We start from the raw sequence: 57,671 nt of genomic DNA, 5'->3' as shown, positions 1-57,671 counted from the left end.
TGGCTATGAGTAACGCACTTCGCGAGCTTCTCCGTCCGCGGGGTTTGAGAGCCAATGGAACGAAAACGTACGCTAAGAAGTTAATTCATTGTTTAAATTGAAATTTAGTTCTCTCAGTTCCCCCTTCAAAATATCCTCCGGTAGCGTAAACGTATAATGCCCCAGCATATTGATATGCCCGTGCATCAGTGGGGACAACCGGGCGATATCTTCAACCCCGATTTCTTCTCCATTACTGCGTATCCAGCTCAGGGCTTCCTGCATATAAAGTGTGTTCCACAGTACCACTGCGTTAGTGACCAGGCCCAGTGCCCCCAGCTGATCTTCCTGACCTTCACGATAGCGCTTTCTGATCTCACCGCGCTGCCCGTAGCAGATCGCCCTCGCCACAGCATGGCGGCCTTCCCCCCGGTTTAGCTGCGTCAGGATCCGCCGACGATAATCCTCATCATCAATATAATTAAGAAGGTACAGCGTCTTGTTGACGCGCCCCACTTCCATGATCGCCTGTGCCAGCCCTGATGGGCGCGAGCTTTTCAGCAAAGAGCGAATGAGTTCTGAAGCATGAATGGTGCCCAGTTTCAGCGAACCGGCGGTTCGCATCATCTCATCCCACTGATCCTCGGCTTTCGACAGATCGGCACAACCACGTGCCAGTTCGTCCAGTGCACCGTAATTTGCCGATTTATCCACTCGCCAGAATACCGCTTCACCGGCATCGGCAAGCCGGGGGGAAAACTGGTATCCCAGCAGCCAGAAGAGGCCAAAAATAATGTCGCTGGTACCGGCTGTGTCTGTCATGATCTCAACCGGATTCAGCCCTGTCTGCTGCTCCAGAAGGCCTTCCAGCACAAAAATGGAATCTCGTAATGTGCCGGGGACAACGATGCCGTGGAATCCAGAGTACTGATCAGAGACGAAGTTGTACCAGGTGATGCCACGTCCGGAACCAAAATATTTTCTGTTAGGTCCTGAATTGACGGTTTTCACCGGCGTGACAAAGCGCATGCCATCAGCTGAAGCCACTTCGCCACCACCCCAGCGGCCAGCAAGCTCCAGTGTGGACTGAAAATCAACCAGGCGGGCATTGGCGCTGACCAGCGTTTCTGCCCGGAGGTAATTCTGTTTTACCCAGCTAAGCCGGTGGCGCGTCAGCGCCGGTATATTGTGCTTTATCAGCGGTTCCAGCCCGATATTGCAGGCCTCTGCCATCAGGACCGCGCACAGGCTGATGTGCAGATCCTGTGCCCGGGCCCCGGATTCACTGACATGCGTAAACTCACGTGTAAATCCCGTTCTGGCATCTATTTCAAGCAACAGTTCCGTCAAATCTACTGGCGGGAGTAGCAGCCTTACCCGACTGTTGAGACGATGCAACGATGTTGGCTCCTCCAGTTTCTCCAGGCTGCTGATAGTCAGGGAAGGATGTTTACCGTCATGGCAAATATGAACCTCCGCATTTCCTTCAAAGCGGGATGCGACGGTTTTCCAGGTTTCATCTAGCTGGACCGCCAACTGTTGCACGCCTTTATGTCCATCAGTGGGATGTCCCAGCGCCCGGCAAACGGGGACCCGCTGAGCCTGCCATTCTTCCCCCTGCAACAGCTTCTCGCGGGGATTTCCCCAGCGATCGCTGTTTTCGAGCCAGATGTCCCTTCGACGTAGTGCATCCTGAAGGCGCTCCAGCAGACAAAGCGAGTAACCGGCACGCTGTATCCGGCCCTCCGCATCGTATACCAGGCGTTTCCAGGGGCCGGTAATAATATGTTCAGGCGCATTGTCCAGGATGCGCTTTTTCGAGCAGTTCAGTTCGGTCAGATAATGAATGGCGGACAACGTATGTTCTCCGGCTGGCGCTGCCTGGAAATGCAGGTCGCGCAATACCGCCGGAAGAAAGCGCTTTACCCGCCCGTACTGCTCCACCATTTCGTCATGGAAATTGTTGTTCTGAGGCCGGGCCAGCTCATTTACCTTGCAGACGGATTCTGCCAGCCTGCTTTTCGGTATGCTGTTGAATATGGTCTCCCTCAGTTCAGCATCGTCAGCCTGTTCATCCAGCAACAATGAACATGCCCGCGCCAATATTAGCGCAGCACGATCAAGATCTTTAAGCGTCCTGAGCCGTTTTTTCTGCCCCGTTTTCTTCGCCGCACGAGTGATATCCAGTATCAGCATATCGAGCACATCAACGGCCTCATCCAGCGCCGCAGTCTCCTGCGCTTTAACGAATGCTGTGAGTACGGCCAGTTTTCTCTGCTGTGGCATTCGCGCGATATATTTTACCGACGCCATGCCTGCGTAACGGGCCAAATTACGCAGTTGTATAGCAGGCAGACCGGTAAAATTCAGTCGGGAAAATTCCAGGTTTCGCAGCCGGATATACCGCTCCAGCGCTTCGGTAAATGCCGGGCCGCTGACGGTGACCGGTCCCTTTTTCAGTTGCTCCAGCGGTGAAGTACGCTGCCCCTCAGGAATGTCCAGAAGCTCCGTCACGCGGGCGGTCTGCCAGCTGTCCGGCAACGCGGCCAGTTTCTTCCACAGCCGCTGATTTGCCCGTTCGCGTATTTCACTGACGAGACGTACAAGTGTGGTTGCTCCGGGCAGCAGGACCTTATTCTGAAGCAGCCACGCGGTGGCAAAATCAAACATAAGGCCGGGTCGCTCATTACTGAGCCATGCGCGGGTGTACAGCAGGCGCTTCAGGCGGAAAGACCAGGGGAAATCGCCAAATTCATGGTAACCGTAATATTCCTTAATCAGCGCAGTATGCTCTCTGAGGGTGGTAACCCGTTCTGCGTAGCGGGTAAGGACTTCTGGACGGCGAATATTAAGCTGCACCGCGACAAATTGCTGAACACCTGGCAGAACCCGGGTTAAGTCTGTCAGAAAGGTGCCCAGAAAACGGGCGGTGGTGAGCTGAAGCGCAATTCCCAGCCGGTTATGCCTTCCCCGCCGCTGGTTAATGAAGGCAAGATCCCGCTCATCAAGATGAAAATAGCGCGCCAGCTGCACGTCATTGGGTTCTGCAACATAGCGACCATAATTCAGTTCCTGCTCAGTGGTCAGAAAATCGACGGGCATACCGGCCTCCCTGCCTGATGGTCATGAATTAACAATTTCGCAACCGTCCGAAATATTATAAATTCTCGGACACACTAAAATGGTGTTGTCTAGGTGTCTATTAAATCGATTTTTTGTTATAACAGACACCCACTGTCCGATATTTGATTTAGGATACATTTTTATGCGACTTTTTGGTTACGCACGGGTATCAACAAGCCAGCAGTCCCTCGATATTCAGATCAAGGGGCTTAAAGAGGCGGGGGTGAAAGCCAGTCGCATATTTACCGACAAAGCATCCGGCAGTTCTACCGACAGGAAAGGACTGGATCTGCTGCGAATGAAGGTGGAGGAAGGTGACGTCATCCTGGTGAAGAAACTCGACCGGCTTGGCCGCGACACTGCCGATATGATCCAACTGATAAAAGAATTCGACGCTCAGGGAGTCGCGGTCCGATTCATAGACGACGGGATCAGCACCGACGGTGAAATGGGGAAAATGGTTGTGACCATTCTTTCAGCTGTAGCCCAGGCCGAACGCAGGAGGATTCTGGAGCGTACGAACGAAGGACGGCAGGAGGCCAGGCTGAAAGGTATCCGGTTTGGCCGAAAGCGCATCATCGACAGAAATAGTGTACTGGCACTTCATCAGCAGGGAACTGGTGCAACAGATATTGCCCGCCGGCTCAGTATTGCCCGTTCCACTGTTTATAAAATTCTGGAAGATGAGAGCCGGGTTAATCTGAGCAAAATTTGAGGACGAACATGAGTGATGTAAAGGCATTCAACAATTGCATGAGTGTGTTCTGGCGACAGCATGAAGCCGAATTCTCTCGCTTTCTGACATCGAAGACAGGTGATAGCGAAAAAGCAGCAGACCCGGAGAAGACGAAGGTGATTATCGTGACGCTTGCCGAAACGACACCTGTACTGGAAGCCGCTAACCTGCAGCAGGATCTACGCCGAGCTGGCATCGAGCCGTGGGCATGGGTCGTTAATAACAGCCTGGCAGCTGCTCAACCGTCTTCGCCTTTCCTGAAGATCAGGGCGAACCGCGAGCTGCCTCTCATCTCTGATGTGGAAGAGCAGTATGCAAAGCGTATTGCATTAACAGCGCTACAGAGCGAAGAGCCGGTTGGTATTGACCTGCTGGAAGAAATGGCGAAGTAATAATGAAGGGGGCAAATGCCCCCTTCGTCTTTATTTCAGTCTTTTACCTGAATCATCAACGACTTTTTCACCGTCTTCCTTGGTGAAAGCCGCTTTCTGGGCATCTGGAAGGATATCGAGAACAACCTCTGAAGGACGGCAAAGTTTAGTTCCCAGTGGCGTCACTACGATCGGACGGTTGATCAGAATCGGATGCTGTAGCATAAAGTCGATGAGCTGGTCGTCAGTAAATTTATCTTCTGCAAGACCCAGTTCCTCATACGGCTCGACGTTCTTACGCAGCAAAGCCCGGACGGAAATGCCCATATCCGCAATGAGTTTGAGCAGCTCATCGCGTGAAGGTGGAGTCTCAAGGTAAAGAATAACGGTCGGCTCGATACCGCTGTTGCGGATCATCTCCAGCGTATTACGCGACGTGCCGCAGGCTGGGTTGTGATAAATGGTGATGTTGCTCATATCAGTATCTCATTACAAAGTGAAAGAGAGACGTAGCGCCAGCGCGGCCAGCGTTACAAACAGCACAGGCAGAGTCATGACGATCCCGGTGCGGAAATAGTATCCCCATGTGATGGTCATGTTCTTCTGTGAAAGGACATGCAGCCAGAGCAACGTTGCCAGGCTACCAATAGGTGTAATTTTCGGTCCAAGATCGCAGCCAATCACGTTGGCAAAAATCATCGCCTCTTTGATAACGCCTGTTGCAGTGCTGCCATCAATAGAGAGAGCACCAACCAGCACGGTAGGCATATTGTTCATGATGGAAGAGAGGAAAGCCGTCAGGAAGCCAGTACCAAACGTCGCGGCCCAAAGTCCTTTATCTGCCAGCACGTTCAACACACCGGAGAGGTATTCTGTTAGTCCGGCATTACGCAGACCATAGACCACCAGATACATTCCCAGAGAGAATATGACGATCTGCCATGGCGCACCGCGAAGCACTTTGCCAGTGTTAATGGCATGGCCTCGCTTCGCCACCGCAAACAGAATGACAGCCCCTACAGCAGCAATCGCACTGACCGGGATACCCAACGGCTCAAGGACGAAAAAGCCAACCAGAAGAAGGATCAACACTATCCAGCCGGTTCTGAAGGTTGCCAGATCTTTAATCGCTTTTGCCGGTGCTTTCAGGAGAGCCAGGTCGTAAGTTGGCGGAATATCTTTGCGGAAGAACAGATGCAGCATCACCAGCGTGGCGATAATGGCTGCGATATCCACCGGCACCATTACCGACGCATACTCAGTGAAACCCAGCCCAAAGAAGTCTGCAGAAACGATGTTAACCAGGTTGGACACGATAAGCGGCAGACTGGCCGTATCGGCAATAAACCCGGCGGCCATGACAAATGCCAGCGTAGTGCCTTTGCTGAAACCTAATGCAAGCAGCATGGCGATAACAATTGGCGTCAGAATCAATGCCGCACCATCGTTGGCAAACAGTGCCGCCACCGCTGCGCCGAGCAAAACGATATAGGTAAACAGCAAACGCCCGCGACCGTTACCCCAACGTGAAACGTGCAGCGCCGCCCATTCGAAAAAGCCCGATTCAGCGAGCAGAAGGCTGATAATAATCACGGCAATAAAGGTCGCCGTCGCATTCCAGACAATATTCCACACTACAGGGATATCACCAAAATGGACTACGCCAGAGATCAGCGCCAGTACCGCGCCCAGCGTCGCACTCCAGCCGATCCCTAATCCCTTCGGTTGCCAGATAACCAAAACGATGGTCAGGACAAAAATAGCGCCTGCCAGTAACATAAATCCTCCAGACAGGACGGCTTTGCCGCCCTGTATATACAAAAAAAATTAAACAACCAGCTCTCTGAGTTTCTCGATGCCAGTGGGCTCTGCAGCCATTACCGGTACTAACGCTATGCGGCTTGCATGCTGGTTTTTCACAACCTCGATTTGAGGACGCTCTTGTAGGGCGCGCTGGCAAAGCAGCGGCGATTGCGTCTGTGCAATCGAAAGGCTGTTATTGATAATCCAGCCCCAGGGATGAATCCCCGCACGTTCAAGATCGGACTGCAGGTTTGCCGCTTCCAGTACAGGTGTGGTTTCAGGCAGAGTGACCAGCAAAACTTTGGTACGTTCCTGGTCCTGAAGCTGCATCATCGGAGTGGTAAAATGACCTTTATCCCCCATCTTCCTGGCAATCTCACGGTGATAAGCCCCGGTAGCATCAAGCAGTAATAGCGTATGCCCGGTAGGTGCCGTATCCATGACCACAAACCGTTTGCCAGCTTCACGAATTACGCGTGAAAACGCCTGGAACACCGCAATCTCTTCTGTGCAAGGAGAACGTAAATCCTCTTCGAGCAGCCGTTTCCCAGCCTCATCCAGATCCCTGCCTTTCGTCTCAAGAACATGCTGACGATAGCGTTCAGTTTCATCGTGAGGGTTGATTCGGCTGACCTGCAGATTTTTGAGGCTGCCATTGAGCGTTGTACTGAGATGTGCAGCAGGATCTGAGGTGGTGAGATGCACATCAAAACCCTTATCCGCCAGACTGACGGCGATAGCCGCAGCCATTGTGGTTTTGCCCACACCACCTTTGCCCATCAGCATAATCAAACCGTGTTCACTGCGGGCGATATCATCAACCAGGACAGACAACGACATATTCTCTGGCTTGTTCTGTGGGCTTTGTTCAGGAAGCGATGTTATCTCAGCGTGTTCGTTGAGCAGGCCTTTCAATGCGGATACACCAACCATGTTCAGCGGCTGCAGGTATAAGTTGTCTGTCGGCAAATCAGATAACCCGGCAGGAAGATTTGCCAGCGCCTCTTGCTCCCGTTGCCATATTGCAGCGGCCAGTGCATCACGTTCTGCTTCGCTCGCAGGCAGGACACCGTTAATGACTAAATACTGATTTTTAAGGCCAATAGCTGATAATTCGTCATGAGTACGAGCGACTTCCTGCAGTGTTGATTTTTGCAATCGCGCGACCAGCACAAGGCGAGTTCGTTCAGGATCGGATAATGCCTCAACCGCATGAGCATATTGCTCGCGTTGTTTTTCCAGCCCAGCCATTGGACCAAGACAGGAAGCACCATCCGGGTTACTTTCGATGAAGCTGCTCCAGGCTCCGGGAAGCTGAAGAAGGCGAATAGTGTGGCCAGTTGGGGCAGTATCAAAAATGATGTGATCAAAGCGGGTCAGCAGAGAAGCGTCAGTCAGTAAGCCAGTAAACTCGTCGAATGCAGCGATCTCTGTCGTACAAGCTCCTGAAAGCTGTTCACTGATGCTGTTAACAACGTCATCAGGCAAAAGACCTTTAATAGGGTCAACGATTCTGGCGCGGTATTGCTGGGCGGCGTCCTGCGGGTCAATCTCCAGAGCCGAAAGACCAGACACAGCAGTCACGGGCTGGATAGTGTTACCGATAGTCTGATCGAATACCTGACCGACATTGGAAGCCGGGTCGGTACTGACAAGCAGAACACGCTTTCCCAGTTCAGCCAGACGTATAGCCGTTGCGCAGGAAATCGAAGTTTTGCCTACACCTCCCTTACCGGTGAAAAACAGGTAAGACGGGATATTCTCTAAGAATTTCATATGTCCTCCTGACATACTCAACAACAGGAAGTTTTACCACCACAGCAACTGGTGGAAGCTAAACCCACCTTTTCCAGCGGTATACCAAACCAGCGAGCCAGTTCAGCGCGTTTTGGGTATCGCCCGGCCATCACCGTTTCACCATCAAGCAACAGCAGCGGAAGCCCTTCAGCTCCAGAAGCCTCAAGGAATGCTTTCGCTTTTTCGTTCTCAACGAAGCTCATAGGCTGCTGCGCCAGGTTATAACGTTCGATCTGAACCCCACGCCCTTTCAGCCATTGCACATCAGCAGAAAAATTGACCAAAACCTGATCGACATCTGAACCACAAACGCCGGTACTGCAGCACATCGCCGGATCAAACACCGTTAACATTTTCATCTTTAACACCTCATATTCGTAAAAACATATATGTACAGGCAAAATTTTTAGATACAAACAGCCTTACCGCTGCCAGAGCAGTTGGCCGATGCCAGCTTACGGGCGATGGCCTGTACGTCGTCCTGTTGACTTAACCAGGCCTGCTCAATCACCAGGGCAGCCCAGGAAGGAATATGCGGGGATAAGCGATAATGAACCCATTTCCCCTGCTTGCGATCCAGCAACAGGCCACTTTCCCGAAGCATCGCCAGATGGCGGGAGGTCTTGGGTTGTGATTGTTCCAGCGCTGTGCAGAGATCGCATACGCACAGCTCCCCCATCTCCCTGAGCAGTAGCACGATACCCAGGCGGGTTTCATCAGATAGTATTTTGAAAAGTTGTAGGGATGCAATTTCTGGCATTATGTACTCCTGCTATGAATGGGTATTGTCTCTCCACCAAAACAAGAAGTCAAAATCATATGTGTTTTCTCGCATGTGAGTGCAGGTGTCACTATGCGGTTGAAAAACGACCTGATGTGCGATCGTTACGTTAGTTGGGTAGGTAAAAAAGTCATTTGAGGCTAAAACATTGCTTAGTGCGGGCTTTCAGTTCATAGAGAAGAATGAATAATATCAATTATAACAATTGGTTATTTCCTTAGCGTACGTTTTCGTTCCATTGGCCCTCAGACCCCGACTTAGTTTATCAAGGGTATCATCGGGAAAAACCTCACTAACACAGAGGCTTATGTTAATTCATTAAAAACAGAAAGTTATCGTCTTGGCGTGGTTTTTTACATCATTGACCGTCAAACCCCTACGTAAGCTTATGACCCGGGATGGTTTATGGATCCCTCGTAAGTTACGGCCACCTCGTGTGCATCAGCCACGCCCACGTCGGGCCTGCACCGGCGAACTCATCCAGATTGATGGCAGTGAACATCGCTGGTTCGAGGACCGTGGTCCGGCCTGCACGCTGCTCGTTTACGTTGATGATGCAACAAGTCGGTTGATGCAGCTTCTGTTCGTCAGTTCGGAGTCCACGTTCACCTATTTTGAAGCCACCCGGGGATATCTGGAGCGCTACGGTAAGCCTCTGGCATTCTACAGCGACAAAGCCAGCGTCTTCAGGATCAACAACAAGCAGGCCACCGGCGGAGATGGCCAGACTCAGTTTGGTCGTGCCATGAACGAGCTGAATATCACTGGTATCTGTGCCAACACCAGTTCAGCCAAGGGGCGTGTTGAACGGGCTCATCTGACATTACAGGACCGCCTGGTCAAGGAACTGCGGCTCCGCGGTATCAGCACACCTGAGGCTGCAAACGCCTTTGCTGATGAGTTCATGGAAGATTACAACCGTCGGTTTGCAAAGCCGCCACGTCACGATTTTGACGTACATCGCCAGCTGGATAATGGCGAAAACCTGCAGGCGACATTCACCTGGCGCGAGCAGCGTAAGGTCTCGAAAAACCTGACATTACAGTATGATAAAAAGCTTTATCTGCTTGAAGATAATGAAGAAAACCGGCGTTTTCAGGGGAAGTACATCGAGGTATGGCAATACCCGGATGGTGACATTGAGCTCCGGGCCAGCGGCACTTCCCTGCCCTTTACCACTTACGACCGACTGGGAGAACTGGACCAGGGCGCCATCATCGACAACAAGCGTCTGGGACGTGCCCTGGAAATGATAAAGCTGGTTCAGGACAAACGGGACAACACCCGCTCACAGGCCCTGCCATCACTGGACGGCCAGACCTCACGCAGAAAGAAACAACCCGGCAAGAAATCACAACGAAGTCTGGACCATAACGACATGCTGGAAGCCCTGCAGCAACTTCAGACCCGGAGTAAAGACATCTTCGGCAAAGGCTGAAACATAACCTACATGCGGACATTTCAATTTAGATTGATGTTCAGGATAAACGCGATAACAACCGTTCACAGGCGATCCCTGCCGGTGATGGCTCTTTGCGGCGGCGCAGAAAACCAACAGAGAAATAATCGCAGCGCTCACTGAACGGCGACGACATGTTAGATGCGTTGAAGACATTGCAGTCACGTTCTGAGAAAAGTTCCAATGTTTAACGAGCGATTAAAAAATATATTAAATCATTATTCTCTCATTTCTCTGTTGCAATACTGACCTCCCAGGGCCTGTGTAATTCTGTCACCAAATAGTATCGTCAGACTACGATCATAGTAAATGGTTTCACCAGTGATAGATTCATGCTTTAATATTATCCCATAGCCATATCTTTCAAGCATATTCATACCCACCCTTGCCAAATTGTAAGAATAATTTATTCCCCAAATGGAACCATTTCTTCCTTCAAAAAACTCCGCTCTGTAATATCTTTTTAGAAATTCATAGTGTGCGTCTTCACTAAACATACCCCCTCCCGCTACAGAATTTACATAACAGTTTTTTATAATAAAAAGATGAAATGCATAAATATATATCCCGTTTTTCCTCTGCCGCCCACCATTCACAGATAGAGGATATAATCCTATATTATTTATTGTATGCTTAAATCATTTGATGACTATAGTTTCATATATTTTCATCATGTTAGCACCCATGATGTATGTTTATTTTTTCTGAAGCATACCAATAATCAAACCCCGTTCAACATAACAACATAAAATAATTTATAACAAATTTAGTTGAAACTTAATATATGAAATAGTGACTTTCCATAAGCAGATCATTAGTTTATAGGGCATCCTAACGATGCAGGCTCCTCCTGGCAAAACTGTCGATGATGAGATTTTTTTTGCGGTATATTCCACTTATTTTGGTGGTATTCAGTTTATGCAAAACAATACCGACAAAAGACTGAACCGTTTTTTTGGAGATCAGCAGGCTACGGGAAATTTCATCTATCGAATAACCATTTAAAATCATATTGATAACATGTGTTTCTCTTTTGGTAAATGACAACTTGTCCCTCTTCAGATTGATCCCCATTTTTTTAAACGCCTGCCTCATCATGAGATATTCATTACCGCTTAATTCAGTGTCAATGCATACCGCTTCACGCCCTGTCCCGCTCATTCCTGACGCCGGTTTTAATAAAAAGATAAGATTGACCGGTGAAATGTGTAGGTACTTGAGACGTTCGGCATCGCCGGTGTTCAGCTCTGACTCCACAATCACCACATCGCTGTTGCTGAAGGCAATATCGCTGACCCGTGAAAACACAACCCTGTTGACGGAGAGGCTGTTGTCGCTGAACATACATTTCAGACCTACAAGCATGAAATTATTATTGGTAATAACATAGATATTCATATAGTCCCCGCAGCAATACCTTTTGCGAAGCGTCCCGTTCCTTATGTTCTGACAAAGTGGTGCCTGTATTGGTGTCGCCGGGTAACTATGACGTACTCCGGCTCAGCGGAGTACGTCAACTGCTCTACTGGTGCGCCGCTAGCACGCTATTCACGATTTCCACCGCTTCTTTCTCGATCTGCTTGCGATGTGCTTCCCCGAGGAAGCTCTCGCAGTAGATCTTGTAAGCGTCTTCCGTACCTGACGGTCGGGCGGCGAACCAGCCGTTGTCGGTCATCACTTTCAGGCCACCAATCGATGCGCCGTTGCCCGGCGCGGCGGTCAGACGCGCAGTGATCGGGTCACCCGCCAGCTGACTGGCCCTGACCATTTCCGGCGACAGCTTCGACAGCACCGCTTTCTGTGCGGAAGTGGCCGAAGCCTGCAGCCGGTTATAGCTCGGCGCGCCGAAGCGGGCGGCCAGTTCGTCGTAGTGCTCCTGCGGGTTTTTACCGGTGACGGCGGTGATTTCCGCCGCCAGCAGGCACATGATGATCCCGTCTTTGTCGGTCGACCACGGCGTTCCGTCAAAACGCAGGAACGAGGCGCCCGCGCTCTCTTCTCCGCCGAAGCCGAAGCTGCCGTCGAACAGGCCGTCAACAAACCATTTAAAGCCCACCGGCACTTCAACCAGCCTGCGGCCGAGGTCGTTCACCACACGGTCGATCATCGCGGAAGAGACCAGCGTCTTGCCCACCGCCACATCCTGGCCCCACTGCGGGCGATGCTGGAACAGGTAGTTAATCGCCACCGCCAGATAGTGGTTCGGGTTCATCAGCCCTGCCGGCGTGACGATGCCGTGACGGTCATAATCTGGATCGTTAGCAAAAGCCAGGTCAAACTTATCGCGCAGCGCCAGCAGGCCCGCCATTGCGCACTCAGATGAGCAGTCCATGCGAATGGCGCCGTCTTTATCCAGATGCATAAAGCGGAAGGTTTGATCGACGTGATCGTTGACGATAGTCAGGTCGAGCTTGTAGTGCCCGGCAATACGTTTCCAGTATTCGATACCGGACCCGCCCAGCGGATCGATCCCGAGCTTGAGGCCGGCTTTCTGAATTGCCGCCATGTCGACGATATCCGCCAGCCCTTCGATAAACGGCTGTACCAGATCCTGCTTTTTAACATGACCGGATGCCAGTGCCGCATCGAGGGAGATGCGCCTGACGCCCTGCAGACCCGAGGCCAGCAGTTCGTTAGCGCGATTCTCTACCACTTTGGTGACGTTGGTATCCGCCGGGCCGCCGTTCGGCGGGTTGTACTTAATACCGCCATCTTCCGGCGGGTTATGAGACGGCGTGATCACGATGCCGTCTGCCAGCGGACCACCTTTTTTGTTGTGCACCAGGATGGCATTGGAAATGGCCGGCGTCGGGGTGAAACCGTTGTGTTCCTGCACGATAACATCAACGCCGTTGGCCGCCAGCACTTCCAGTACGGAAATAAAGGCCGGTTCGGAGAGCGCGTGGGTATCTTTACCCACGTAGCAGGGACCGGTAATCCCGTTCCTGGCGCGGTCTTCCGCAATCGCCTGCGCGATCGCCAGAATATGCTGCTCATTGAAGTTATGGCGCCCTGCACTGCCACGATGGCCAGAGGTACCAAACTTCACCGCATGCTCCGCGTTGCCCGCTTCCGGCCTCAGTACGTAGTACTGCGCGGTCAGCTGAGCGACGTTAATCAAATCACTCTGTTGTGCAGGCTCCCCTGCGCGTTTACTGTCCGTCATTTTTCTCTCCTGTCATATCCGTCAGGCTTATTTATGTGTTGCTGCCGGGTCGCTCATCGACGGGGCCGGTCTCCTGCCACCCGCCCCGGCGTTTCCTGGTTGTCAGTACGCGCTCAGAGTTGCGTTTTGTCGATATACCAGATCTTTTGCGCATACTCCCGCACCGTACGGTCCGATGAAAAATAGCCCATGTGGGTTATGTTGAGCATCGCTTTGGCGGTCCACTCTTCCGGGGTTCGGTAGAGCGCATCCACCTTGTCCTGACAGTCAACATAGCTGCGGTAATCGGCCAGCACCTGATAGTGGTCGCCAAAGTTGATCAGCGAATCCAGCAGACCGCGATAGCGGCCCGGCTCCTGTGGGCTGAACACCCCGGTCCCCATCTGGGTCAGCGCCTGGCGCAGCTCTTGATCCTGGTCGTAGTAATCATGCGGCTGGTAGCCGTTGCTGCGCAGCGCCTCGACCTCTGCAGCGGTATTACCGAAGATAAAGATATTGTCCTCACCCACGTGCTCCAACATCTCAACGTTGGCGCCGTCCAGCGTGCCAATGGTCAGCGCACCGTTGAGGGCGAACTTCATATTACTGGTCCCGGAGGCTTCAGTCCCTGCCAGCGAAATCTGCTCAGAAAGGTCCGCGGCCGGAATGATCATCTGCGCCAGACTGACGCTGTAGTTGGGAATGAACACCACCTTTAGTCTGTCGCCAATCTGCGGATCGCTGTTGATGACTTTGGCGACGTCGTTTATCAGATGGATGATCTGTTTTGCCGTGTGGTAAGCGGACGCGGCTTTGCCGGCGAAAATCACCACTCGCGGCACCCATTCGGCCTGCGGGTCCGCCTTGATACGGTTGTAGCGGGTGATCACATGCAGCACATTCATCAGCTGGCGTTTATATTCGTGGATCCGTTTAATTTGCACATCAAACAGCGCGTTCGGGTTCACCACCACGCCCAGCTGACGGGCGATATAATCGGCCAGACGCTGTTTATTCGCCAGTTTGGCGGCGCTGACGGCCTGGTTAACCAGCGGATAATCCTGATATTCCCCCATTTCGCTCAGCTGGCTTAAATCCGTTCGCCAGGTCTGGCCGATATGGCGGTCCAGAACCGCGGCAAGGGACGGGTTAGCGGCAGCCAGCCAGCGGCGCGGCGTGACGCCGTTAGTCACGTTGGTGAAGCGGCGCGGAAAGATTCTGGCGAAATCGGCAAATAGCGACTCCACCATCAGCCGGGAGTGCAGTTCCGACACGCCGTTAACCTTGTGACTGACCACTACCGCCAGCCAGGCCATCCGCACGCGGCGACCATTGGACTCATCAATAATCGAGGTCCGGCTCAGCAACGCCATATCATCGGGATAGTGCTCCTGCATCGTTTTCAGAAAATAGTCATTAATCTCGAAGATAATCTGCAAATGGCGCGGCAGGATTTTCCCCAGCATATCGACAGGCCAGGTCTCCAGCGCTTCGCTCATCAGGGTATGGTTGGTGTAGGAGAAGACCCGACAGGTCACCTCAAACGCGTCATCCCAGCTGAAGCGGTGTTCGTCAATCAGCAGACGCATCAGCTCCGGGATCGACAGCACCGGATGGGTGTCATTGAGGTGGATAGCAATTTTATCCGCCAGGTTGTCATAGGTTTGATACAGCTGGTAATGACGGGTGAGGATGTCCTGTACCGTCGCCGAAACAAGGAAATACTCCTGACGCAGGCGCAGTTCACGCCCGGAATAGGTCGAGTCGTCCGGGTAAAGCACGCGGGAAACGTTCTCAGAGTGGTTCTTATCCTCCACGGCGGCGAAATAGTCCCCCTGGTTAAATTTACCGAGATTAATTTCACTGCTGGCCTGGGCACTCCACAAACGCAGGGTGTTGGTGGCATCGGTGTCATAACCCGGGATAATCTGATCGTAGGCCACGGCAATAATTTCTTCGGTTTCCAGCCAGCGTGAGTTTTTGCCCTCATGTTGAACACGTCCGCCAAAGCGCACGGTATAGCGGGTTTTATGGCGCTCGAATTCCCACGGGTTACCGTACTCCAGCCAGTAGTCCGGTGACTCCATCTGCCGGCCGTCGATGATGTTTTGCTTGAACATACCGTAGTCGTAGCGGATACCATAGCCGCGGCCTGGCAGCCCCAGTGTGGCCAGGGAATCGAGAAAACAGGCCGCCAGACGACCGAGACCGCCGTTGCCCAGCCCCGGATCGTTCTCCTCATCAATCAGCTCTTCCAGATCCAGCCCCATCCCTGCCAGAGCCGTTTTCACATCCTCATAGATGCCCAGCGACAGTAAGGCATTAGAGAGGGTTCGGCCGATGAGAAACTCCATCGACAGATAATAAACCTGCCGGGCCTGCTGCGAGATCCGCGCCCGATGCGCCCGCAGCCAACGTTCTACCAGCCGATCGCGAACGGCGAACAGCGTGGCGTTGAGCCATTCATGTTTATTGGCAAGTGAGGGATCTTTACCAAGAATAAACATGAGCTTATAAGCGATAGCATGCTGTAGCGCTTCTTCATTCAGACTGGGTGAAATATAACTTAAGCGTGGTTCCATTTTTCTTATCCGTAGCAATTAAATAATACGCTGATACAACTGGTGGAAAGACTTAGCGGCAATTTGCCAGCTAAAATCCATGCTCATTGCCTGACGTTGCACGTACCGCCACAGCGATGGACGGGACCACAGGACAAAGGCCCGGTGGATGGCATGTAATAGTGATTCAGTCTCGCTGTCGGTAAACACAAATCCGCTCGCGATCCCGTCAGCAAGGTTTTCGAGCGAACAGTCGGCGACGGTATCCGCCAGTCCGCCGGTGCGACGAACCAGCGGCAATGTGCCGTAGCGAAGGCCATAGAGCTGGGTCAGACCGCAGGGTTCAAAACGGCTGGGCACCAGGATGACGTCGGCGCCGCCAATCATCTGATGCGACAGCGCCTCGTCGTAACCGATCCGGATACTCACCTGCCCGGAGTATTGCGCCGCAGCGGCAAGAAAACGGGCCTGCAAATCCGGGTCGCCGGATCCCAGTAGCGCCAGCTGCCCTCCCTGCGCAATGATTCCCGGCAGTGCGCCAAGGAGCAGATCCAGCCCCTTCTGGCTGGTGAGCCGGCTCACGACGGTGAACAACAGCGCCCGGCCGTCCTCCTTCAGCCCCAGCGTCGTCTGCAGCTGCTGCTTGTTCTTCGCTTTCTCAGCCAGCGAGTTCCGGTCGTAAGGCGCAGCCAGCAGCGGATCGCGGCGCGGATCCCAGATGCTTTCGTCGACGCCGTTAAGGATCCCCGACAGTCGCCCTTCCCGCTGACGTTGCCGCAGCAACTCTTCCAGACCGAACGCGTACTGCGGTTCGGTAATTTCACGGGCATACGTCGGGCTGACGGTGGTGATATGGTCAGCGAAATAGAGGCCCGCCTTAAGGAAGGAGATCTGTCCTTTAAACTCCACCCCATGCATCTGGAAGAATGACCACGGTAAAGCGATCTCCGCCATATGCCGGGCGAGGAACAAGCCCTGATAGGCAATGTTGTGCACCGTAAACACTGACCTGGCGGGGTTGCCGCGGGCGGCCAGATAAGCCGGCGTGAGGCCCGCATGCCAGTCATGGGCGTGGACGATTTCAGGCCGCCAGAACGGATCCAGACCGCCAGCAAGCTCAGCCGCGACCCAACTCAACAGCGCGAAACGCAGGACGTTATCGGGATAATCCTGCATCTGCGGGTCATGATAAGGATTACCCGGTCGGTCATAGAGATGCGGGGCATCAATCAGATAGATGCCCACGCCGTTAAAGTCGCCAAACAACAGCGTCATCGGCCCGGCGAAGGTCTCCCTGCTGGCCACCACCTGCGGTTCCCCTACTCCGTCGCGGATCGCGGGAAACCCCGGCAGCAGCACGCGGGTATCCACGCCCTCGGCTATTTGCGCCGCCGGGAGAGCACCGGTCACATCAGCCAGCCCCCCCGTTTTCAACAGAGGGAACATCTCCGCTCCTACATGTAAAACTCGCATGGATGCTCCTTAATTATTCAGGCATGAAGGCGACGCGATGCCAATGACGGCAATCACAGCTGCGGCAGCTTTTATTTCCGCCAACGGCTTCATAGTTCAAGTCGGTTCAGCATTTCTTTGGTAACCAGAACGATGCCTTCTTCCGAACGATAAAAGCGTCGCGCATCCTCAACGGCATTTTCGCCAATCACCGTCCCCTCCGGAATAACGCATCCCCGGTCGATCACGCAGCGTCTTATCCTGCAGGAGCGACCGACCCAGACGCCCGGTAATAAAACCGACGAATCAATATTACAGAACGAGTTAATCCGAACTCTGGAAAATAGAACCGACTGCACCACCACCGAGCCAGAAATAATACAGCCGCCGGAGACCAGAGAATTCATGGTCATGCCATGACTGCCGGAACGGTCCTGAACAAATTTGGCGCTGGGCAGCGATTCGACATAGGTACGGATAGGCCAGTTACGGTCATAAACGTCCAGCTCTGGCACTACTGAGGCTAAATCCAGATTCGCTTTCCAGTACGCCTCCAGGGTTCCGACATCGCGCCAGTATGGCTCGGCATTATTATCCGACTGAACGCAGGAGCGCGGGAACGGATGCGCATACGCTTCACCTGCCGCCGTTATCCTGGGAATAATATCTTTGCCAAAATCATGGGTGGAGTGTTCATCCCGATCGTCGTCTTCCAGCAGCTGGTAGAGATATTCCGCATCAAACACATAAATGCCCATACTGGCAAGCGAGCGGGTTTCATCGCCAGGAATGGTGGGCGGATTAGCCGGTTTTTCAACAAATTCAATGATTTTGTCATTCTCATCCACGGCCATGACGCCAAAAGCGCTTGCCTCTTCAACCGGGACCGGCAGGCAGGCCACGGTACAGCGCGCCCCTTTTTCAACGTGATCGAGCAGCATCCGCGAATAATCTTGTTTATAGATATGGTCCCCGGCCAGAATAACGACATATTCCGCATCATAGCGGCGGATAATATCCAGATTCTGGGTCACGGCATCCGCCGTCCCCCGATACCAGTTCTCACCATGCACCCGCTGCTGCGCCGGTAATAAATCCACGAACTCATTCATTTCTTCGTTAAAGAATGCCCAGCCGCGTTGAATATGCTGCACCAGTGAATGGGACTGATATTGTGTAATGACCCCGATACGTCTTATTCCGGAGTTAATACAATTCGATAAAGCAAAATCAATAATTCTGAATTTACCGCCGAAATGCACCGCAGGTTTTGCGCGAATAGTGGTCAGGTCTTTTAATCGTGTGCCACGTCCGCCGGCGAGGATCAGGGCCACGGATTTAAGCGGTAACTGGCGCGACAGCATTAAGTTGTCAGTATATTCAAGTTTACTCATAATAATGTCCTGCTATTAAATAAAAGCCATAAAAGAAAATAATGAAGAAAAAGCCTCACTCTTCTGCAAAATAATTCAGAAGTGATCACCTCCGGTAATAAGTCAGCTGCAATAAATCAGCTGCGCGTTTTATTGCCCTGCAGATTCCCGTACCAGCCAGATTGTCGCCAGCGGCGGCAGAGTCACCGACAGCGAATGCTCCCGACCGTGGCTGGCGATCGCCTCGCTTGCCACGCAGCCGCCGTTGCCGGTGTTGCTCCCGTGGTAGTGCATCGAGTCGGTGTTCAGCTCTTCACGCCAGCGCCCCGGCTGGTTAATCCCGAAGCGATAGCCGTGACGCGGTACTGGCGTGAAGTTGCTCGCCACGATTATCTCGTTCCCGGCTTTATCGCGACGGACAAAGATAAACACCGACCGTTCATGGTCATCCACAACAAGCCATTCAAAGCCGTAGGGGTCAAAATCCAGTTCGTGCAGTGCCTTATGGTGGCGATAGGTATGGTTCAGATCGCGCACCAGACGCTGCACCCCGTGATGCCAGTTGTCGCCCCCTTCCAGCAGATGCCAGTCGAGGCTGGCGTCGTGGTTCCACTCCCGCCCCTGGGCAAACTCGTTGCCCATAAACAGCAGCTTTTTACCGGGGAAGGCAAACAGCCAGCCGTAGTAGGCGCGCAGGTTGGCGAACTTCTGCCAGGCATCGCCAGGCATCCGGTCAAGAATCGATTTTTTGCCGTGAACCACTTCATCGTGTGACAGCGGCAACACGAAGTTTTCGGTGTAGTTGTAGAGCATCCCGAAGGTCATCTTGTCGTGATGATAACGACGATAGATGGGATCGAGCTGCATATAGTCGAGGGTGTCATGCATCCAGCCGAGGTTCCATTTGAACCAGAAGCCAAGACCGCCCGTCGAAGACGGTCGTGTAACCCCGGCGAAGTCGGTGGACTCCTCCGCCATCGTGACCGCTCCCGGCGTCTGCTCACCGAGCACACGGTTGGTATTGCGCAGAAATTCAATCGCTTCGAGGTTTTCCCGGCCGCCGTACTCATTGGGCACCCACTCCCCCTCTTTGCGGCTGTAGTCGCGGTAGATCATTGACGCAACCGCATCCACGCGCAGGGCGTCGATCCCGAAGCGTTCAATCCAGTACAGCGCGTTCCCGACCAGAAAGTTGCTGACTTCACGGCGACCGTAGTTGTAGATCAGCGTATTCCAGTCCTGGTGATAACCTTCTCGCGGGTCGCTGTGTTCATACAACGCGGTGCCGTCGAACGATGCCAGCGCAAAGTCATCCGACGGGAAGTGGCCCGGCACCCAGTCGAGGATCACGTTCAGACCCGCGGCATGGGCAGCATTCAGGAAGTAGCGGAAGTCTTCACGGGTACCAAAACGGCGGGTCGGCGCGTACAGCCCGGTGGGCTGATAGCCCCAGCTGCCGTCGAACGGATGTTCGTTTACCGGCAGCAGCTCCAGATGGGTGAAGCCCATCCACTTCGCGTAAGGCACCAGCTGGTCCGCCAGCTCGCGGTAGCTGAGCCAGAAATGGTTATCGGCGTGGCGGCGCCACGAGCCAAGGTGCACTTCATAAATCGAAATCGGTGCATCAAACTGGTTGGCCTGCTGACGGGACTGTGGCTGTTCGACCTTTTCCGGCATGCCGCAGATAAGCGACGCGCTTTCCGGGCGCATCTGTGCCTCAAAGGCATACGGGTCGGATTTCACCCGCAGGTGGCCGTGGGCGTCAATCAGCTCGAACTTATACAGCTGGCCGTTATGCGCGCCGGGGACAAACAGCTCCCAGATGCCGGACTCTTTGCGCAGACGCATCGGGTGGCGGCGGCCGTCCCAGTAGTTGAACTGTCCGACCACCGACACACGACGGGCGTTCGGCGCCCAGACGGAAAAACGCGTCCCGGTGACGCCGTCCATGGTGTCGGCATGGGCTCCCAGCGTCTCGTAGGGCCGCAGATGAGTCCCTTCAGCGAGCAGCCAGGCATCAAGCTCCTGCAGCAGCGGGCCAAAGCGATAGGGGTCGTCAATCAGGTTTTGCTGACCGTGCCAGGTGACGGCCAGCTGGTAACGAAAAGGATTTTTCCGGCGCGGCAGAACGCCGCTAAAGAACCCGCGTGTGTCGAGGCATTCGAGTTTACCGACTTTGCGCCCGGTTTTCGGTTCAATCACCCATACATCGGTGGCATCGGGTAATAATGCGCGCACTTCCAGACCCGCATCGGTTGAGTGCATGCCAAGCACGGAAAATGGATCGGAACAATGACCTGCGAGAAGTGCGGAGATCGCACTTTTTTCATTATAATCAGACATGGCAGTCACCCTACTATCATCCTGCGGAAAGAATTAAAACGCCTCTTCCTGCTTTATTGATCCGGTAATATTCCGCTGCATGCTACGCATCGAAATATCAACACGTTATTCCAGAGCCTTAAGACATGTCGGTTGTCCACAAATAGAGAGTGATTAACCTCCTGAGAAGTGAGTTAAATGCGCTGTACGACTTCTGTATTATCTGTCTTCAGAATAATTACTCCTGATTTTCTTTCTGTGAGTAAACACTCATTTCTATATTAATGGGGAAACTAATTTTTATTTCGTCACGAATGATGAGTTTCCTTCTGCTGAATTCGTCAGATCGTATATAAAAAAAGGCTTTGTTGAATAAATCGAACTTTTGCTGAGTTGAAGGATCAGATCACGCATCTTCCCGACAACGCAGACCGTTCCGTGGCAAAGCAAAAGTTCAAAATCACCAACTGGCCCACCTACAATAAAGCCCTCATCAACCGTGGCTCCATAACTTTCTGGCTGGATGATGAAGCTATTCAGGCCTGGTATGAGTCAGCAACACCTTCTTCACGAGGCAGACCTCAGCGCTATTCTGACCTTGCCATCACGACTGTGCTGGTCATTAAACGCGTATTCAGGCTGACCCTGCGCGCTGCGCAGGGCTTTATTGATTCCATTTTTTCTCTGATGAACGTTCCGCTACGCTGCCCGGATTACAGCTGTGTCAGCAGGCGGGCAAAGTCGGTTAATGTCAGTTTCAAAACGCCCACCCGGGGTGAAATCGCACACCTGGTAATTGATTCCACCGGGCTGAAGGTCTTCGGTGAAGGCGAGTGGAAAGTCAAAAAGCATGGCCAGGAACGCCGCCGTATCTGGCGTAAGCTGCATCTCGCCGTTGACAGTAAAACACATGAAATCATCTGCGCTGACCTGTCGCTGAACAATGTGACGGACTCAGAAGCCTTCCCGGGTCTTATCCGGCAGACTCACAGAAAAATCAGGGCAGCATCGGCAGACGGCGCTTACGACACCCGGCTCTGTCACGATGAACTGCGGCGTAAGAAAATCAGCGCGCTTATCCCTCCCCGAAAAGGTGCGGGTTACTGGCCCGGTGAATATGCAGACCGTAACCGTGCAGTGGCTAATCAGCGAATGACCGGGAGTAATGCGCGGTGGAAATGGACAACAGATTACAACCGTCGCTCGATAGCGGAAACGGCGATGTACCGGGTAAAACAGCTGTTCGGGGGTTCACTGACGCTGCGTGACTACGATGGTCAGGTTGCGGAGGCTATGGCCCTGGTACGAGCGCTGAACAAAATGACGAAAGCAGGTATGCCTGAAAGCGTGCGTATTGCCTGAAAACACAACCCGCTACGGGGGAGACTTACCCGAAATCTGATTTATTCAACAAAGCCATAAAAAAATAAAACATACGCCTGATGACAGCTCAATCATTCTGGGTTGCAACTTCATGGCAGCATTTACCTCCACCAGACGGCCTGACAGGCGGATTGCGGCGGCAGGAAACGCCCTAAAGTACAAAATCTGCGGCTGGCCTCACAGTTTTCGCGACTCTGCAGGAGAATATCGAGAGGCTGGGCCATACTGAAAATAGCAGAGCATAAACCTTACTCTTCATGGCGATTAAAAGGGAGGAATATGCAGGCAATACACCACGTAGAAAAGTTTCATCCAAAAGATTTTGATTTTATTGCATTAAGTCTGGCCCAGATGAACTCACAAGGGCGGAAAGTGGACGTTGAACAGGTCACCGGCAGTATGAATGATGCATGTAAATCCCGGTTCCTCGACAGCTACCGCTACCATCTCAATCTATTTGTCGAAAAATCACCAAGTTGACACAACAGGCCGGATAGCATAATCCGGCCTGTTCATTATTGTGTTCCGGCAACATCTCTGTGAAGGCAGATAACACCCCCAGATGGGGTTCACGACTTTGCAGAAAAAGTATTTTTCCACCCTGCTCCTCATTACCAGTAAGAGACGTTGTCAGTCGCTGATGCACGTATCGGTGTATACCCCTGCAAATCACATATCTTTTTTCCGCATGCTGGTTCCCCGGTCAGCAGACTTATCTATGGTGATAAAAATTACTAATGAGACATGCGAAATAAAAAATTAATTTTATGACTTAAATTCGCTGTATTCGGGCATCACCTAAAACCCCTGAAATGTTATCAAATGGTTAAATAATATGATTTAAAACCACCATTAATTAACATTTTATTTTGTCTTCCCCCATCAATCCCTCATGATTTAACACAAAATCAACATAAAAAATCATGAATTTTAACATTAATGTGCATAACTCACAATTACGTAATCCTGACTTCCTGGGGTCGGTTCCGGCTGAGGGCGAAATGACACCCTAAGCTTTCGGTTCCTTGGGCCAAAGATATTCGCCAGTCAGTAGAATGTGCGCCCAGCCCAATGGGGATATGTGGGGAAGAAATTCAGGGGGAACATCCAACCCTTCGTTCCGCCGCTCCGTGACGGCATGACCAAGATGGACGGTATTCCAGTAAATGATCACCGCAGTCAATAAATTGAGCCCAGCGATTCGGTAGTGCTGCCCCTCTGTCGTGCGATCGCGAATTTCCCCCTGCCTCCCGATACGGAGCGCATTTTTGAGCGCATGGTGGGCCTCTCCCTTGTTAAGACCGATCTGAGCACGCCGCTGCATGTCCGTATCCAGGATCCACTCAATAATGAAAAGGGTCCGTTCAATACGACCAACTTCACGAAGCGCAACTGCAAGGTTGTTTTGTCGTGGGTAAGAAGCGAGCTTGCGCAGGAGTTGGCTGGGCCTGATTTTGCCAGCGGTCATCGTCGCGGCACAACGGAAAATATCAGGCCAGTTCGCAACGATAAGATCCTCCCGGGCTTTTCCACCTACCAACTTGCGTAACTCCCTGGGGGTCGTATCGGGATTAAATACGTACAACCGCTTCGATGGCAGATCCCTGATTCGCAGAACGAGATTGTAGCCGAGCAGGCTACTGGCTCCGAACAAATGGTCGGTGAATCCTGCTGTATCGGCATACTGTTCGCGAACATGGCGACCGACCTCGTTCATCAGTAGTCCATCGAGAATATACGGTGCCTCGCTCACGGTCGCCGGGATCGACTGACAAGCGAATGGCGCGAACTGGTCGCTTACGTGAGTATACGCTTTGAGGCCGGGAACAGAACCATATTTGGCATTGACCATGTTCATGACTTCGCCATGCCGCGCTGTCGGGAAAAACTGACCATCGCTCGATGCTGACGTGCCCATCCCCCAGACGCGTGACATCGGCAGTTTACCCTGCGCGGCCACCACAATTGCCAATGCCTGGTTCATGGCTTCGCTTTCAACATGCCAGCGGGCAAGGCGTGAGAGCTGCCAGTAATCATGCGTGTTTGTAGCTTCCGCCATCTTACGCAGGCCCAGATTGAGCCCTTCAGCGAGCAGGACGTTGAGCAGACCGATCCGGTCGCGACATGGAGCCCCGGTTCTCAGATGGGTAAACGCATCTGTGAAACCAAGGGCTGCATCAACTTCAAGCAGCATGTCGGTAATCCGAACGGACGGCATTCGGCGATACAGATCCAGTATGAGTGCCTCGGCACCATCCGGCACGTCTGCTGTCAACCTGTCGATCCGCAACGTTCCATCTTCTATGCTACCGTGCGGAATAGTGCCGTTACGGGCAGCCCGGGCCAGCCGCTTAAGAGCGATCGTGAGTCGCGCCTTTCTGTCTGCCAGCCAATCCTGTGGGTTGGAAGGCACGGCCAGTTTTGCATTTTCCTGCGCCGCGATCATCGGCACCAGTACCTGCTTGAGGTCACCATAGCGGCGCGAATGAGCGAGCCAGACATCTCCGGAACGAAAAGCATCCCGGAGGTGAAAGAGTACCGCCACTTCCCAAAGACGGGTATCTCCTTTTTCCTGAGCTCGTAAATGACGGTTCCATTTGGAGCTGGGCCGCAGGAAACGCCTTTCTGGCGATGCAACACCTTTCATCTCTCCGATCGACAAAGCTGCTGCTACCAATGGTCCGGCGACCGGCGCGGCTTCGAGCTTCAGACAGCGCAACATGCGGGGCGCATAACGACGAAAGCGATGGTATCCCTGCCCGACATATGCAAGAGGCTCATCGGCTAGCGTGTTGCTGAGTTGAGTCCCTGTCGCTACCAGTTGAGCGAGCCGGTCCCATGCAACCGAACTGGCGACAGCCATCTCCAGCGGGGTTCCGTCACTGCGGGCCTCAAGCAACGAAGCTCCCAGCGCGGTGAAGGTACGGATCGTATCCGTGAGTGTGGCTTTAGAGCCGGAAATTGTTTCGTCATGCTGGCGCTTCGCTTCCCGCCAGGTTTTTCCTACGATCCTGTCATGGGTTTCGACTATGGCATCAGCAATCGCCGCTTCCCACTCCACAACACAGACGGCAAGGATCGCCCAGCGGCGGTCCGAAGTGATGTCACGCAAACCGTCGGTGAAGTAGCGTTCACCCTGCCGACGCAGCCGGGCAATGCGATGGGCAGGTATGCTGGCCAAAGCACTATGATTGATATTCAGGGTACGCAGAAATTCGAGCCTGTCGAGCAAACGGTTAGCAGCAGCCGAGTTGTTACCAACCTCGAAGTTGCGAAGCCAGATGAAACGACTGATATTGCCGGCGAGCATTTCACTCAGAAGTTTGTCCAGGTGATCGCGAACATCCGCTGTTAAATTTTCCGCAATCCGCGTTTCAATCCGCCGCTCAGCGGCGACCAGAGCATCCGCGCACAAGCGCTCGATTGTCGATACTGCGGGCAGAATGGTGGAAGTTTCCCGACACCGCACAATAAAACGATGAGCAAGATCCTCGTTTGATCTGGCATCTTCGGCCTGGCCGAAAGTCCACTCCCGCAGATCACGGGCACCACGGCCCGTGAAGGTCTTGTAGCCGTAAATTTCGCGCAGCGTGTCCATGTGCTGCTGACGGGTTTGGCGCCGTGTGGCATAAGTGAGAAGCGCATCAGCCGGAACTCCAAGCTGAGCACCGACGAAGGAAAGGACTTCACGCGGGATCATCTCACCAGGAGCCAGTGCACGGCCCGGATATCGTAAGGCACAAAGTTGCAGGGCAAAGCCAATCCTGTTTTCCGGTCTGCGGCGCTGCCTAATGTTTTCCAGGTCATCATCGCCCAGCGTGTAGAACTTCAGTAGCGACAGTTCGTCCGTGGGCAGATCGAACAGCGCTGCTCGCTGCCGTTCGGTGAAAATATGGCGTCGTGACATACAAATTCGTCCCTTTTGAAGTATAGTCTGTTTTGGACAACAGCCAGCCCATATAAATCAGGGCGTTCCGATACAAAAATCCAGGAGGGTTCAATTGGGACATCGTGCCGCCATTTACTGCCGGGTTTCAACAGCGGATCAGTCTTGTGAACGCCAGGAATTTGATCTGCGAGCCTTCGCCGGCCGTGCCGGCTACGACGTGGTGGGAATATTTAAGGAAACAGGTTCAGGAACTAAACTCGACCGGGCCGAGCGAAAGAAAGTCCTGGCGCTTGCCCAGTCCAGACAAATTGATGCAATCCTGGTCACTGAGCTTTCCCGGTGGGGGCGCTCGACGCTCGATCTGCTCAATACGCTACGTGAACTGGAGAACTGGAAGGTTTCCGTGATAGCCATGAATGGAATGGCGTTCGATCTTTCGTCGCCGTATGGACGAATGCTGGCGACGTTTCTTTCCGGCATTGCGGAGTTTGAGCGGGATCTCATCAGCGAGCGGGTCAAGTCAGGCCTTGCTGTTGCGAAGGCACGTGGTAAGAGGCTTGGTCGTCAGGCCGGAGTGCGACCAAAATCAGACCGACTTTTGCCTAAGGTGGTTGCGATGAGGGCCGAGGGACGCAGCTATCGCTGGATCGCACGCGAGCTCGGTATCAGCAAGAATACCGTCGCTGACATCGTGCAACGACACAGAGCTAACGCTTAGGGTGTCATTTCGCCCTCAGCCGGAACCGACCCCTTCAAGCGTCATGAGTGGGATTTCACTGAACCAAAATATGTGGATTTCCCGTCACGCGGTATTTTCCATGTGCAGGTCGGCGGCGGTGCCACCACTGGCGTGGTGAGCGCGGTCAATAACAACAGCAGCAGCTGGATGCGCGCGAAGCTGGCGGCCTATCGTAATAACCCGGTTAAACTCAAAGATTGATCGATTAAGATCGTGTTCTTTGTCTGAAACGGAAAAGCCGACGCGTTATGCGTCGGCTTTTGTTTTTTGGTTTTCCACGGTGGCGGCGCGCTGCGTCTGTCCGGGCTACCGATTATGCGGCTGTCTGGTAGCCCGGACAGGTGCGCAGCACCGCCTCCGGGAATGACTCAGGCCGTGCGCCACTTGCGCGTCAGCGGCTTCTCAATTTCCACAATCAGGAACATCACAAAACCGATAATAAAGGTGATCACCCAGTAGCGGAACGGCAGCGCTTCGGTACCGAACAGCATCTGCATAAACGGCGCGTAGATAATCAGCAGTTGCAGCACCAGCAACACGCCGCTGACAATCCAGATACCCCGGTTCGCCAGCAGCCCTTTGCTCAGTGAGAAACCATCCGCCACCCGGCAGTTGAGCATATAAAACCACTGTGCGGTGACCAGCGTCTGCAACAGTACGGTGCGGATAAACTCAGGTGAGTAGCCTCGCGGCTGTAGCCAGGCCTCCAGCACAAAGGCGCTCACGGCGATCATCGAACCGACAAAAATTACCCGCCAGATGGCAAAGCCGTCCATCGCATGCAGCTTAGGATCGCGCGGCGGACGGCGCATGATGTTCTTTTCACCGGCTTCGAACGCCAGACCAAACGACAGCGTGGCCGACGTCGCCATGTTCATCCACAAAATCAACACCGGCGTCAGCGGAATCAAATTCCCCGCCAGCAGCGCGATAATGATTAACAACCCCTGCGCCAGGTTGGTTGGCATAATGAACAAGATCGTTTTCTTCAGGTTATCGTAAACCCGCCGCCCTTCCCTGACTGCACTGGCGATGGTGGCGAAGTTATCATCGGTCAGCACCATATCAGCGGCCTCTTTGGTCACTTCGGTGCCCTTGATGCCCATCGCGATACCAACATCGGCCTGCTTCAGCGCCGGGGCGTCGTTCACCCCATCACCGGTCATCCCGACCACCTCTTTCCTGCTTTGCAGCGCCTGAACCAGACGGAACTTATCTTCCGGACTGGTACGGGCAAAAATATCGAATTTCTGCGCCGCTTCACTCAGTTGGGTATCGTCCATCACCTCCAGCTCGCGCCCGGTAATGGCGTTCCCGGCGTTGCCGATCCCCAGCATCTTGCCGATACTCATCGCCGTTTGCGGGTGGTCCCCGGTGATCATCTTCACGCGGATCCCCGCCTGCAGGCAGTCGCCGATAGCGGTAATGGCCTCTGGTCGCGGCGGGTCCATCATCCCGGCGATCCCTAACAGAATGACGCCATGCTGCAAATCCTGATGGGTGAGTTCGGTTTGCCCGTCAGCCGCCGGTTTCCACGCTGCCGCCACCATGCGCAGCCCTTCCCGCGCGTACTCTTCAATTTTCGCTTCCCAATACGGCTGGTCCAGCGGCTCCAGCCCATGGTCGGTTTGCTGATGCTGACACAGGCGGAACAGCACATCTGGCGCACCGGTAATTAAAATCGTCTCCTCATTGCCGATGCGGTACAGCGTTGACATATATTTGTATTGCGAATCAAAGGGGATCTTACTGCGCAGTTCGGTGCTCGCCGGCGAAAGCGTCACTTTCGCCGCCAGCACCTTCAGCGCCCCTTCCGTAGGGCCGCCAGTGATTTTCCACAACCCGCTTTCATCTTTGATTAGCTGGCTGTCGTTACACAGGTCGATGGTGCGCAGATAGCGCTCCAGCAGCGTGCCCGGCGCGACGGTTATCGGGTCCGGCTCATCGATCGGGTGAATATTCCCCACCGGCTCGTAGCTGTCCCCTTCCACCCGATAGACTTTATCGGCGGTGATAACGGCCTTAACCGTCATCTCGTTCATGGTCAGCGTCCCGGTTTTATCCGAGCAAATAACCGTCATCGCCCCTAGCGTTTCGACCGTCGGCAGCTTGCGGATAATCGCCTTCTGCCGGGCCATGGTTTGCACGCCAAGCGAGAGGATAATCGAGATAATCGCCGGCAGCCCTTCCGGTACCGACGCCACCGCCAGGCTAATCAGCGACAGCATCAGTTCAGAAACCGGCATATCGCGGAACAGCAGGCTAAAGACGAATAGCGCAGCCATCATCACCAGAATGATGATAAAGATGGCTTTGCCGAGCTTATCCATCTGCACCAACAGCGGAGTACGGTGTTTCTCGATATCCGCCATCATCTGGTTAATGTGGCCCAGCTCGGTATCGCCACCGGTTGCCACCACCAGGCCTTTGCCACCGCCGGAGCTTACCGTGGTGCCTGAGAACAACAGGTTCGTCCGGTCACCCAACGGCAGTTCGCCGCTAAGCGCTTCGGTACTTTTCTCCACCACCGTTGATTCACCGGTCAGAATCGCCTCTTCCACCCGTAGGTTATGCGCTTCGATAACCCGCAGGTCTGCTGGAATGCGGTCGCCGGCGCGGATCACCACGATATCGCCGGGAACCAGCGCCGTGGTCGGAATGGTTTCATGATTCCCCTGACGAACCACCACCGCTTCGCTGGAGAGCATATTGCGAATGCTCTGGAGCGATTTTTCGGCGTTACTCTCCTGAATATGACCAATCAGGGCGTTGATCACCGCCACGCCGAGGATCACCAGAGTATCGACCCAGTGGCCCATCACCGCCGTCAATAGCGCCGCCGCCAGCAAGACGTAAATCAGCACATCATTAAAATGCGCCAGAAAACGCAGCCATGCCGGTTTACCCGCTTTTTGCGGTAGCGCATTTTCACCGTACTGCTGTAAGCGCGCCGTCGCTTCAGCGCTGCTGATGCCATCGGGAGTGCTGTTGGTGCTGGTCAGGGTTTCATCCACGGAGAGCTGATAAAACGGGCCGCCCGGTTTTTCTGTATTCATAGTTATCTCCTCACTCCTGTAACGGAAATCAGGACAGCCTCAGGCTGCCCTTAGCGCACCACAAAAACCGGCACATGGGCATAACGCACGATACTTGCCGCCTCTGAACCCAACAGATGGGTTTGAATATTGGGATTGCGTGAGCCAATGATCACCACATCCGCCTTCAGTTCATCTGCCAGTTTCGTCACTTCATCGCGGACGTTGCCGCTGCGAATATGAATCTGGACATCGCTTTCCTTCAGAGAGAGTTTATTGATGAGTTCAGCGAGTTTTTCTTTTGAATTATTAACCAGATAGTCTTCCATTTTTCGCGCATCGGAAATAAATCCGCGCGTCAGTGCAGGAGAAAATGTCGGGATGACGTTGAGTAAATGAATCTGCCCGGAGGAGCTTTGCGCGAGGAATTGAGCATGGGACAAAGCCTTGTCCGCAAGGCCGGTTTCAAACACATCAACCGGGACGAGGATATTTTTATACATAGAGACAATCCTTTTATTACCTATAAAAAAAGGTGGTGAAAACAGCGCAGACAATGGCGCTGAGGAAGAAATCTCGATTCGAAGTATGATGGGTATAATTAAACGTAGCACACGGCGATTAACATTATTAAGATGCCAATTAATATATTGAAAAATATCACAGACTCAGTCGACCTCAGACAATTCAACTGAAAACCCAGCAAAATCGTCAACATTACCGCAAATTTTACTCTTTTTAACATTTCCTTTTTTCAACGACTATGCTCATTATCAGAGGCCTGCGCGCCTCTAAAAACCATTCAACAATTATGTAGATAAGAATCTACTTAGCACAAGGTTGATACCAGAGGAGGAGCAATGTTCGGCTACAGCCTGTTTCGCCTGAGCCTGTTTATTGCCCTGGCAATAATCGCCTGTACGGCTTCCGGGTTATTTACCTATTTAGTGGTCTCAGCGCTGGCTGAATAAAGCCGGCATTTGTGAAAAATATGTAAAATAAAACCTTTAGCACCGAGGGGAATACAGTGAACCGTTATTTTTCTCTCATTCCCGTTGTTATTTTAATAACAACGGCTTGCGATCAGAAAGCACCGCAAGTTACCCCGCTGCCGCGGATGGTAAAAGTTGCGGATGTCGTCGCCATTGGTGATTCACAGCAGCGCATTTTTCCTGCCCGTATTGAATCCGGGGATTCTACCGATCTGTCGTTCAAACGCGGCGGACAGATTGAATCCCTTGATGTGCGTCAGGGAGCCAGTATCTCTCAGGGGCAAGCGCTCGCCCGGCTCAACGCCCGGGAAGCGCAGCAACGCGTCAACGAACGGCAGACCGCAGCAACCCTCGCTCAGCGGCAGTTCGACCGCTTCCAGACGCTGGCCGGTCGCCAGGCCATTTCAAAAGCGGAAATGGATATCCAGCGGGCCAACCGTGATTCCGCCAACGCTGCGCTAAAAATCGCCCGCGAAGAGCTAAGTCAAATGACGCTCACCGCGCCGTTTAGCGGTATTGCCGCCAGCGTCCCGATCCGTAATCACCAGGTTGTCGCCGCCGGACAGCCGATCGTCACCCTGACGCGAACCGATCTGCTCGACGTGGTGTTCAGCATTCCGGAGAATCTTTTTACGACTATTGATATCCGCAATGCGCAGTATCGTCCGGTGGTGAAAATCAACTCTATGCCGGACCGTCAGTTCACCGCCGAATATAAAGAACATACCGGTAGCAGCGACAGCAACACTCTGACCTGGCAGATCATTTTAACCATGCCGCGCCCGGCCGATTTTCCGTCAGTGGGCGGCGTGAGTGGGACCGTGACGGTCAATCTGGCAAACCTGCCCGCCAGCGCGGGCGATAAAGCCGTCGTGGTGCCGGTTGAAGCGGTATTTAATCCGGATAATCGCCAGCGCAATGAGCCCCACGTCTGGGTAGTTAAAGGCGAAGGCGAACAGCTACAGCTTGAGGACAGAAAAGTTGGCGTCGGCCAGGTCACCTCTCAGGGAGTGGTCATTACCGAAGGGCTTAGCGTCGGCGAGCGCGTCGTGGCGGCAGGCGTCAGTGAACTGCATGCGCAGCAACCGGTTCGAATCTGGACGCGTGAACGAGGTTTGTAATGGATATCTCTCGTCAGTTTATTAACAACCCGATTCGCGTCTGGCTGACTATTTTACTGCTGGGCATCGGGGGTATTTTCGCCCTGCTGAATATCGGTCGCCTGGAAGACCCGGCGTTTACCATCAAGACCGCCGTGGTCATCACCCACTATCCGGGAGCCTCGGCGCAGCAGGTTGAGGAAGAAGTCACCCTGCCGCTGGAGAACGCGCTGCAACAGCTGCCCTATCTGGACAACGTCAGCTCAATTTCCTCCAATGGTCTGTCGCAAATCACCGTCAATATCGCCTCGAATTATCACTCCAGCGAGCTGCCGCAAATCTGGGATGAGCTGCGCCGTCGGGTAGGAGACGCCGCCCGGATGTTCCCGCCCGGCGTGGCCTCCCCCTTTGTGAACGACGATTTTGGCGATGTCTTTGGCTTCTTCTTTGCTATCTCCGGCGAGAGCTTTACCAACCCTGAGCTGGTCCGCTACGCCGAGCAGCTCAGGCGCGAACTGGTGCTGGTTCCCGGCGTTGGCAAAGTCGCTATCGGCGGTGCGATCCCACAACAAATCAATATCGATATCTCGCTGGCAAAAATGACCGCCCGCGGTATCACGCTCAACCAACTGGCGGCAATCCTCAGTCGCTTGAACGTAGTGTCTAACGCCGGTGAGATTAAATCCGGCAGCGAGTCAATTCGCCTGCATCCAACGGGGGAGTTTGAAAATCTCGACGAGCTGGGCGATTTGTTAATCAGCCCGCACGGCTCAGGTTCAGCGACGCGATTGCGCGATATTGCCACGCTATCGCGCGGACTCAGCGAATCTCCTTCCAGCATTTATCACGCTAATGGCCGCCAGGCGGTCACTATGGGGGTGTCGTTTATTCCCGGCGTCAACGTCATTGACGTTGGTCGCGCGCTGGAAAGCAAACTGGATCAGATGTCGGCGGAAAAACCGGCAGGGATCAAAATTGACCTGTTCTACGACCAGGCTGCAGAAGTGGCTCACTCGGTGAACGGCTTTATCACTAACTTCCTGATGGCACTGGCCATTGTCGTCGGCGTGCTGCTGATCTTTATGGGCGTGCGCAGCGGTATCATTATTGCCCTGTCGTTAGCGCTTAACGTGCTCGGTACGCTGCTGATTATGTATCTGTGGGGCATCGAGCTACAGCGTATCTCGCTGGGGGCGCTGATTATCGCCCTGAGTATGCTGGTCGATAATGCCATCGTCATCGTCGAAGGGGTACTCATTGCCCGCCAGCAGGGGTCGACGCTGCTCACGGCGATTAATTATGTGATTCGCCGCTCGGCGCTGCCGCTGCTGGGGGCGACGGTGATTGCTATTCTCGCCTTTGCGCCGATTGGCCTGTCGCAGGACTCCACCGGAGAATACTGCAAATCACTGCTCCAGGTGCTGCTGATTTCACTCATGCTGAGCTGGTTCTCAGCGTTAACCATCACGCCAGTACTGATTAAATGGTGGCTGTTCAAAGGGCAACAGCCGCCTGCTGAAACCTCGGATACCGACCCCTACAGCGGGCGCTTTTATCGCATTTATCAGCAGATTCTGCACACCCTACTGATGCGCAAAGCGATCACCCTGACCGTCATGGCGGCGCTGCTGGCAGCTTCAATATGGGGATTCGGCTCGGTGCGGCAGAACTTTTTCCCCTCATCGAACACGCCTATCTTCTTTGTTGACCTCTGGCTTCCCTATGGCACTGATATTGCGACAACCGAAAAGATGGCCAGCGATATTGAAACCTCGATTAACGGCCAGCCGGGCGTTGTCACCACCATCGCCACCGTTGGTCAGGGCAGTATGCGTTTTATCCTCACCTACAGCGGGCAACGGCAATACAGCAACTACGCGCAGATCATGGTACGCATGGACGACCAGCGCAGTATTAACGCTCTGACGCAGCATGTTGACAGCTATATTGCGCGCAACTATCCGCAGGTTAATGCCAGCAGCAAACGCGTGATGTTCGGCCCTTCCGGCGATAGCGCCATTGAAGTGCGCATCAAAGGCCCGGATCCCGACCGCCTGCGCCTGCTCGCCAGCCAGGTGGGCGATATTCTCTCCGCAGACCCGGCCACCGACGGCGTGCGCAACGACTGGCAGAACCGCAGCAAGGTTATCCGCCCACAATATTCCGCCAGCTTAGGCCGCGAACTGGGAGTAGATAAACAGGATATCGATAACGCGCTGGAGATGAATTTCTCTGGTAGCCGTGCGGGACTCTATCGCGAAGGGGCTGACCTGCTGCCGGTGGTGGTTCGCCCACCAGCCGCCGAGCGCCAGGATGCTAACCACCTGAATAATGTGCTGGTCTGGAGCCAAAACCGCCAGCAGTATATCCCGCTCAGTAACGTGGTCAGCGGCTTTAATCTCGAGTGGGAAGATCCTTTGATCCTGCGCCGCGACCGCAGCCGCGTACTGACCGTGCAGACCGACCCCGATCCGCTGAGCAATCAAACCTCAGGCGATATTCTGGCGCGCGTGAAGCCGCAAATCGATGCCCTCGCCCTACCGCACGGCTACAGTATTGAGTGGGGCGGCGACGCGGAGAATTCCCGCGAAGCGCAGCAGGGGTTGTTCACCACCCTGCCGCTGGGTTACCTGGTGATGTTTGTTATCACTGTGCTGATGTTCAGCTCGCTGAAAAACGCGATCGCTATCTGGCTGACGGTGCCGCTGGCGCTGATTGGCGTAACGCCAGGCTTTTTGATTACCGGTATTCCTTTTGGCTTTATGGCATTGATAGGCTTGCTTAGCCTGAGCGGGATGTTGATTCGTAACGGCATCGTGCTGGTTGAGGAAATTGAGCAGCAGAAGCAGGAAAAAGCGCAGCAGGAAGCCATTATTTATGCCGCCACCTCGCGTCTGCGCCCTATTCTGCTGACCGCCTTCACCACCGTTCTCGGTCTGGCCCCTTTATTATTGGATGTCTTCTTCCAGAGTATGGCGGTAGTTATTATGTTTGGTCTGGGTTTTGCTACTATTCTGACGCTGCTGGTTCTGCCAGTGATTTACGCCTGTTTCCATAATAAGAGCCTATCCCAGTAGGCGTATATTGTTGCAGCCAGTTTGGGCACGGACAGCGCGCAACAACCGAAGCGTACACGCAGTACGTGAGGCTTGTGAGCACTGCCCAGGACCAAAATGGCAAATAAAATAGCCTAATGGGATAGGCTCTAAGGATATGAAGCCACAATAATGAACAGTACCGGATTAAATATTATTAAAACGCTGGGATGCATGACGGCGGTGACCTTCTTCACCATTTATAACACCCGGGATCACTATGATTACGACTATCACTGGATCCTCGGTTTTCTGACGTTTATTTCGACCATAGCCACGCCGCTGTTTTTTGTGGTGGCGGGCTATCTGGATTCGCAGTCACGGCACGATGCGCAGTGGCAAATGGGTAAAATCAAAAGCGTAGTTATCGTCTTCCTGTTCTGGATGACAGTGTACTATCTCTGGGAACCCTACCAGCGCGGTTATCTTATCCAGCCGTGGTTTGTTTTTGCCTTTATTGTGATTTACACCTTTCATCCGCTTATCGAGTGGCTCAGCCAGCGACGCAAGCTATTTTTCGGCGTGGTATTTGCGCTGCTGTTGCTCTCATATGGCTACGATCTGCTGTCCGCGCTGTATCCTGATGTTCATGCGCTGAGCCTGGCCCCGCAGTACCGTTTGTGGACCTGGCTGCTGTTTTACCTGACCGGCCAGCTGTTCAGCGATCCGCTGGTCGCCAGTTGGCTGACCCGCGAGAGAGTGGTGAAAGGCGCGATGATCGCCATTCCGTTTATTTATCTCTTCACCTGGTTTTACGAGCGCCATTTCTTCTTCGCCCTGTTTAAGGCTGACAGAAATGCGTTCATTCTTACCGGATCACAAATTTATATTTTGGTGGTGGCGCTGGTGATTGCCGCCAACGGCGTGCGGTTTCGTAAAAACAGCGAGTTTAAAGAGACCATTCTGGCGACTATCAGCAAAACGATGACCGGCGTCTATATTCTTCACTACTCCGTTTTTCATCTGCTGACCGCGCTTATCCCAATTAGCTCGCTGGGAACCAAGTTAATGCTGATTGTCCTGACGTTCATCGCCTCGGTGTTAATTTCAATGCTAGCGCTGTCCAATTCGCTGGTGAAAAAGGTGATTACGATTTGATGCCCTCTTAAAAACCGTAGCGCAGCCACGCAAACAGCACGTTGCCGTTATTGTAGGTGCCGGGAATATAGGTGAACTGCACGCTCAGGCGGCGATAGCTGGCGGAAAAGAGCGGCAAAATAATCGGTAGCGGTACGTAGTTGGCGAAGTCTTCTCGGGCGGTGATCCCGGCGGTCACCCCAAGCCCCAGGCGAAAATCGCGACTACTGTCCAGATACCAGCCCTTCTCCCAGCCGTAGCCGATAATCGGCTGCCACTCGTTGTGCGAATCCTTAAACATCATCGCGTAGAGTGAGCTCCAGTTACCTTCTTCGTTATATCTTGAGACACCAAATCCCCCGCCCCACGGCATCTCATTGTAGTTATCGGTTTTCTCTTTATCGTACATAAAGCGGTTGTGCCAGCTGAGAAATGGCAGATACAGGTCGTAGTTTTGCGGCTGATTCCAGGTTTGCGAGACATCGTCTTTTAGCCAGTTCCACCAGCCGCTGACGCGTTGTTCGCCATAAACCTTTGTTTCCGCCTGTACCGCAAAGGCGAAAATAAACAGAGTTCCCCACACTATCCGCAGACAACGTCGCATTGTTTTATCCTTAAAGGGGTCGTCTCAGAATTCGGAAAATAAAGCACGCTAAGGCGTAGTCACCCCGTGACTCCCCCGCGCCGATGCAGCGAGCTTCGTTCCGTCTTGCAGTGACGCAATCAGCGGGCAGGAAACGTTCCCTTTCCGCGCATGGCAGGCGCACACCAGTTCAGACAGCACGGCCTCCATGCGTGCCAAGTCGGCCATCTTCTCGCGCACATCCTTGAGCTTGTGCTCGGCCAGGCCGCTGGCTTCCTCGCAATGGGTGCCATCCTCCAGCCGCAGTAGCTCGGCGATTTCGTCCAGGCTAAAGCCCAGCCGCTGGGCCGATTTCACGAACCGCACTCGTGTTACATCCGCCTCGCCATAGCGGCGAATGCTGCCATAGGGCTTGTCTGGCTCCGGCAGCAGGCCCTTGCGCTGGTAGAACCGGATGGTCTCCACATTGACCCCGGCCGCCTTGGCAAAAACGCCAATGGTCAGATTCTCAAAATTAATTTGCATATCGCTTGACTCCGTACATAACTACGGAAGTAAGCTTAAGCTATCCAAACCAAATTTGAAAGGACAAGCGTATGTCTGAACCACAAAAGTCTGAACCACAAAACGGGCGCGGCGCGCTCTTCGCCGGTGGGCTGGCCGCCATTCTTGCGTCGGCCTGCTGCCTGGGGCCGCTGGTTTTGATCGCCTTGGGGTTCAGCGGGGCATGGATCGGCAACCTGACGGTGCTGGAACCCTATCGCCCGATCTTCATCGGCGCAGCGCTGGTCGCGCTGTTTTTCGCCTGGCGGCGCATCTACCGCCCGGCGCAAGCCTGCAAACCGGGTGAGGTCTGCGCGATTCCCCAAGTGCGAGCTACTTACAAGCTCATTTTCTGGATCGTGGCCGCGCTGGTCCTGGTCTCGCTCGGATTTCCCTACGTCATGCCATTTTTCTATTAATCACAGGAGTTCATCATGAAAAAACTGTTTGCCGCCCTCGCCCTCGCTGCCGTTGTTGCCCCCGTGTGGGCCGCCACCCAGACCGTCACGCTGTCCGTGCCTGGCATGACCTGCGCCTCTTGCCCGATCACTGTCAAGCACGCGCTTTCCAAGGTTGAGGGCGTGAGCAAGACCGACGTAAGTTTCGACAAGCGCCAGGCCGTCGTCACCTTCGACGATGCCAAGACCAACGTCCAGAAGTTGACCAAGGCGACCGAGGACGCGGGCTATCCGTCCAGCCTCAAACGCTGATCCGTTAACCGAACTCGGGAGCGACACATGGGACTCATCACGCGCATCGCTGGCAAAACCGGCGCGCTCGGCAGCGTCGTTTCCGCGATGGGCTGCGCCGCCTGTTTTCCTGCCATCGCCAGCTTTGGCGCGGCCATCGGACTGGGCTTCTTGAGCCAGTACGAGGGGCTATTCATTGGCATCCTGCTGCCGATGTTCGCCGGCATCGCGTTACTCGCCAATGCTATCGCTTGGCTCAATCATCGACAGTGGCGACGCACGGCGCTCGGCACGATAGGCCCGATCTTGGTGCTGGCAGCGGTGTTTTTAATGCGGGCTTACGGCTGGCAGAGCGGTGGACTGCTCTATGTCGGCCTGGCCTTGATGGTTGGGGTGTCGGTCTGGGATTTCATCTCGCCAGCACATCGCCGCTGCGGGCCGGACAGCTGTGAATTGCCAGAACAACGTGGCTGACGGCAACAGCCGTAGCCACCACAGAAAAGGAAAAATACATGACCACCCTGAAAATCACCGGGATGACCTGCGACTCGTGCGCGGCTCACGTCAAGGAAGCCTTGGAGAAAGTGCCCGGCGTGCAATCGGCGCTGGTGTCCTATCCGAAGGGCACAGCGCAACTCGCCATTGAGGCGGGCACGTCATCGGATGCGCTGACTACCGCCGTGGCCGGACTGGGCTACGAGGCAACGCTTGCCGATGCGCCACCGACGGACAACCGCGCCGGCCTGCTCGACAAGATGCGCGGCTGGATAGGGGCCGCTGATAAGCCCAGTGGCAACGAACGCCCGTTGCAGGTCGTCGTCATTGGTAGCGGTGGAGCCGCGATGGCGGCAGCACTGAAGGCCGTCGAGCAAGGCGCGCAGGTCACGCTGATTGAGCGCGGCACCATCGGCGGCACCTGCGTCAACGTCGGTTGTGTGCCGTCCAAGATCATGATCCGCGCCGCCCACATCGCCCATCTGCGCCGGGAAAGCCCATTCGACGGCGGCATGCCACCCACACCGCCGACGATCTTGCGCGAGCGGCTGCTGGCCCAGCAGCAGGCCCGTGTCGAAGAACTCCGTCATGCCAAGTACGAAGGCATCCTGGACGGCAATTCAGCCATCACCGTTCTGCACGGTGAAGCGCGTTTCAAGGACGACCAGAGCCTTATCGTTAGTTTGAACGAGGGTGGCGAGCGCGTCGTGATGTTCGACCGCTGCCTGGTCGCCACGGGTGCCAGCCCGGCGGTCCCGCCGATTCCGGGCTTGAAAGAGTCACCCTACTGGACTTCCACCGAGGCCCTGGCGAGCGACACCATTCCCGAACGCCTTGCCGTAATCGGCTCGTCGGTGGTGGCGCTGGAGCTGGCGCAAGCCTTTGCCCGGCTGGGCAGCAAGGTCACGGCCCTGGCGCGCAATACCTTGTTCTTCCGTGAAGACCCGGCCATCGGCGAGGCGGTGACAGCCGCTTTCCGTGCCGAGGGCATCGAGGTGCTGGAGCACACGCAAGCCAGCCAGGTCGCCCATATGGACGGTGAATTCGTGCTGACCACCACGCACGGTGAATTGCGCGCCGACAAGCTGCTGGTCGCCACCGGCCGGACACCGAACACGCGCAGCCTGGCATTGGAAGCGGCGGGGGTAGCCGTCAATGCGCAGGGGGCCATCGTCATCGACAAGGGCATGCGCACCAGTAGCCCGAACATCTACGCGGCCGGCGACTGCACCGACCAGCCGCAGTTCGTCTATGTGGCGGCAGCGGCCGGCACTCGTGCGGCGATCAACATGACTGGCGGCGATGCGGCCCTGGACCTGACCGCAATGCCGGCCGTGGTGTTCACCGACCCGCAGGTCGCCACCGTGGGCTACAGCGAGGCGGAAGCACATCACGACGGGATCGAGACCGACAGTCGCCTGCTAACACTGGATAACGTGCCGCGTGCGCTTGCCAACTTCGACACACGCGGCTTCATCAAGCTGGTCATCGAGGAAGGTAGCGGACGGCTCATCGGCGTGCAAGCGGTGGCCCCGGAAGCGGGTGAACTGATCCAGACGGCGGTGCTCGCCATTCGCAACCGTATGACCGTGCAGGAACTGGCCGACCAATTGTTCCCCTACCTGACCATGGTCGAAGGGCTGAAGCTCGCGGCGCAGACCTTCAGCAAGGACGTGAAGCAGCTTTCGTGCTGCGCCGGATGAGGAAAAGGAGGTGTTCAATGAGCGCCTACACAGTGTCCCGGCTGGCCCTTGATGCCGGGGTGAGCGTGCATATCGTGCGCGACTACCTGCTGCGCGGATTGCTACGGCCGGTCGCGTACACCACGGGCGGCTACGGCTTGTTCGATGACACCGCGTTGCAACGGCTGCGCTTTGTACGGGCTGCCTTCGAAGCGGGTATCGGCCTGGACGCACTGGCGCGGCTGTGCCGGGCGCTGGATGCTGCGGACGGTGACGGTGCGTCTGCGCAGCTTGCCGTGTTGCGGCAACTCGTCGAGCGTCGGCGCGAGGCCCTGGCCAGCCTCGAAATGCAACTGGCCGCCATGCCAACCGAACCGGCACAGCACGCGGAGAGTCTGCCATGAACAGCCCAGAGCACTTGCCGTCTGAGACGCACAAACCGATCACCGGCTACTTGTGGGGCGCGCTGGCCGTGCTCACCTGTCCCTGCCATTTGCCGATTCTCGCCATTGTGCTAGCCGGCACGACGGCCGGCGCGTTCATCGGGGAGCACTGGGGTATTGCAGCCCTCACGCTGACCGGCTTGTTTGTCCTGTCTGTGACGCGGCTGCTGCGGGCCTTCAAGGGAAGATCATGACCGCTTCCCAGCCAGCCGAGAGTGGGCAGCTTTGAGCTTCGCTACCAATCTGGAGGAGTACCACCATGAACGCAAACGCCCCGAACACTGCCAGTTGCACCACCTGCTGCGTATGCTGCAAAGAAATTCCGCTCGATGCCGCCTTCACCCCGGAAGGCGCGGAATACGTCGAACATTTCTGCGGGCTGGATTGCTATGAACGCTTCCAGGCACGCGCCAAGGCCGCGACAGAATCTGACATTGCACCTGTCCCTGGCGGTTCGCAGCCGTCAGATTGAGGCATACCCTAACCTGATGTCAGATGTTGAGCACAAACAACGTCAGAGTAGGGTATTAATTTATATTTATTGACACATTCAGCCAAGGGTAATAGATTTCATCCTGACATTTTTACCTTTGGAGGCATCTTGCAAGGTCAACGTATCGGCTACGTTCGCGTCAGCAGCTTCGACCAGAATCCTGATCGACAACTGGAACAAATAGAAGTCGGCAAGGTATTCACCGATAAGGCTTCAGGCAAGGACACACAACGTCCCGAACTTGAAAGGCTGCTGGCCTTCGTCCGCGAGGGCGACACCGTGGTGGTGCATAGCATGGACAGGTTGGCACGCAACCTTGATGACCTGCGCCGCATCGTCCAAGGGCTGACACAACGGGGCGTGCGCATGGAGTTCGTCAAAGAAGGGCTAACGTTCACCGGCGAGGACTCACCGATGGCCAATCTGATGCTGTCGGTCATGGGAGCCTTTGCTGAGTTCGAGCGCGCTCTGATCCGCGAACGTCAGCGCGAGGGAATCGTGCTGGCTAAGCAGCGCGGGGCCTACCGGGGACGAAAGAAATCGCTGAACAGCGAACAAATTGCCGAGTTGAAACGGCGAGTTGCGGCAGGCGACCAGAAAACCTTGGTGGCCCGTGACTTCGGCATCAGCCGCGAAACCTTGTACCAGTACCTGCGGGAAGACTGACCATGCCACGCCGCTCAATCCGGCACTGTTGCAAATAGTCGGTGGTGATAAACTTATCATCCCCTTTTGCTGATGGAGCTGCACATGAACCCATTCAAAGGCCGGCATTTTCAGCGTGACATCATTCTGTGGGCCGTACGCTGGTACTGCAAATACGGCATCAGTTACCGTGAGCTGCAGGAGATGCTGGCTGAACGCGGAGTGAATGTCGATCACTCCACGATTTACCGCTGGGTTCAGCGTTATGCGCCTGAAATGGAAAAACGGCTGCGCTGGTACTGGCGTAACCCTTCCGATCTTTGCCCGTGGCACATGGATGAAACCTACGTGAAGGTCAATGGCCGCTGGGCGTATCTGTACCGGGCCGTCGACAGCCGGGGCCGCACTGTCGATTTTTATCTCTCCTCCCGTCGTAACAGCAAAGCTGCATACCGGTTTCTGGGTAAAATCCTCAACAACGTGAAGAAGTGGCAGATCCCGCGATTCATCAACACGGATAAAGCGCCCGCCTATGGTCGCGCGCTTGCTCTGCTCAAACGCGAAGGCCGGTGCCTGTCTGACGTTGAACACCGACAGATTAAGTACCGGAACAACGTGATTGAATGCGATCATGGCAAACTGAAACGGATAATCGGCGCCACGCTGGGATTTAAATCCATGAAGACGGCTTACGCCACCATCAAAGGTATTGAGGTGATGCGTGCACTACGCAAAGGCCAGGCCTCAGCATTTTATTATGGTGATCCCCTGGGCGAAATGCGCCTGGTAAGCAGAGTTTTTGAAATGTAAGGCCTTTGAATAAGACAAAAGGCTGCCTCATCGCTAACTTTGCAACAGTGCCTGATTCGATGTGTTTGCGGGAAAAAAATCGGCCCAGATCCGCGAAATTTTAATCAGCGAGTCAGCTTGGGAAGAAATGACCTGCTTATTCGCACCTTCCTTAATATAAAGACACAAGCAGAGACATTTTTGGCACGATATAAAAACGCTAAGTTAAAAAATCACTATGACGTGTTGGGTATCAAATGTTCACTGGCATAAACCTCTGTTTCTGATGTAAAACAGATTTTCTGAGGAGGCGTAAAACCTCCTCGTACTGCGAAATTGATTTAGTGATAGCGATCGATCACGCCAACCAGATAGTGGTCGGTTTGCTGCATGTTGATGCCCGCTTTTTTAGCGCTGCGGACTTCATCCAGAATGATTTGCAACAGCGTCCCGTCCACGATTTCCTCTTTTCTGTATCGCTTCAGGAAGTTAATCGCTGACTTATCGTTTGCTGCCTGGGCGTCTTCCGTCAAAGAGGTCAGCGCATTAATGCGCTTCTGGTAATCGCTTACCGTCTGCTCAAACAGATCTTCCAGCGTGGAAAATTCACCGCACCGGGCGTGTTGCTCCTGTAACACCGGCGTGGCGCCGCTCTGTTTGATGTATTCGTACATGCGCATCATTTGCGTCACCGTATTTTGCGCCTGATGACGCAAAAATAGTGCGGTGCCATTAAGGCTATTCTCGCTGCACCTCTGGCTGAGCTGAAGATACAAATTTGAGGTATAAAACTCCTGATTCATTTGCGCATTCAGTTTTTGAACTATTCCGCTAGCGATCATAGGACTTCCTTATTTCTTGTCATCTCAGAAAACGGTCACTCTTCGAAAAAACAACCAGAATAAAAGCGATTCTTTCGCTTTTTTTATTGCGCCTGGTTACGCAGTCATATTCATTTTAAGTCGGGATGCTCCTTATTTAAATATCCAACCCTACTATCGCATTTCTATCTGGCATTATTCTGTGATGGTGTTTCGATATTCACACTCCCTGTGCCAATCCTTTCTTATCGACAGTAGGAAACTTCCTCCGGCTATTCTGCTGAACACGATTAGGGGCACTGTTGCAAAGTTAGCGATGAGGCAGCCTTTTGTCTTATTCAAAGGCCTTACATTTCAAAAACTCTGCTTACCAGGCGCATTTCGCCCAGGGGATCACCATAATAAAATGCTGAGGCCTGGCCTTTGCGTAGTGCACGCATCACCTCAATACCTTTGATGGTGGCGTAAGCCGTCTTCATGGATTTAAATCCCAGCGTGGCGCCGATTATCCGTTTCAGTTTGCCATGATCGCATTCAATCACGTTGTTCCGGTACTTAATCTGTCGGTGTTCAACGTCAGACAGGCACCGGCCTTCGCGTTTGAGCAGAGCAAGCGCGCGACCATAGGCGGGCGCTTTATCCGTGTTGATGAATCGCGGGATCTGCCACTTCTTCACGTTGTTGAGGATTTTACCCAGAAACCGGTATGCAGCTTTGCTGTTACGACGGGAGGAGAGATAAAAATCGACAGTGCGGCCCCGGCTGTCGACGGCCCGGTACAGATACGCCCAGCGGCCATTGACCTTCACGTAGGTTTCATCCATGTGCCACGGGCAAAGATCGGAAGGGTTACGCCAGTACCAGCGCAGCCGTTTTTCCATTTCAGGCGCATAACGCTGAACCCAGCGGTAAATCGTGGAGTGATCGACATTCACTCCGCGTTCAGCCAGCATCTCCTGCAGCTCACGGTAACTGATGCCGTATTTGCAGTACCAGCGTACGGCCCACAGAATGATGTCACGCTGAAAATGCCGGCCTTTGAATGGGTTCATGTGCAGCTCCATCAGCAAAAGGGGATGATAAGTTTATCACCACCGACTATTTGCAACAGTGCCTCGAATCAGCCTATTTAGGCTATTTTTTCCACCATTTCTGGCGTTATTTCCGGTTTTTACTGAGATCTCTCCCACTGACGTATCATTTGGTCCACCCGAAACAGGTTGGCCAGGGTGAATAACATCGCCAGTTGGTTATCGTTTTTCAGCAGCCCCTTGTATCTGGCTTTCACGAAGCCGAACTGCCGCTTGATGATGCGAAACGGGTGCTCCACCCTGGCACGGATGCTGGCTTTCATGTATTCGATGTTGATGGCCGTTTTGTTCTTGCGCGGATGCTGCTTCAAGGTTTTTACCCTGCCGGGACGCTCGGCGATCAGCCAGTCCACATCCACCTCGGCCAGCTCCTCGCGCTGTGGCGCTCCTTGGTAGCCGGCATCGGCTGAGACAAATTGCTCCTCTCCATGAAGCAGATTACCCAGCTGATTGAGGTCATGCTCGTTGGCCGCGGTGGTGACCAGGCTGTGGGTCAGGCCACTCTTGGCATCGACACCAATGTGGGCCTTCATGCCAAAGTGCCACTGATTGCCTTTCTTGGTCTGATGCATCTCCGGATCGCGTTGCTGCTCATTGTTCTTGGTCGAGCTGGGTGCCTCAATGATGGTGGCATCCACCAAAGTGCCTTGGGTCATCATGACGCCTGCTTCGGCCAGCCAGCGATTGATGGTCTTGAACAATTGACGGGCCAGTTGATGCTGCTCGAGCAGGTGGCGGAAATTCATGATGGTGGTGCGATCCGGCAGGGCGCTATCCAGGGATAATCGGGCAAACAGGCGCATGGAGGCGATTTCGTACAGGGCATCTTCCATGGCACCGTCGCTCAGGTTGTACCAATGCTGCATGCAGTGAATACGCAGCATGGTCTCCAGCGGATAGGGCCGTCGGCCATTGCCCGCCTTGGGATAAAACGGCTCGATGACAGCGGTCATATTCTGCCATGGCAGAATCTGCTCCATGCGGGAGAGGAAAATCTCTTTTCGGGTCTGACGGCGCTTAGTGCTGAATTCACTATCGGCGAAGGTGAGTTGATGGCTCATGATGTCCCTCTGGGATGCGCTCCGGATGAATATGATGATCTCATATCAGGAACTTGTTCGCACCTTCCCTAAGTCACCGGCGGCTTGCCTGCCACACATTGAACATTACAGACCAATTAGCACTTTGTCACCGGGGAAAGATGTAAAGATTATGTATAAATAGATTGGCTTAGAAGTGACATTTCAACTTTGGAGAAACAGGTGACATTTTAAACTTGCTTTAACAAAATTTTGGGACTGACCGAAACAAAAAGGCCAGCCCCGGAGGGCTGGCTATTCAGTACAGGGCAATGACAGGTTTCTTGATGCCGCAGGCGTGAGCGTAGCGGGTCAGTGTGTCGATGCTGGCTTTGGTGATGTTGTTTTCCAGGCGAGAAATAACCGGAGGTGTAACCCCCATGCGTTCAGCAACCTGCGCTTTTGTCAGGTTGTCATGCTTGCGCCATTCAGCAAGCAGCTCCCTGAGCTTTTCCTTACGTTCTTCTTCCTGCCATGCAGCGCGATATTCATCGTCCTGCATCCACTCGTTATGCAGTTCTTTATGGCTTACCAGTTTCATTAAGTACCTCCGCTAACCGCTTTTTGGCGAGATCGATTTCTTTCGCTGGCGTTTTCTGTGACTTCTTGATGAAAACACGGAGCATGATGATGGTATTGCCTTTGTGGTATACCCAGATTCCCCTGGCTATGTCCGTCCCCATCGTGCGGATCTCAAAAAGTCCATCGCCCAGGGGCTTCGTGTCCGGCTCCCGCAGTAATCGGGCGTCATACTCCAGTTTGCCGATGAGACGGTCAAACTTCACCCTGATTTTTACGGGTAATGCTGTGGCTTCTTCCCTGGCTTCCGGGTGATAAACAACGCTAAACATGTGACCTCCCATTTCTATTAATATTAACCTATAGGCTAATTTCAGACAAGGTAGAATTAACCTATAAGCTAATTTTGTTGGCAGTTATCGTGGCTACCCGGTCACTACCCTGTTAGCGTGAGTTTTCGTTCCACTGAGGAACGGGGATTTATGCGCGTTAGCGCATGTAAGGCGGCAGGATGAAATGACAGGTAGCACCGAGGGTTAGCCGCCGATACCAGTGAGGGATCGAAAGGGATCGCCTATCCATCCCTTCACCCTGCAAAGCCATATTCCGCTAAAAGCGGCTCAGAGGCTTTTGTGCGCGGTCGGAGTGGTCACAACAAGGCCGAAGCCGCAGTTGGGGCGTATCTCCGCGTTAGCGGGTCGTAAGAGCCGCTTACGAGCGTGTAATCTAATTCTTCAGCGATATTTGCTGACGTATCCGGCGTGGCCGGATTTGTCCAATCCCTCGATGGCTAACAGGCGAGCTGTTAGCCATCGAGGGATTCCGTTCTGAATGCCCCGCGCTTTAGCGTGGGGAGCTACTTTTGAGGCGCTCGCGCCGATGCTGTTCGGTTATCCACTTTTTAAAGGGGATAACAGCAATGTCTTTTATTTTTTGGTTTATCTTTTAATACGTAAGTAATTAAAAGATAAACCAAAAGAGTATTTGCGCCATCTCGTTTGCACTTCATTATCACTTACCCACAAGCTATACAGCAGTTGTGGTGGGTCTACGCCGGAACCGCCGAAAAATCCGTCATTCCTGTAGGCGGGATGGGTTGGATTTCGAAAATTATTGTACTATAAGGGCTTCCCCGGCGTGTCAACGCCGGTGTTTATGGTTTCTGTCTGCTCTTCAGTAAAAATAAAGGGGAGAGACTGCGGTACTATAAACGGCCATGATGAATCGTCATCGATTCGGACCCTGATGAAAGACGCGCGTGAGGTTCTTGTTCGTTAAGCGGATACGTATATCCTGTACAATAGCCAGATAGGCCTCACGGGGTCTAACCCTTTATCATCAACGAATTGCAGGTCAGATGGTTATTTTGTTTCGTGCTTTAGCTGGCTGAGTACAGCCTGAAATCATCACCGTAATGCAATGATGCCCAGCACAGCCTTGCGTTTTTGGCGGCGATGGCTACAACGGCACGCCAGTATCCTCTGCGATCGACCAGTGAACAGACCCAACGACTGAATAAATCAGTCCTTTTCTCGGCACCAATCAGAACCGAACGAGCCCCCTGAACCAGTAGCGTTCGCAGATACGAATCGCCAGCTTTAGTTATCCTGCCAAGCTTTGATTTCCCACCACTGCTGTACTGCGATGGCGTTAGTCCCAGCCAGGCTGCCAGTTGTCGCCCATTTTTAAAATCGTGTGCATTACCGATACTGGCGACCAGCGCACAGGCCGTTGTGGGACCAATCCCTTTCAGTTCCATCAATCGCTGGCTGCGGTGATCTGTTTTTGCCATGCGGGACAAAATCCGGTCATATTCAGTAATATTATCTTCAATACGATCAATGTGTTCCAGCAGGTCATTAACACATTGTTGAACCTGAAGTGGCAAAGAACTCTTCTGCTCAGAAACCATGTGACGCAGGGCATCTGTACTTTGTGGGGCGATGACACCGAATTCCGATATCAAACCTCTCAATCGGTTATATGTTGCTGTTTTCTCTTCGATAAAACCCTGTCTGATACGGTGTAGGCATTGCATCGCCTGCTGGCTCTCATCCTTCACTGGTACAAACCGCATATGCGGGCGACGAACTGCTTCACAGATAGCCTGAGCATCAGCTGCATCATTTTTGCCTGATTTACCGGCCATGCGGTAAGGAGATACAAATTTAGCAGCCATCAGCCGTGGTTCATGACCATATTGCCGAAACAACCTTGCCCAGTAGTGAGCCCCGGAGCATGCCTCCATCCCGATAACACAGGGAGGTAAACTGGCAATCAGCTCAGGAAGGGCAGCACGCGATACTTTGGGTTTAACCAGAACAGTTTTACCGTGTTGGTCAACGCAGTGAACAGCGAACACATTTTTAGCAAGATCGATACCGACAGTCGTGATGGTCATAACGAATCCCTCCGGGGCTATGTTTACCCCATGATTGCACAAGAGTTAATCAGGCGCATATCCAGGGGAAGTCCCTTCCATTCGTTAAGGCTGTTTTTTGTACTGAGGTTTATTGCAGACGTGCAGAATCCCCGCCAGCTAAGGCGGTAGTGGGGTTCGAGGTCCAATGATGTAAAAAACCACGCTAAGAGGTTAATTCATTGTTTGTATTCAAATTTAATGGTCTTAACTCGCCCTTCAGAATATCTTCCGGTAACGAAAACGTATAATGTCCCAGCATATTTATATGGCCATGTATCAGCGGCGATAATCTTGCCAGATGCTCCTCTTCAGGTGTTTCCCCCGATTTGCGAAGATGTGACAACGCCTCCTGCATGTAAAGTGTATTCCACAGCACAACCGCATTGGTCACCAGACCCAGAGCACCGAGTTGATCTTCCTGCCCTTCACGGTAGCGTTTTCTAATCTCACCACGTTGTCCGTAGCAAATGGCTCGAGCCACTGCATGGCGTCCTTCTCCCCGGTTGAGCTGAGTGAGGATCCGACGCCGGTAATCCTCATCATCGATATAGTTGAGAAGATACAACGTCTTGTTGACCCGGCCCACTTCCATAATCGCCTGAGCCAGACCAGATGGTCGGCTACTTCTCAACAGTGAACGAATAAGCTCTGATGCATGGATGGTCCCAAGCTTCAGTGAGCCCGCCATTCGCATCATTTCATCCCATTGGGATTCTATTTTTGACAGTTCAACACATCCCCGGGCCAGCTCATTCAGGGCACCATAATGTGCCGTTTTATCTGCCCGCCAGAATATCGCCCCGCCTGCATCGGCCAGACGAGGGGAAAACTGGTAGCCCAGTAACCAGAACAGGCCAAAAATGATATCGCTGGATCCTGCCGTGTCCGTCATAATTTCTACCGGATTCAGCCCGGTCTGCTGCTCCAGAAGCCCTTCCAGTACAAAGATGGAATCACGAAGCGTCCCGGGAACTACAATGCCATGGAAACCGGAGTATTGATCGGAGACGAAGTTGTACCAGGTGATACCGCGTCCTGAACCAAAGTATTTACGATTTGGTCCGGAATTAACCGTTTTAACCGGTGTGACAAAACGCATACCATCTGCGGAGGCAACCTCACCACCTCCCCAGTACCCCGCGAGCGGCAGCGTGGACTGAAAATCAACCAGCCGTGCATTAGCGGTGACCAGCGTTTCTGCCCTGAGATAATTTTGTTTAACCCAGCTCAGACGATGGCGAGTAAGCGCGGGAATATTATGCTTTATCAGGGGTTCATGCCCTATATTGCAGGCTTCTGCCAGCAGTGTTGCGCACAGACTGACCTGGAGATCCTGCGCCCGAGCACCTGATTCACTGACGTGGCTGAATTCGCGGGTAAAACCGGTTCGGGCATCTATTTCAAGCAACAGCTCCGTCAGATCAACCGGAGGGATCAATTCTCTTACCCGACGATTCAATTGTATCAGTGCCGGTGGCTCATCCAGTTTATCCAGACTGCTAATCGTCAGTGAGGGATGCTTACCTTCATTGCTTATGCTGACCGCTGCGTTGCAGGCAAAACGTGAAGCCACTGATTTCCATGTGTCATCAAGCCGCGTAGCCAGTTGTTCTGCTGCTTTAGTTCCGTCTGATGGATGACCCAGCGCCCGACATACCGGGATGCGTTGTGCCTGCCATTCAGCTCCCTGAAGCAATTTTTGACGCGGGTCCCCCCACCGATCACTGTTCTCCAGCCAGAGATCACGACGGCGCAAAGAATCTTGAAGGCGCTCGAGAAGACACAGCGAGTAACCCGCTCGTAGAATCCTACCATCTCTGTCGTAGACCAGACGTTTCCATGGGCCGGAAATGATTTGCTCTGGTGCATCGTCGAGAATTCGCTTTTTTGAGCCACTCAGTTCGGCCAGATAATGGATTGCTGACAACGTGAGCTCCCCGGCCGGGGCGGCCTGAAAGTGTAAGTCACGCAACATCGCGGACAGGAAACGCTTCACCCGTCCATATTGTTCCACCATTTCATCCTGAAACTGAGTATCTTGCGGGCGCGCCAGCTCATTTACCTTGCCGACGGATTCAGCCAGTTTGTCCTTTGGTATGCGGCGAAAAATAGCCTGCCGCAGAGCTGCTTCATCGGTGTTCTCATCAAGTAATAACGTGCATGCCCGTGCCAGTAATAGCGGGGCACGATCAAGATCTTTCAGGGTCCTGAGCCGCTTTTTCTGCCCGATATTTTTTGCAGAACGCGTGATATCCAGAATAAGCATATCCAGCACATCCACGGCCTCGTCAAGCGCCGAAATTTCCTGTGCTTTCACAAACGCAGTAAGCACGGCCAGTCGCCGTTCGTCAGGCATTCTTGAAATGTATTTCACCGAAGCCATTCCGGCATAACGGGCCAAATTCCGCAGCTGGATGGCAGGCAGACCGGAGAAATTCAACCGGGAAAACTCCATGCTACGCAGTCGGGTATATCGCTCCAGGGCGTCTGTAAATGACGGCCCACTGATAGTGACAGGACCTTTTCGCATCTCCTCCAGCACCGATATACGCTGCCCTTCAGGTATTTCAAGTAAACCGTCCAGTTGTGTTTTCTGCCAGCTGTCAGGCAACAAAGCCAGCCTTCGCCATAATCGTCGACTTGCCCGTTCGCGTACTTCGCCAATCAGCCTTGTCAGAGTCGAGGCTGCGGGTAGCAGGATCTTATTTTGCAGCAACCATGCGGTAGCAAAATCAAACAGCAGACCTGGACGCTCATTGCTGAGCCAGGCGCGAGTATAGAGCAAACGCTTCAGTCTGAATGTCCAGGGGAAATCACCAAAATCATGATAATCATAATAGAGCTTGATAAGCCCCTGATGCTCCCAGCGGGTATTTTCTCTTTCAGCATACCGGGAAAGGATCTCTGGTCGGCTGATGTTCAACTGTGCCGCAATGTAAAAACGGATGAATGAGGGAATTTGAAGGGGATCAGGAAGAAACGTTCCCAGAAAGCGCGCCGTAGTCAGCTGAAGTGCAATCCCCAGCCGGTTATGTTTTCCCCGTCGCTGATTAATAAAAGCAAGGTCACGCTCATCCAGATGAAAATACCGAGCCAGCTGAACGGCACTGTTGCAAATAGTCGGTGGTGATAAACTTATCATCCCCTTTTGCTGATGGAGCTGCACATGAACCCATTCAAAGGCCGGCATTTTCAGCGTGACATCATTCTGTGGGCCGTACGCTGGTACTGCAAATACGGCATCAGTTACCGTGAGCTGCAGGAGATGCTGGCTGAACGCGGAGTGAATGTCGATCACTCCACGATTTACCGCTGGGTTCAGCGTTATGCGCCTGAAATGGAAAAACGGCTGCGCTGGTACTGGCGTAACCCTTCCGATCTTTGCCCGTGGCACATGGATGAAACCTACGTGAAGGTCAATGGCCGCTGGGCGTATCTGTACCGGGCCGTCGACAGCCGGGGCCGCACTGTCGATTTTTATCTCTCCTCCCGTCGTAACAGCAAAGCTGCATACCGGTTTCTGGGTAAAATCCTCAACAACGTGAAGAAGTGGCAGATCCCGCGATTCATCAACACGGATAAAGCGCCCGCCTATGGTCGCGCGCTTGCTCTGCTCAAACGCGAAGGCCGGTGCCCGTCTGACGTTGAACACCGACAGATTAAGTACCGGAACAACGTGATTGAATGCGATCATGGCAAACTGAAACGGATAATCGGCGCCACGCTGGGATTTAAATCCATGAAGACGGCTTACGCCACCATCAAAGGTATTGAGGTGATGCGTGCACTACGCAAAGGCCAGGCCTCAGCATTTTATTATGGTGATCCCCTGGGCGAAATGCGCCTGGTAAGCAGAGTTTTTGAAATGTAAGGCCTTTGAATAAGACAAAAGGCTGCCTCATCGCTAACTTTGCAACAGTGCCGCCAGATGTTGTCTCAGATTCAGGTTATGTCGCTCAATGCGCTGAGTGTAACGCTTGCTGATAACGTGCAGCTTTCCCTTCAGGCGGGATTCATACAGCGGCCAGCCATCCGTCATCCATACCACGACCTCAAAGGCCGACAGCAGGCTCAGAAGACGCTCCAGTGTGGCCAGAGTGCGTTCACCGAATACGTGCGCCACAACCGTCTTCCGGAGCCTGTCATACGCGTAAAACAGCCAGCGCTGGCGCGATTTAGCCCCGACGTATCCCCACTGTTCGTCCATTTCCGCGCAGACGATGACGTCACTGCCCGGCTGTATGCGCGAGGTTACCGACTGCGGCCTGAGTTTTTTAAATGGCGGAAAATCGTGTTGAGGCCAACGCCCATAATGCGGGCGGTTGCCCGGCATCCAACGCCATTCATGGCCATATCAATGATTTTCTGGTGCGTACCGGGTTGAGAAGCGGTGTAAGTGAACTGCAGTTGCCATGTTTTACGGCAGTGAGAGCAGAGATAGCGCTGATGTCCGGCGGTGCTTTTGCCGTTACGCACCACCCCGTCAGTAGCTGAACAGGAGGGACAGCTGATAGAAACAGAAGCCACTGGAGCACCTCAAAAACACCATCATACACTAAATCAGTAAGTTGGCAGCATCACCCGCAGCTCATTATGCCCCTGCTTTTGGCAACCTGGCATACTGCTTCAATATCAACTAATTCCAACAGTGGGTTAGTGGGCGTTTCGATCCAGATTAGACCTGTATTCTCTTGAATATGGCGCTCTACTGACGCCAGATCATTAAGATCGACATAACTGAATGTCGTACCTGAAGTTTGTTTACGCAGACGTTCAAACAACCGATAAGTACCGCCATAGACCCCTTTCATTACTAATACATGGGAATCCTTAGGTAGCAATTCCAATATAAGTGCAGTTGCTGCCATACCGGAAGCGGTTGCCGTAGCATAGATACCTCCTTCCAACTCAGCCAAGGCGGTTTCATATGCATATCTTGTCGGGTTACTGCAACGGGAATAACAAAACTCCCCTTCTTCGCCTAAATTTGGCTGAATGAAGGAACTGGCGGTAGTAATCGGTGGAAAAATAGCATTATTGCCCCGGTCAACTTGATCTCCGGCATGGATAACCAGAGTCGCGATCGATTTTGATTTGCTCATTATTTGTCCCTTTAAATTTTAACGATAGCCCGCCGATCATTATTAATAATGACGTTAGGCCACGCGGTTAAACCGTAATATTTATTTACGTGTCATTATACTGATAATTTCTTTATCTGTTTGCCTCATTGGCGATAACACTAATTTACATAAATTATTGATAGAACCTTCAACATCGCAGGAAACAATGCCATCACGCTCCCCTGCAACACTATTTTGTTGCGCCATCAACACCGACTTAAATGCACAGGCGGTAGCGGTAGACACTTTCATGGCACAACTATTTGATGCACCATCGCAAATAATGCCACTAATATCACTGATCATATTACTGACCGCGTAGGAGATAGTTTGAAAATCTTGGGTCAATAACCAACTCATACCTGCCGCCGCCCCCATTGCTGCCGTTGACGCCGCACACAATGCAGACAATCGGGTATAACGCATATGAATTGAGATTGCGGCTAGATGGGCCAACGCTAATGCCCGGGCCAGTGTTTCATCATCTGTATTAAGATGTCGGGCAAGTGTCACTACCGGCATTGTCACGGTAATCCCCTGATTACCAGAGCCATAATTTGACATCGCGGGTAAGGGTGCGCCGCCCATACGGGCATCTGATGCCGCAGTGGTGTTGATCAACATTTGACTCAGTAAGTCAGTGCTGATAAAGCCATTTTTTCTGGCTTGCGACAACGCGCCACTCACGTTCAAACCATAGTTCTTCCTTTGCCCCTCGTCAGAAAGCGCGGTATTAATCTCAGCACTTTTCAGCATAAACATGATGTCTTTAGCGGCGACATCGGTTACAAATTTAAATGCGTCGTTAAGGGAAAATTCGGGTAGTACCCCACTATCATTGGCGGCAATTAGGTCTCGGACTAATATTTGCTTTATATTATTAATATAAACTTCAGTGACATTAGTATGGCTACCTTGAATCACTACCCGGCACTGATCACTAAGACTATATAGCGTAATATCGGGTGATGCTGCCAACTTACTGATTTAGTGTATGATGGTGTTTTTGAGGTGCTCCAGTGGCTTCTGTTTCTATCAGCTGTCCCTCCTGTTCAGCTACTGACGGGGTGGTGCGTAACGGCAAAAGCACTGCCGGACATCAGCGCTATCTCTGCTCTCACTGCCGTAAAACATGGCAACTGCAGTTCACTTACACCGCTTCTCAACCCGGTACGCACCAGAAAATCATTGATATGGCCATGAATGGCGTTGGATGCCGGGCAACCGCCCGCATTATGGGCGTTGGCCTCAACACGATTTTACGTCACTTAAAAAACTCAGGCCGCAGTCGGTAACCTCGCGCATACAGCCGGGCAGTGACGTCATCGTCTGCGCGGAAATGGACGAACAGTGGGGCTACGTCGGTGCTAAATCACGTCAGCGCTGGCTGTTTTACGCGTATGACAGGATACGGAGGACGGTTGTGGCGCACGTCTTCGGTGAACGCACTCTGGCCACACTGGAGCGTCTTCTGAGCCTGCTGTCGGCCTTTGAGGTCGTGGTATGGATGACGGATGGCTGGCCGCTGTATGAATCCCGCCTGAAGGGAAAGCTGCACGTAATCAGCAAGCGTTACACTCAGCGCATTGAGCGACATAACCTGAATCTGAGACAACATCTGGCAAGGCTGGGACGGAAGTCACTGTCGTTCTCAAAATCGGTGGAGCTGCATGACAAGGTCATCGGGCATTATCTGAACATAAAACACTATCAGTAAGTTGGAGTCATTACCTAATATCGATAAAAATAAAATCCGTAGCATCTACTGCGTTTAGACACACGTTACCTGATTCATTAAATATATAGGCTTCGGTAATTTGTGTCGCAGTAATATCTTTTAATACTTCTAAATCGGCATCCGCGTTACCACCAATAGCCCCTATTGCCGCCGCAAGAGTGACTCCGCAATAGCTTGTTCCCGGAATAGTGACTCCCATCGCATTTTTATACAGATTCTCCGATATATTCCCCGTTATTTTTAATATCGGTGCGTTGAGATATTTAGCAGCCACTGCGGCAGCATACGCAATAGCAATAGGCTCAGTACAACCTAATGAAAGTTTCACTTCCTTTTTCAACCAATCGAGTAATTGTTGATGTGTTATTTTTTGCATTTGAAGTAATTAATCAGTGATTTGGATTATTTTTATCTTAGGGTTTTACGGGGAGAAATACTTTTCCTATTTTCTTGTTGTTTTTAATGCTTGGAGAATATTGTTCTCTTTAACAAAAAAGATAACCACAGAACAATTTAAATAAAAACATATTAAAAACAATGAAATAGATAACTCAAACACCATTAATCCCTTACTCAATGAGATACTAATCACAAAACAATAAAGAGAATATTTTCCCCTTAGACGCAATTATTCGCCTTGAATCATTAAACTAGACGATAAAAAAGGCGAGTTAGCTACTGCCAACTCGCCTCAGATAAAACCAACCGGTGCTGGTTTAGATATCAACCCTGCGCAGGGGATTGCTGCATCGTCCAGTTGAGCACTTGAGTGGCTAACTGGTCACTGGCCAGGCCAAAGGCCTGAACCACCTCGTTCATCTCGTTACCTTTTATCGGTTGGCGAATGTCAAACTGGCGAGTCGCAATAATCCTACGATCTGAAATTCTTACCAGCCGAGCATCAAAACGGATCAGCACTTCGCTGCTACCAACATGGTATACCCCTTGGAACGCGGACAGATCACCACTCAACTCCACATCAGCCTGCAAGCTATCATCGTCGCTACTGACTGCACGGATTCGCCCATCGCTACGGAACGCCTGAATAAGACGATTGCGCACCAAAATCGGCGCCGAATCACTCCAACGGGAGTTTTTATAAACCGCAATCTCCTGGCCCTGAGGCTGCACCGCTATGCGTGAGCTATTAAGAAACTGGTTCGTCGCCGGTTGTGAAACCCGTAATGACCAGTTTACTGTCTGCGCGTGTGGCACACTGACTGCAGGTGGCACCGGCAGAAGATAAACTTGTGATACAGGGGCCGAAGGTAAAATGGTGCAGGCAGAGAGCAGTATCGCCCCCCCGGATATCATCAATAGCCACACGCGGCGGCCTGCATAGCGCATCACATTAAAAGAGAGCATTAAGGCGTAAACTCCTGTGTTCTTTCACGGCCGCGCAACAAGGCCGCTGGGTTTTCTTCCAAACGAGAAACGGCGGCACGTAATGTCGCTAATGTTCTGCGCAGCTCATCTACTGCCGGCCCCAGCTCATTCATCCCTTGCATCCCGTTATTGAGTGAGGTTTTATTTTCACTCACCAATTTATTGAGGATGGTACTGGTATTTTGCAACGATGCCATGGTTTTGGCGGCATCACTGACCAGTTGTTTCCCCTGCCCATCCATTAAGCCGTTAGCATTACGCAGCAGGCGATTGGTTTGAGTCAGTGTCTCATTAGCCTGTTTACTGGCCTGCGCCAACTGCTGCAACAGGGTACGGAGATCACCACGTTGATCAGCCACAGTTTGGGTGACCAGCGCGAGATTATCCAGTGTCGTTACTAGGCGCTGCTGGTTATCCGGTGCCAGCAACTGGTTCAAACGCACCAACACTTCATTCGCATTGGTCATGAAATTCTCACCGTTAGCCAGTAACTGGCTCATCGGCGAAGGGGTAGCAATAATGATAGGAACCTCGTCATCTTTGCCCTCCAGCAACGGGCTGGTCTGGCTGCCACTGCTGAATTGAATATTTGAGGTGCCGGTAATACCCGCGACGGTGAGACGAGCTTGGGTATCTTCGCGTATCGGAGTAGATGCAGAAACGCGAATACGTGCCCAAACCTTATTCGGATTGTCTCGGTCCAGGCGTAATTGCGTCACCTCACCGACTCGAATCCCGCTGTACTGAACGGTGCTACCCTGTGACAGGCCACTCACAGGCTCATTGAAAACGATATCGTACAATCTGAACTGGCGATCAGAACCGGAATTTGTCAGCCATAGGCAAAACAGCAGCGCGGCACTCACCACAATAAGAGTGAACAAACCAATAACGACATGATGAGCACGGGTTTCCATA

Annotated in this window: 46 protein-coding genes and 7 pseudogenes (1 of these 53 running past the window's edge); 22 read left to right on the top strand and 31 right to left on the bottom strand. The window is 53.1% G+C overall.

Going from position 1 to position 57,671, the window contains the following annotated elements:
* Positions 1-9: the end of a magnesium and cobalt transport protein CorA gene (locus tag C2U41_RS28920; RefSeq protein ID WP_045269763.1), read on the top strand. The gene continues 960 nt to the left of window position 1, outside the view; the window shows 9 of its 969 coding nt (coding positions 961-969); its start codon lies off the left edge, out of view; the stop codon is at positions 7-9.
* Between the two features lie 63 nt (positions 10-72).
* Here C2U41_RS28920 and C2U41_RS28915 read toward each other — a convergent pair whose 3' ends face one another.
* Entirely contained in the window at positions 73-3,081 is a 3,009-nt protein-coding gene (locus C2U41_RS28915) for a Tn3 family transposase (RefSeq protein ID WP_012817690.1), read from the bottom strand.
* A 163-nt stretch (positions 3,082-3,244) separates the two neighbouring features.
* Between C2U41_RS28915 and C2U41_RS28910 the strand changes: the two genes are divergently transcribed.
* A complete protein-coding gene (locus tag C2U41_RS28910; RefSeq protein ID WP_001556711.1) occupies positions 3,245-3,817 on the top strand; it encodes a recombinase family protein in 573 nt (190 codons plus the stop codon).
* 119 nt (positions 3,818-3,936) lie between these two features.
* Positions 3,937-4,230 (top strand): annotated as a pseudogene (locus tag C2U41_RS28905) (ArsA-related P-loop ATPase); the annotation flags it as partial.
* A 30-nt stretch (positions 4,231-4,260) separates the two neighbouring features.
* On the opposite strand, the gene arsC reads toward C2U41_RS28905, so the two are convergent.
* Genes arsC through arsR form a run of 5 tightly spaced genes read right to left on the bottom strand, consistent with a single transcriptional unit; the run spans position 4,261 to position 8,569 of the window.
* Entirely contained in the window at positions 4,261-4,686 is a 426-nt protein-coding gene (arsC, locus tag C2U41_RS28900) for a glutaredoxin-dependent arsenate reductase (protein ID WP_000065758.1), read from the bottom strand.
* Positions 4,687-4,698: 12 nt separating this feature from the next.
* Entirely contained in the window at positions 4,699-5,988 is a 1,290-nt protein-coding gene (gene arsB / locus C2U41_RS28895; protein WP_104427113.1) for an arsenite efflux transporter membrane subunit ArsB, read from the bottom strand.
* A 48-nt stretch (positions 5,989-6,036) separates the two neighbouring features.
* Positions 6,037-7,788, bottom strand: coding sequence for an arsenite efflux transporter ATPase subunit ArsA (gene arsA / locus C2U41_RS28890; protein WP_001556710.1), 1,752 nt, complete (start codon positions 7,786-7,788; stop codon positions 6,037-6,039).
* A 17-nt stretch (positions 7,789-7,805) separates the two neighbouring features.
* The gene (gene arsD / locus C2U41_RS28885; RefSeq protein ID WP_000783215.1) at positions 7,806-8,168 is read right to left on the bottom strand and encodes an arsenite efflux transporter metallochaperone ArsD; all 363 of its coding nucleotides are present in this window, start codon (positions 8,166-8,168) and stop codon (positions 7,806-7,808) included.
* Positions 8,169-8,215: 47 nt separating this feature from the next.
* Positions 8,216-8,569: an As(III)-sensing metalloregulatory transcriptional repressor ArsR gene (gene arsR, locus C2U41_RS28880; protein ID WP_001114073.1), complete on the bottom strand. Its 354-nt coding sequence runs from the start codon at positions 8,567-8,569 to the stop codon at positions 8,216-8,218.
* Between the two features lie 397 nt (positions 8,570-8,966).
* Between arsR and C2U41_RS28875 the strand changes: the two are divergent.
* Positions 8,967-10,028, top strand: a pseudogene (locus tag C2U41_RS28875) (ISNCY family transposase); the annotation flags it as partial.
* 239 nt (positions 10,029-10,267) lie between these two features.
* Here the strand turns inward: C2U41_RS28875 and C2U41_RS28865 are convergent.
* The 7 genes from C2U41_RS28865 to glgB all read right to left on the bottom strand — a co-directional run bounded on the left by C2U41_RS28865 (position 10,268) and on the right by glgB (position 20,923).
* Complete coding sequence (locus C2U41_RS28865) at positions 10,268-10,546, bottom strand: hypothetical protein (RefSeq protein WP_004197671.1); 279 nt, start codon at positions 10,544-10,546, stop codon at positions 10,268-10,270.
* A gap of 334 nt (positions 10,547-10,880) precedes the next feature.
* Entirely contained in the window at positions 10,881-11,447 is a 567-nt protein-coding gene (locus tag C2U41_RS28860; RefSeq protein ID WP_004197678.1) for a LuxR C-terminal-related transcriptional regulator, read from the bottom strand.
* A gap of 124 nt (positions 11,448-11,571) precedes the next feature.
* Positions 11,572-13,215 carry a phosphoglucomutase (alpha-D-glucose-1,6-bisphosphate-dependent) gene (pgm, locus tag C2U41_RS28855; RefSeq protein WP_004197675.1) on the bottom strand — a complete coding sequence of 548 codons (1,644 nt, stop codon included), beginning with the start codon at positions 13,213-13,215 and terminating at the stop codon, positions 11,572-11,574.
* A gap of 113 nt (positions 13,216-13,328) precedes the next feature.
* A complete protein-coding gene (glgP, locus tag C2U41_RS28850; protein WP_094543334.1) occupies positions 13,329-15,776 on the bottom strand; it encodes a glycogen phosphorylase in 2,448 nt (815 codons plus the stop codon).
* Positions 15,777-15,794: 18 nt separating this feature from the next.
* Positions 15,795-17,228, bottom strand: a complete 1,434-nt coding sequence (glgA, locus tag C2U41_RS28845; RefSeq protein ID WP_004197677.1) for a glycogen synthase GlgA — start codon at positions 17,226-17,228, stop codon at positions 15,795-15,797.
* A gap of 89 nt (positions 17,229-17,317) precedes the next feature.
* Positions 17,318-18,601 (bottom strand): glucose-1-phosphate adenylyltransferase, encoded by a 1,284-nt coding sequence (gene glgC / locus C2U41_RS28840; protein ID WP_015632388.1) that lies wholly within the window; start codon positions 18,599-18,601, stop codon positions 17,318-17,320.
* Between the two features lie 129 nt (positions 18,602-18,730).
* Positions 18,731-20,923 (bottom strand): 1,4-alpha-glucan branching enzyme, encoded by a 2,193-nt coding sequence (gene glgB / locus C2U41_RS28835; protein WP_004099052.1) that lies wholly within the window; start codon positions 20,921-20,923, stop codon positions 18,731-18,733.
* 372 nt (positions 20,924-21,295) lie between these two features.
* Here glgB and C2U41_RS28830 point away from each other — a divergent pair, with 372 nt between their 5' ends.
* On the top strand, positions 21,296-22,264 hold the full coding sequence (locus tag C2U41_RS28830) for an IS5-like element IS903B family transposase (protein ID WP_004099053.1): 969 nt from the start codon (positions 21,296-21,298) through the stop codon (positions 22,262-22,264).
* Between the two features lie 300 nt (positions 22,265-22,564).
* Positions 22,565-22,765, top strand: a complete 201-nt coding sequence (locus C2U41_RS28825) for a hypothetical protein (protein ID WP_022631502.1) — start codon at positions 22,565-22,567, stop codon at positions 22,763-22,765.
* 529 nt (positions 22,766-23,294) lie between these two features.
* Here C2U41_RS28825 and C2U41_RS28820 read toward each other — a convergent pair.
* Positions 23,295-26,192, bottom strand: a complete 2,898-nt coding sequence (locus tag C2U41_RS28820; RefSeq protein WP_023307208.1) for a Tn3-like element Tn5403 family transposase — start codon at positions 26,190-26,192, stop codon at positions 23,295-23,297.
* 94 nt (positions 26,193-26,286) lie between these two features.
* Here C2U41_RS28820 and C2U41_RS28815 point away from each other — a divergent pair, with 94 nt between their 5' ends.
* Together C2U41_RS28815 and C2U41_RS28810 are read left to right on the top strand one after the other, a co-directional pair.
* A complete protein-coding gene (locus tag C2U41_RS28815) occupies positions 26,287-26,892 on the top strand; it encodes a recombinase family protein (protein WP_000509966.1) in 606 nt (201 codons plus the stop codon).
* Positions 26,893-26,964: 72 nt separating this feature from the next.
* Complete coding sequence (locus C2U41_RS28810; protein WP_176564481.1) at positions 26,965-27,114, top strand: hypothetical protein; 150 nt, start codon at positions 26,965-26,967, stop codon at positions 27,112-27,114.
* Between the two features lie 167 nt (positions 27,115-27,281).
* On the opposite strand, the gene C2U41_RS28805 is transcribed toward C2U41_RS28810, so the two are convergent.
* Both C2U41_RS28805 and C2U41_RS28800 read right to left on the bottom strand, forming a co-directional pair.
* On the bottom strand, positions 27,282-29,969 hold the full coding sequence (locus C2U41_RS28805; protein ID WP_016241527.1) for a cation-transporting P-type ATPase: 2,688 nt from the start codon (positions 29,967-29,969) through the stop codon (positions 27,282-27,284).
* 50 nt (positions 29,970-30,019) lie between these two features.
* On the bottom strand, positions 30,020-30,451 hold the full coding sequence (locus C2U41_RS28800; RefSeq protein WP_016241528.1) for a universal stress protein: 432 nt from the start codon (positions 30,449-30,451) through the stop codon (positions 30,020-30,022).
* 524 nt (positions 30,452-30,975) lie between these two features.
* On the opposite strand from C2U41_RS28800, the gene C2U41_RS28795 reads away from it, so the two are divergent.
* From C2U41_RS28795 to C2U41_RS28785, 3 genes are all read left to right on the top strand, one after another.
* Positions 30,976-32,061, top strand: coding sequence for an efflux RND transporter periplasmic adaptor subunit (locus C2U41_RS28795; protein ID WP_016241530.1), 1,086 nt, complete (start codon positions 30,976-30,978; stop codon positions 32,059-32,061).
* Positions 32,061-35,117: an efflux RND transporter permease subunit gene (locus C2U41_RS28790; RefSeq protein ID WP_045270087.1), complete on the top strand. Its 3,057-nt coding sequence runs from the start codon at positions 32,061-32,063 to the stop codon at positions 35,115-35,117. The genes C2U41_RS28795 and C2U41_RS28790 overlap by 1 nt, the downstream gene beginning before the upstream one ends.
* A 192-nt stretch (positions 35,118-35,309) precedes the next feature.
* Entirely contained in the window at positions 35,310-36,233 is a 924-nt protein-coding gene (locus C2U41_RS28785) for an acyltransferase (protein WP_024196075.1), read from the top strand.
* Between the two features lie 7 nt (positions 36,234-36,240).
* On the opposite strand, the gene pagP is transcribed toward C2U41_RS28785, so the two are convergent.
* Together pagP and merR are read right to left on the bottom strand one after the other, a co-directional pair.
* A complete protein-coding gene (gene pagP / locus C2U41_RS28780; RefSeq protein WP_045270086.1) occupies positions 36,241-36,816 on the bottom strand; it encodes a lipid IV(A) palmitoyltransferase PagP in 576 nt (191 codons plus the stop codon).
* 48 nt (positions 36,817-36,864) lie between these two features.
* Positions 36,865-37,320 carry an Hg(II)-responsive transcriptional regulator gene (gene merR, locus C2U41_RS28775; RefSeq protein WP_001166628.1) on the bottom strand — a complete coding sequence of 152 codons (456 nt, stop codon included), beginning with the start codon at positions 37,318-37,320 and terminating at the stop codon, positions 36,865-36,867.
* 71 nt (positions 37,321-37,391) lie between these two features.
* Between merR and merT the strand changes: the two genes are divergently transcribed.
* The 9 genes and pseudogenes from merT (at position 37,392) to C2U41_RS28725 (ending at position 42,595) form a co-directional block, all read left to right on the top strand.
* Positions 37,392-37,757 carry a mercuric ion transporter MerT gene (merT, locus tag C2U41_RS28770; RefSeq protein WP_001294656.1) on the top strand — a complete coding sequence of 122 codons (366 nt, stop codon included), beginning with the start codon at positions 37,392-37,394 and terminating at the stop codon, positions 37,755-37,757.
* Positions 37,758-37,772: 15 nt separating this feature from the next.
* On the top strand, positions 37,773-38,048 hold the full coding sequence (gene merP / locus C2U41_RS28765) for a mercury resistance system periplasmic binding protein MerP (protein ID WP_000732275.1): 276 nt from the start codon (positions 37,773-37,775) through the stop codon (positions 38,046-38,048).
* Between the two features lie 27 nt (positions 38,049-38,075).
* Positions 38,076-38,501 (top strand): organomercurial transporter MerC, encoded by a 426-nt coding sequence (gene merC, locus C2U41_RS28760; RefSeq protein WP_000522996.1) that lies wholly within the window; start codon positions 38,076-38,078, stop codon positions 38,499-38,501.
* A gap of 38 nt (positions 38,502-38,539) precedes the next feature.
* Complete coding sequence (gene merA, locus C2U41_RS28755; protein ID WP_000209296.1) at positions 38,540-40,225, top strand: mercury(II) reductase; 1,686 nt, start codon at positions 38,540-38,542, stop codon at positions 40,223-40,225.
* A 17-nt stretch (positions 40,226-40,242) separates the two neighbouring features.
* Positions 40,243-40,608, top strand: coding sequence for a mercury resistance co-regulator MerD (gene merD, locus C2U41_RS28750; protein WP_001277466.1), 366 nt, complete (start codon positions 40,243-40,245; stop codon positions 40,606-40,608).
* Positions 40,605-40,841, top strand: a complete 237-nt coding sequence (gene merE, locus C2U41_RS28745; RefSeq protein WP_001087807.1) for a broad-spectrum mercury transporter MerE — start codon at positions 40,605-40,607, stop codon at positions 40,839-40,841. The genes merD and merE overlap by 4 nt, the downstream gene beginning before the upstream one ends.
* Before the next feature lie 50 nt (positions 40,842-40,891).
* Positions 40,892-41,119: pseudogene (locus tag C2U41_RS28735) on the top strand (DUF3330 domain-containing protein); the annotation flags it as partial.
* 129 nt (positions 41,120-41,248) lie between these two features.
* Positions 41,249-41,806 (top strand): recombinase family protein, encoded by a 558-nt coding sequence (locus C2U41_RS28730; RefSeq protein ID WP_001162010.1) that lies wholly within the window; start codon positions 41,249-41,251, stop codon positions 41,804-41,806.
* A gap of 84 nt (positions 41,807-41,890) precedes the next feature.
* Entirely contained in the window at positions 41,891-42,595 is a 705-nt protein-coding gene (locus C2U41_RS28725) for an IS6-like element IS26 family transposase (protein ID WP_004118358.1), read from the top strand.
* Positions 42,596-42,915: 320 nt separating this feature from the next.
* On the opposite strand, the gene C2U41_RS28715 is transcribed toward C2U41_RS28725, so the two are convergent.
* The 7 genes from C2U41_RS28715 to C2U41_RS28675 all read right to left on the bottom strand — a co-directional run bounded on the left by C2U41_RS28715 (position 42,916) and on the right by C2U41_RS28675 (position 51,648).
* Entirely contained in the window at positions 42,916-43,416 is a 501-nt protein-coding gene (locus C2U41_RS28715) for a non-heme ferritin-like protein (protein WP_001752509.1), read from the bottom strand.
* A 326-nt stretch (positions 43,417-43,742) separates the two neighbouring features.
* Positions 43,743-44,447, bottom strand: coding sequence for an IS6-like element IS26 family transposase (locus C2U41_RS28705; RefSeq protein ID WP_004118358.1), 705 nt, complete (start codon positions 44,445-44,447; stop codon positions 43,743-43,745).
* A 119-nt stretch (positions 44,448-44,566) separates the two neighbouring features.
* A complete protein-coding gene (locus C2U41_RS28700; RefSeq protein ID WP_016947617.1) occupies positions 44,567-45,547 on the bottom strand; it encodes an IS5-like element ISKpn26 family transposase in 981 nt (326 codons plus the stop codon).
* 277 nt (positions 45,548-45,824) lie between these two features.
* Complete coding sequence (locus tag C2U41_RS28695; protein ID WP_000780222.1) at positions 45,825-46,106, bottom strand: helix-turn-helix domain-containing protein; 282 nt, start codon at positions 46,104-46,106, stop codon at positions 45,825-45,827.
* Positions 46,087-46,416 carry a type II toxin-antitoxin system RelE/ParE family toxin gene (locus C2U41_RS28690; RefSeq protein ID WP_000493286.1) on the bottom strand — a complete coding sequence of 110 codons (330 nt, stop codon included), beginning with the start codon at positions 46,414-46,416 and terminating at the stop codon, positions 46,087-46,089. The genes C2U41_RS28695 and C2U41_RS28690 overlap by 20 nt, the downstream gene beginning before the upstream one ends.
* Before the next feature lie 1,046 nt (positions 46,417-47,462).
* Positions 47,463-48,485, bottom strand: coding sequence for an IS110 family transposase (locus C2U41_RS28680; RefSeq protein WP_001572362.1), 1,023 nt, complete (start codon positions 48,483-48,485; stop codon positions 47,463-47,465).
* Between the two features lie 184 nt (positions 48,486-48,669).
* Positions 48,670-51,648, bottom strand: a complete 2,979-nt coding sequence (locus C2U41_RS28675; RefSeq protein ID WP_065366010.1) for a Tn3 family transposase — start codon at positions 51,646-51,648, stop codon at positions 48,670-48,672.
* A gap of 24 nt (positions 51,649-51,672) precedes the next feature.
* On the opposite strand from C2U41_RS28675, the gene C2U41_RS28670 reads away from it, so the two are divergent.
* Complete coding sequence (locus C2U41_RS28670; RefSeq protein WP_001067855.1) at positions 51,673-52,377, top strand: IS6-like element IS26 family transposase; 705 nt, start codon at positions 51,673-51,675, stop codon at positions 52,375-52,377.
* A gap of 45 nt (positions 52,378-52,422) precedes the next feature.
* Here C2U41_RS28670 and C2U41_RS28660 read toward each other — a convergent pair.
* From C2U41_RS28660 to C2U41_RS28645, 3 pseudogenes are all read right to left on the bottom strand, one after another.
* A pseudogene (locus tag C2U41_RS28660) lies at positions 52,423-53,033 on the bottom strand (IS1 family transposase); the annotation flags it as partial.
* 56 nt (positions 53,034-53,089) lie between these two features.
* Positions 53,090-53,608: pseudogene (locus tag C2U41_RS28650) on the bottom strand (PLP-dependent transferase); the annotation flags it as partial.
* A gap of 81 nt (positions 53,609-53,689) precedes the next feature.
* Positions 53,690-54,592, bottom strand: a pseudogene (locus C2U41_RS28645) (L-serine ammonia-lyase, iron-sulfur-dependent, subunit alpha); the annotation flags it as partial.
* Positions 54,593-54,648: 56 nt separating this feature from the next.
* On the opposite strand from C2U41_RS28645, the gene C2U41_RS28635 reads away from it, so the two are divergent.
* A protein-coding gene (locus tag C2U41_RS28635) for an IS1 family transposase (protein ID WP_223429336.1) occupies positions 54,649-55,346 on the top strand; the annotation gives its coding sequence in 2 pieces (ribosomal slippage) (positions 54,649-54,898 and positions 54,898-55,346; 699 coding nt in all).
* A gap of 105 nt (positions 55,347-55,451) precedes the next feature.
* On the opposite strand, the pseudogene C2U41_RS28630 reads toward C2U41_RS28635, so the two are convergent.
* The 3 genes and pseudogenes from C2U41_RS28630 to C2U41_RS28620 form a co-directional block, all read right to left on the bottom strand.
* Positions 55,452-55,743 (bottom strand): annotated as a pseudogene (locus tag C2U41_RS28630) (serine dehydratase subunit alpha family protein); the annotation flags it as partial.
* A 347-nt stretch (positions 55,744-56,090) separates the two neighbouring features.
* The gene (locus C2U41_RS28625; protein ID WP_000948259.1) at positions 56,091-56,732 is read right to left on the bottom strand and encodes an ABC-type transport auxiliary lipoprotein family protein; all 642 of its coding nucleotides are present in this window, start codon (positions 56,730-56,732) and stop codon (positions 56,091-56,093) included.
* Positions 56,732-57,670, bottom strand: coding sequence for an MlaD family protein (locus C2U41_RS28620; RefSeq protein ID WP_000449980.1), 939 nt, complete (start codon positions 57,668-57,670; stop codon positions 56,732-56,734). The genes C2U41_RS28625 and C2U41_RS28620 overlap by 1 nt, the downstream gene beginning before the upstream one ends.
* Position 57,671: the final 1 nt, after the last annotated feature.

It is taken from the genome of Citrobacter freundii complex sp. CFNIH4 (assembly GCF_002934505.1).
Taxonomy (GTDB): Bacteria; Pseudomonadota; Gammaproteobacteria; order Enterobacterales; family Enterobacteriaceae; genus Citrobacter; species Citrobacter freundii.
The sequence above is the reverse complement of the archived record's forward strand: the minus strand, read 5'-3'. Positions and strand labels throughout refer to the sequence as shown.

Coding starts and splice junctions, on each gene's coding strand:
- C2U41_RS28915 (WP_012817690.1), bottom strand. CDS start 3,081: ATGCCCGTCGATTTTCTGACCACTGAGCAGGAACTGAATTATGGTCGC.
- C2U41_RS28910 (WP_001556711.1), top strand. CDS start 3,245: ATGCGACTTTTTGGTTACGCACGGGTATCAACAAGCCAGCAGTCCCTC.
- arsC (WP_000065758.1), bottom strand. CDS start 4,686: ATGAGCAACATCACCATTTATCACAACCCAGCCTGCGGCACGTCGCGT.
- arsB (WP_104427113.1), bottom strand. CDS start 5,988: ATGTTACTGGCAGGCGCTATTTTTGTCCTGACCATCGTTTTGGTTATC.
- arsA (WP_001556710.1), bottom strand. CDS start 7,788: ATGAAATTCTTAGAGAATATCCCGTCTTACCTGTTTTTCACCGGTAAG.
- arsD (WP_000783215.1), bottom strand. CDS start 8,168: ATGAAAATGTTAACGGTGTTTGATCCGGCGATGTGCTGCAGTACCGGC.
- arsR (WP_001114073.1), bottom strand. CDS start 8,569: ATGCCAGAAATTGCATCCCTACAACTTTTCAAAATACTATCTGATGAA.
- C2U41_RS28865 (WP_004197671.1), bottom strand. CDS start 10,546: ATGTTTAGTGAAGACGCACACTATGAATTTCTAAAAAGATATTACAGA.
- C2U41_RS28860 (WP_004197678.1), bottom strand. CDS start 11,447: ATGAATATCTATGTTATTACCAATAATAATTTCATGCTTGTAGGTCTG.
- pgm (WP_004197675.1), bottom strand. CDS start 13,215: ATGACGGACAGTAAACGCGCAGGGGAGCCTGCACAACAGAGTGATTTG.
- glgP (WP_094543334.1), bottom strand. CDS start 15,776: ATGGAACCACGCTTAAGTTATATTTCACCCAGTCTGAATGAAGAAGCG.
- glgA (WP_004197677.1), bottom strand. CDS start 17,228: ATGCGAGTTTTACATGTAGGAGCGGAGATGTTCCCTCTGTTGAAAACG.
- glgC (WP_015632388.1), bottom strand. CDS start 18,601: ATGAGTAAACTTGAATATACTGACAACTTAATGCTGTCGCGCCAGTTA.
- glgB (WP_004099052.1), bottom strand. CDS start 20,923: ATGTCTGATTATAATGAAAAAAGTGCGATCTCCGCACTTCTCGCAGGT.
- C2U41_RS28825 (WP_022631502.1), top strand. CDS start 22,565: ATGCAGGCAATACACCACGTAGAAAAGTTTCATCCAAAAGATTTTGAT.
- C2U41_RS28820 (WP_023307208.1), bottom strand. CDS start 26,192: ATGTCACGACGCCATATTTTCACCGAACGGCAGCGAGCAGCGCTGTTC.
- C2U41_RS28805 (WP_016241527.1), bottom strand. CDS start 29,969: ATGAATACAGAAAAACCGGGCGGCCCGTTTTATCAGCTCTCCGTGGAT.
- C2U41_RS28800 (WP_016241528.1), bottom strand. CDS start 30,451: ATGTATAAAAATATCCTCGTCCCGGTTGATGTGTTTGAAACCGGCCTT.
- C2U41_RS28790 (WP_045270087.1), top strand. CDS start 32,061: ATGGATATCTCTCGTCAGTTTATTAACAACCCGATTCGCGTCTGGCTG.
- C2U41_RS28785 (WP_024196075.1), top strand. CDS start 35,310: ATGACGGCGGTGACCTTCTTCACCATTTATAACACCCGGGATCACTAT.
- pagP (WP_045270086.1), bottom strand. CDS start 36,816: ATGCGACGTTGTCTGCGGATAGTGTGGGGAACTCTGTTTATTTTCGCC.
- merR (WP_001166628.1), bottom strand. CDS start 37,320: ATGCAAATTAATTTTGAGAATCTGACCATTGGCGTTTTTGCCAAGGCG.
- merT (WP_001294656.1), top strand. CDS start 37,392: ATGTCTGAACCACAAAAGTCTGAACCACAAAACGGGCGCGGCGCGCTC.
- merP (WP_000732275.1), top strand. CDS start 37,773: ATGAAAAAACTGTTTGCCGCCCTCGCCCTCGCTGCCGTTGTTGCCCCC.
- merC (WP_000522996.1), top strand. CDS start 38,076: ATGGGACTCATCACGCGCATCGCTGGCAAAACCGGCGCGCTCGGCAGC.
- merA (WP_000209296.1), top strand. CDS start 38,540: ATGACCACCCTGAAAATCACCGGGATGACCTGCGACTCGTGCGCGGCT.
- merD (WP_001277466.1), top strand. CDS start 40,243: ATGAGCGCCTACACAGTGTCCCGGCTGGCCCTTGATGCCGGGGTGAGC.
- merE (WP_001087807.1), top strand. CDS start 40,605: ATGAACAGCCCAGAGCACTTGCCGTCTGAGACGCACAAACCGATCACC.
- C2U41_RS28725 (WP_004118358.1), top strand. CDS start 41,891: ATGAACCCATTCAAAGGCCGGCATTTTCAGCGTGACATCATTCTGTGG.
- C2U41_RS28715 (WP_001752509.1), bottom strand. CDS start 43,416: ATGATCGCTAGCGGAATAGTTCAAAAACTGAATGCGCAAATGAATCAG.
- C2U41_RS28705 (WP_004118358.1), bottom strand. CDS start 44,447: ATGAACCCATTCAAAGGCCGGCATTTTCAGCGTGACATCATTCTGTGG.
- C2U41_RS28700 (WP_016947617.1), bottom strand. CDS start 45,547: ATGAGCCATCAACTCACCTTCGCCGATAGTGAATTCAGCACTAAGCGC.
- C2U41_RS28695 (WP_000780222.1), bottom strand. CDS start 46,106: ATGAAACTGGTAAGCCATAAAGAACTGCATAACGAGTGGATGCAGGAC.
- C2U41_RS28690 (WP_000493286.1), bottom strand. CDS start 46,416: ATGTTTAGCGTTGTTTATCACCCGGAAGCCAGGGAAGAAGCCACAGCA.
- C2U41_RS28680 (WP_001572362.1), bottom strand. CDS start 48,485: ATGACCATCACGACTGTCGGTATCGATCTTGCTAAAAATGTGTTCGCT.
- C2U41_RS28675 (WP_065366010.1), bottom strand. CDS start 51,648: ATGATAAGTTTATCACCACCGACTATTTGCAACAGTGCCGTTCAGCTG.
- C2U41_RS28670 (WP_001067855.1), top strand. CDS start 51,673: ATGAACCCATTCAAAGGCCGGCATTTTCAGCGTGACATCATTCTGTGG.
- C2U41_RS28625 (WP_000948259.1), bottom strand. CDS start 56,732: ATGCTCTCTTTTAATGTGATGCGCTATGCAGGCCGCCGCGTGTGGCTA.
- C2U41_RS28620 (WP_000449980.1), bottom strand. CDS start 57,670: ATGGAAACCCGTGCTCATCATGTCGTTATTGGTTTGTTCACTCTTATT.